General features: G+C 50.4%; 42 protein-coding genes (2 of these 42 only partly in view). 20 read left to right on the forward strand and 22 right to left on the reverse strand.

Going from position 1 to position 57,671, the window contains the following annotated elements; all coding sequences use genetic code 11:
• The 5 genes from ACPAOP_RS12495 to xerD form a co-directional block, all read left to right on the forward strand.
• Positions 1-574, forward strand: partial view of a TRAP transporter substrate-binding protein gene (locus ACPAOP_RS12495; RefSeq protein ID WP_423679382.1) — the 3' portion only. Its footprint begins 431 nt before the window's first position; only the last 574 of its 1,005 coding nucleotides appear in the window; the start codon falls outside the window, past its left edge; its stop codon occupies positions 572-574.
• An 89-nt stretch (positions 575-663) separates the two neighbouring features.
• The gene (locus ACPAOP_RS12500; protein ID WP_423708249.1) at positions 664-1,215 is read left to right on the forward strand and encodes a TRAP transporter small permease; all 552 of its coding nucleotides are present in this window, start codon (positions 664-666) and stop codon (positions 1,213-1,215) included.
• Entirely contained in the window at positions 1,212-2,492 is a 1,281-nt protein-coding gene (locus ACPAOP_RS12505) for a TRAP transporter large permease (RefSeq protein ID WP_423679380.1), read from the forward strand. The genes ACPAOP_RS12500 and ACPAOP_RS12505 overlap by 4 nt, the downstream gene beginning before the upstream one ends.
• 523 nt (positions 2,493-3,015) lie before the next feature.
• A complete protein-coding gene (locus ACPAOP_RS12510) occupies positions 3,016-3,513 on the forward strand; it encodes a methylated-DNA--[protein]-cysteine S-methyltransferase (RefSeq protein ID WP_423679379.1) in 498 nt (165 codons plus the stop codon).
• 76 nt (positions 3,514-3,589) lie between these two features.
• Positions 3,590-4,468 (forward strand): site-specific tyrosine recombinase XerD, encoded by an 879-nt coding sequence (xerD, locus tag ACPAOP_RS12515; RefSeq protein WP_423682312.1) that lies wholly within the window; start codon positions 3,590-3,592, stop codon positions 4,466-4,468.
• Positions 4,469-4,571: 103 nt separating this feature from the next.
• Here xerD and ACPAOP_RS12520 read toward each other — a convergent pair whose 3' ends face one another.
• A complete protein-coding gene (locus tag ACPAOP_RS12520; protein ID WP_423708250.1) occupies positions 4,572-6,407 on the reverse strand; it encodes an alpha/beta hydrolase family protein in 1,836 nt (611 codons plus the stop codon).
• Between the two features lie 236 nt (positions 6,408-6,643).
• Complete coding sequence (locus tag ACPAOP_RS12525; protein WP_423679377.1) at positions 6,644-9,529, reverse strand: TonB-dependent receptor plug domain-containing protein; 2,886 nt, start codon at positions 9,527-9,529, stop codon at positions 6,644-6,646.
• Positions 9,530-10,246: 717 nt separating this feature from the next.
• Here ACPAOP_RS12525 and ybaK point away from each other — a divergent pair.
• Positions 10,247-10,741, forward strand: coding sequence for a Cys-tRNA(Pro) deacylase (ybaK, locus tag ACPAOP_RS12530; RefSeq protein WP_423710016.1), 495 nt, complete (start codon positions 10,247-10,249; stop codon positions 10,739-10,741).
• Between the two features lie 106 nt (positions 10,742-10,847).
• On the forward strand, positions 10,848-11,453 hold the full coding sequence (gene plsY, locus ACPAOP_RS12535) for a glycerol-3-phosphate 1-O-acyltransferase PlsY (protein WP_423679376.1): 606 nt from the start codon (positions 10,848-10,850) through the stop codon (positions 11,451-11,453).
• A 148-nt stretch (positions 11,454-11,601) separates the two neighbouring features.
• On the opposite strand, the gene tsaD is transcribed toward plsY, so the two are convergent.
• From tsaD to ACPAOP_RS12550, 3 genes are all read right to left on the reverse strand, one after another.
• Positions 11,602-12,630, reverse strand: a complete 1,029-nt coding sequence (gene tsaD / locus ACPAOP_RS12540) for a tRNA (adenosine(37)-N6)-threonylcarbamoyltransferase complex transferase subunit TsaD (protein ID WP_423708251.1) — start codon at positions 12,628-12,630, stop codon at positions 11,602-11,604.
• A gap of 151 nt (positions 12,631-12,781) precedes the next feature.
• Positions 12,782-16,156, reverse strand: coding sequence for a PAS domain S-box protein (locus ACPAOP_RS12545; RefSeq protein ID WP_423708252.1), 3,375 nt, complete (start codon positions 16,154-16,156; stop codon positions 12,782-12,784).
• Between the two features lie 542 nt (positions 16,157-16,698).
• A complete protein-coding gene (locus ACPAOP_RS12550) occupies positions 16,699-18,183 on the reverse strand; it encodes a PLP-dependent aminotransferase family protein (RefSeq protein ID WP_423708253.1) in 1,485 nt (494 codons plus the stop codon).
• A 263-nt stretch (positions 18,184-18,446) separates the two neighbouring features.
• On the opposite strand from ACPAOP_RS12550, the gene ACPAOP_RS12555 reads away from it, so the two are divergent.
• Positions 18,447-19,757 (forward strand): aspartate aminotransferase family protein, encoded by a 1,311-nt coding sequence (locus ACPAOP_RS12555; RefSeq protein WP_423679372.1) that lies wholly within the window; start codon positions 18,447-18,449, stop codon positions 19,755-19,757.
• Between the two features lie 570 nt (positions 19,758-20,327).
• On the forward strand, positions 20,328-21,782 hold the full coding sequence (locus ACPAOP_RS12560; RefSeq protein ID WP_423708254.1) for an NCS1 family nucleobase:cation symporter-1: 1,455 nt from the start codon (positions 20,328-20,330) through the stop codon (positions 21,780-21,782).
• 22 nt (positions 21,783-21,804) lie between these two features.
• On the opposite strand, the gene ACPAOP_RS12565 is transcribed toward ACPAOP_RS12560, so the two are convergent.
• The 8 genes from ACPAOP_RS12565 to ACPAOP_RS12600 all read right to left on the reverse strand — a co-directional run bounded on the left by ACPAOP_RS12565 (position 21,805) and on the right by ACPAOP_RS12600 (position 30,762).
• Positions 21,805-23,469 (reverse strand): HD domain-containing phosphohydrolase, encoded by a 1,665-nt coding sequence (locus ACPAOP_RS12565; RefSeq protein WP_423708255.1) that lies wholly within the window; start codon positions 23,467-23,469, stop codon positions 21,805-21,807.
• Between the two features lie 53 nt (positions 23,470-23,522).
• Positions 23,523-24,731 carry a cache domain-containing protein gene (locus ACPAOP_RS12570; RefSeq protein WP_423708256.1) on the reverse strand — a complete coding sequence of 403 codons (1,209 nt, stop codon included), beginning with the start codon at positions 24,729-24,731 and terminating at the stop codon, positions 23,523-23,525.
• 202 nt (positions 24,732-24,933) lie between these two features.
• The gene (locus ACPAOP_RS12575; RefSeq protein WP_423679369.1) at positions 24,934-25,587 is read right to left on the reverse strand and encodes an FMN-binding negative transcriptional regulator; all 654 of its coding nucleotides are present in this window, start codon (positions 25,585-25,587) and stop codon (positions 24,934-24,936) included.
• A 9-nt stretch (positions 25,588-25,596) separates the two neighbouring features.
• A complete protein-coding gene (locus tag ACPAOP_RS12580; RefSeq protein ID WP_423679368.1) occupies positions 25,597-26,058 on the reverse strand; it encodes an OsmC family protein in 462 nt (153 codons plus the stop codon).
• A 283-nt stretch (positions 26,059-26,341) separates the two neighbouring features.
• A complete protein-coding gene (locus ACPAOP_RS12585) occupies positions 26,342-28,423 on the reverse strand; it encodes a M13 family metallopeptidase (RefSeq protein ID WP_423679367.1) in 2,082 nt (693 codons plus the stop codon).
• A gap of 324 nt (positions 28,424-28,747) precedes the next feature.
• A complete protein-coding gene (gene lgt, locus ACPAOP_RS12590) occupies positions 28,748-29,545 on the reverse strand; it encodes a prolipoprotein diacylglyceryl transferase (protein WP_423679366.1) in 798 nt (265 codons plus the stop codon).
• Positions 29,539-30,450: a LysR family transcriptional regulator gene (locus ACPAOP_RS12595; protein WP_423708257.1), complete on the reverse strand. Its 912-nt coding sequence runs from the start codon at positions 30,448-30,450 to the stop codon at positions 29,539-29,541. The genes lgt and ACPAOP_RS12595 overlap by 7 nt, the downstream gene beginning before the upstream one ends.
• A 78-nt stretch (positions 30,451-30,528) precedes the next feature.
• Positions 30,529-30,762 (reverse strand): TIGR04438 family Trp-rich protein, encoded by a 234-nt coding sequence (locus tag ACPAOP_RS12600; RefSeq protein WP_423708258.1) that lies wholly within the window; start codon positions 30,760-30,762, stop codon positions 30,529-30,531.
• Positions 30,763-30,887: 125 nt separating this feature from the next.
• On the opposite strand from ACPAOP_RS12600, the gene ACPAOP_RS12605 reads away from it, so the two are divergent.
• Positions 30,888-31,196, forward strand: coding sequence for a c-type cytochrome (locus ACPAOP_RS12605; protein ID WP_423679363.1), 309 nt, complete (start codon positions 30,888-30,890; stop codon positions 31,194-31,196).
• A 116-nt stretch (positions 31,197-31,312) separates the two neighbouring features.
• Here the strand turns inward: ACPAOP_RS12605 and ACPAOP_RS12610 are convergent, their stop codons facing one another.
• The 7 genes from ACPAOP_RS12610 to ACPAOP_RS12640 form a co-directional block, all read right to left on the reverse strand.
• Positions 31,313-32,458, reverse strand: coding sequence for a branched-chain amino acid ABC transporter substrate-binding protein (locus ACPAOP_RS12610; RefSeq protein ID WP_423679362.1), 1,146 nt, complete (start codon positions 32,456-32,458; stop codon positions 31,313-31,315).
• 697 nt (positions 32,459-33,155) lie between these two features.
• Positions 33,156-33,581 carry a hypothetical protein gene (locus ACPAOP_RS12615; protein ID WP_423708259.1) on the reverse strand — a complete coding sequence of 142 codons (426 nt, stop codon included), beginning with the start codon at positions 33,579-33,581 and terminating at the stop codon, positions 33,156-33,158.
• A gap of 1 nt (position 33,582) precedes the next feature.
• Positions 33,583-34,002 carry a DNA polymerase III subunit chi gene (locus tag ACPAOP_RS12620; RefSeq protein WP_423682310.1) on the reverse strand — a complete coding sequence of 140 codons (420 nt, stop codon included), beginning with the start codon at positions 34,000-34,002 and terminating at the stop codon, positions 33,583-33,585.
• Position 34,003: 1 nt separating this feature from the next.
• The gene (locus ACPAOP_RS12625) at positions 34,004-34,627 is read right to left on the reverse strand and encodes a glutaredoxin family protein (RefSeq protein WP_423679360.1); all 624 of its coding nucleotides are present in this window, start codon (positions 34,625-34,627) and stop codon (positions 34,004-34,006) included.
• Between the two features lie 11 nt (positions 34,628-34,638).
• Positions 34,639-36,702 (reverse strand): M3 family metallopeptidase, encoded by a 2,064-nt coding sequence (locus ACPAOP_RS12630; RefSeq protein ID WP_423708260.1) that lies wholly within the window; start codon positions 36,700-36,702, stop codon positions 34,639-34,641.
• A 1-nt stretch (position 36,703) separates the two neighbouring features.
• Positions 36,704-37,549 (reverse strand): bifunctional methylenetetrahydrofolate dehydrogenase/methenyltetrahydrofolate cyclohydrolase FolD, encoded by an 846-nt coding sequence (gene folD / locus ACPAOP_RS12635; RefSeq protein WP_423679358.1) that lies wholly within the window; start codon positions 37,547-37,549, stop codon positions 36,704-36,706.
• A gap of 396 nt (positions 37,550-37,945) precedes the next feature.
• A complete protein-coding gene (locus tag ACPAOP_RS12640) occupies positions 37,946-38,470 on the reverse strand; it encodes a helix-turn-helix domain-containing protein (protein ID WP_423708261.1) in 525 nt (174 codons plus the stop codon).
• 440 nt (positions 38,471-38,910) lie between these two features.
• Here ACPAOP_RS12640 and tagH point away from each other — a divergent pair, with 440 nt between their 5' ends.
• The 8 genes from tagH (at position 38,911) to ACPAOP_RS12680 (ending at position 51,141) form a co-directional block, all read left to right on the forward strand.
• Positions 38,911-40,110: a type VI secretion system-associated FHA domain protein TagH gene (gene tagH / locus ACPAOP_RS12645; protein WP_423708262.1), complete on the forward strand. Its 1,200-nt coding sequence runs from the start codon at positions 38,911-38,913 to the stop codon at positions 40,108-40,110.
• A gap of 11 nt (positions 40,111-40,121) precedes the next feature.
• Positions 40,122-40,889 carry a PP2C family protein-serine/threonine phosphatase gene (locus ACPAOP_RS12650; RefSeq protein WP_423708263.1) on the forward strand — a complete coding sequence of 256 codons (768 nt, stop codon included), beginning with the start codon at positions 40,122-40,124 and terminating at the stop codon, positions 40,887-40,889.
• Positions 40,890-40,953: 64 nt separating this feature from the next.
• Positions 40,954-42,654: a serine/threonine protein kinase gene (locus ACPAOP_RS12655; protein ID WP_423708264.1), complete on the forward strand. Its 1,701-nt coding sequence runs from the start codon at positions 40,954-40,956 to the stop codon at positions 42,652-42,654.
• A 119-nt stretch (positions 42,655-42,773) separates the two neighbouring features.
• Positions 42,774-43,157, forward strand: a complete 384-nt coding sequence (locus tag ACPAOP_RS12660; protein ID WP_423708265.1) for a TssQ family T6SS-associated lipoprotein — start codon at positions 42,774-42,776, stop codon at positions 43,155-43,157.
• Between the two features lie 513 nt (positions 43,158-43,670).
• Positions 43,671-46,367, forward strand: coding sequence for a pyruvate dehydrogenase (acetyl-transferring), homodimeric type (gene aceE, locus ACPAOP_RS12665; RefSeq protein WP_423708266.1), 2,697 nt, complete (start codon positions 43,671-43,673; stop codon positions 46,365-46,367).
• 51 nt (positions 46,368-46,418) lie between these two features.
• Positions 46,419-47,774 (forward strand): dihydrolipoyllysine-residue acetyltransferase, encoded by a 1,356-nt coding sequence (gene aceF, locus ACPAOP_RS12670; protein WP_423710017.1) that lies wholly within the window; start codon positions 46,419-46,421, stop codon positions 47,772-47,774.
• Positions 47,775-47,788: 14 nt separating this feature from the next.
• A complete protein-coding gene (lpdA, locus tag ACPAOP_RS12675) occupies positions 47,789-49,906 on the forward strand; it encodes a dihydrolipoyl dehydrogenase (RefSeq protein WP_423708267.1) in 2,118 nt (705 codons plus the stop codon).
• Positions 49,907-50,166: 260 nt separating this feature from the next.
• Complete coding sequence (locus tag ACPAOP_RS12680) at positions 50,167-51,141, forward strand: alpha/beta hydrolase (protein WP_423679349.1); 975 nt, start codon at positions 50,167-50,169, stop codon at positions 51,139-51,141.
• Positions 51,142-51,189: 48 nt separating this feature from the next.
• Here ACPAOP_RS12680 and ACPAOP_RS12685 read toward each other — a convergent pair whose 3' ends face one another.
• Positions 51,190-51,360: a hypothetical protein gene (locus ACPAOP_RS12685; protein ID WP_423708268.1), complete on the reverse strand. Its 171-nt coding sequence runs from the start codon at positions 51,358-51,360 to the stop codon at positions 51,190-51,192.
• Positions 51,361-51,421: 61 nt separating this feature from the next.
• Between ACPAOP_RS12685 and ACPAOP_RS12690 the strand changes: the two genes are divergently transcribed.
• A complete protein-coding gene (locus tag ACPAOP_RS12690; RefSeq protein ID WP_423708269.1) occupies positions 51,422-52,246 on the forward strand; it encodes a DUF2189 domain-containing protein in 825 nt (274 codons plus the stop codon).
• A 103-nt stretch (positions 52,247-52,349) separates the two neighbouring features.
• Here the strand turns inward: ACPAOP_RS12690 and ACPAOP_RS12695 are convergent, their stop codons facing one another.
• A complete protein-coding gene (locus ACPAOP_RS12695; RefSeq protein ID WP_423708270.1) occupies positions 52,350-55,748 on the reverse strand; it encodes a S41 family peptidase in 3,399 nt (1,132 codons plus the stop codon).
• Positions 55,749-56,116: 368 nt separating this feature from the next.
• Here ACPAOP_RS12695 and ACPAOP_RS12700 point away from each other — a divergent pair, with 368 nt between their 5' ends.
• On the forward strand, positions 56,117-57,671 hold the 5' portion of the coding sequence (locus tag ACPAOP_RS12700; protein ID WP_423708271.1) for a glycoside hydrolase family 44 protein. It continues 224 nt past the right edge of the window; 1,555 of the gene's 1,779 nt are visible here — the first part of the coding sequence; the start codon lies at positions 56,117-56,119; its stop codon lies off the right edge, out of view.

Here is a 57,671-nt window from a genome sequence, read left to right on the forward strand (position 1 = left end):
GGACAATGGTTTTAAAGTCATGTCGTCGAATAAGCCTATCCATTTACCATCCGACATGAAGGGGCAGAAATTGCGCATACAATCGTCCAAAGTGCTGGATGCGCAAATGCGTGCCTTGAATGCTAATCCGCAGGTGCTGGCATTCTCTGAGGTATATCAGGCGTTGCAGACTGGTGTGGTTGATGGCACAGAAAACCCGCCATCCAATCTGTACACACAAAAAATGCATGAGGTGCAAAAGCATGTGACGGTGACGAATCATGGCTACCTTGGCTATGCGGTGATCGTGAACAAAAAATTCTGGGATGGTTTGCCTGCAGATATCCGTACTGAATTAGACGGTGCAATGAAAACGGCGACCAAGTACGCGAACGCGATCGCCCAGCAGGAAAATGATAACGCCCTCGAGGCAGTGCGAAAATCAGGTAAAACCACCGTTTACGTGCCAACTGAGAAAGAAAAAGCAGAATGGCGCAAAGCCTTGCTGCCGGTGCAGAAACAGATGGAATCCCGGATCGGTAAAGATCTGATCGCGAACGTCAATAAAGAAGCCGTGAAACTCGGTATCAAGTAAGTCCTTTCCTTCCGCTGACAGTCGGTAAACACAGAAATACAGGTTTACCGGCTTTCAGCTCTCATTCCTATCCTTCACAGGAGAACACAATGAAATTCCTTGATCATCTGGAGGAATGGTTGATTGCGACCCTGATGGGCGCCGCAACCGTCGTTACTTTTTTAGCGGTGCTGCACCGTTATCTTTCCGGATTTGAAATTCCTTATCTGCAAGATGAGCTGTTAAAAATAAATACCAGTTGGGCGCAAGAGCTGACGATTTACATGTTTGTGTGGATGGCAAAGTTTGGCGCAGCTTATGGTGTACGTACCGGTATACACGTCGGTGTCGATGTGCTGATCAATAAACTGAGCCCTGCGAATCGCTATAAATTTGTGATTCTGGGATTAGCTGCCGGTGCTTTATTTACGGGCATTATTGGCACGCTGGGTGGTAGTTTTGTGTGGGAAATCGCACATACGGATCAGACTTCGGCTGATCTGGAAATACCAATGTGGTGGGTTTATCTGGCGATTCCGCTGGGCTCCTATCTGATGTGTTTCCGCTTTTTGCAGGTGATCTGGAATTTTGTCAAAACAGGCGAATTACCTAAGCATGATCACACTCACGTTGACGGTCTTGAAGATGAGGTGAAAGCATGAACGCCACCATTATTTTTGTCTTGTTAATACTGTTGATGCTGACCGGCATGCCGATTTCGATTTCGCTCGGTCTGACAGTACTGACTTTCCTCTTCACAATGACACAGGTGCCGATAGAATCGGTTGCCCTGAAGTTATTTACCGGGATAGAAAAGTTCGAAATCATGGCGATTCCGTTCTTTATTCTGGCTGGTAATTTTCTGACGCACGGCGGTGTCGCCCGTAGGATGATTAATTTTGCCGCGGCGATGGTTGGTCATTGGCATGGTGGTCTGGCACTCGCCGGTGTTCTGGCCTGCGCTTTGTTTGCTGCGGTTTCCGGTTCCTCTCCGGCGACCGTGGTGGCGATCGGCTCTATCATTTTGCCTGCAATGGTGAAGCAGGGTTATCCAAAAGGTTTCGGCGCAGGTGTGATTACGACATCCGGTGCATTGGGTATCCTGATTCCGCCGTCGATTGTGATGGTGATGTATTCGGTCTCAACGAACACATCTGTAGGGCAATTGTTTATGGCCGGTGTGATCCCGGGTCTGATGCTGGCATTTTTGCTTGGTCTGACGACATGGTTTCTGGCGCGTAAGCACAACTATCCTCGTATGCCGAAAGCAAGCTGGGGTGAGCGGTTTACTGCGTTCAGAAAAAGTGCCTGGGGTTTGTTGCTGATCGTGATTGTGATGGGCGGCATATACAGTGGCATGTTCACACCGACAGAAGCTGCCGCTGTTGCCGCCGTCTATGCTTTTGTGATCGCCGTGTTCGTTTATAAAGACATGACCTTGAAGAAGGTACCTAAGGTTTTGCTGGATTCTGCGTCGATGTCTGCCATGCTGCTTTACATCATCACGAATGCTGTACTGTTTTCATTCCTGATGACCAGTGAAAATATCCCGCAAGCGATGGCAAGCTGGATCATGGACAAAGGTTTTGGCATGATCAGTTTCCTGCTGGTGGTGAATATCTTGTTGTTGTTAGCAGGTAATGTAATGGAACCGTCGTCCATCGTGCTGATTATGGCGCCGATTTTATTCCCGGTCGCGATGAAACTGGGAATTGATCCGGTGCACTTTGGTATCATCATGGTCGTGAATATGGAAGTCGGCATGTGTCATCCGCCGGTTGGTCTGAATCTGTATGTCGCATCTGGTATTACGAAAATGGGAATCACTGAGCTGACAGTCGCCGTATTGCCGTGGCTGATGACGATGGTCGTTTTCTTATTGTTGATTACTTATGTGCCAGAGATTTCTACCTGGTTGCCAAATTTAATTTATAAATAATTGGTTTTTATTAAAAATAAATTGGGCTAGCACATTTTGCGGATATATACATGCGTTTTACATATCCGCAACAATTAAGTATTTTTGCGTAGTTTTTTTTTGTTACTGGTATTCGGTCGTGCTATATTCTGCGCAGTCTGATTTTTAGCAATTGATAAGTTTAAAAGGCGGTAGTGCAAGAAAACGGTACCCATGCCGTACACTGAGGAGACGCGCGTTTTTATTACAAGCTGAGTATTGCGGTGACGCAGTAACTAAACAGCCGAAAACGCGAAACATGCTTTCAAGGCGCATCACTGATGCGCCTTTTTTCTTTTCCGGATCGCATTGATGTTATCCACAGTGCCGAATCAGCATGTCTGGCGGATAAACTTGTCAGTATCTGTTTGCTATTTTTTATGCTGACGGCAAGTATGCTGGCGTTTAAAATTCACAGAGTTGATTGAGGAGCAGGCTGATCTGAGAATGGGCATGTGTTCGTCACATTTAATGAAGCAAGCTTTTCCCTTTTTGAGGAACACTCATGTCGGATAAAGAGAGTGGTATTTTTTCTGCCATCGTTGCGGCGCCATTTGGCGCAGTCGGAATCCGCGTGGCTGATTCAGTACTAACAGAGCTGGTTTATTTGCCTCCACGGTTTCAGGAGAAAGACCCCGGTGACTTCGTCTCTGAGAAGGTTGCGACACAAATACTTCAATATTTCGACGATCCTGATTATCAGTTCGATCTTCCTTTACGTCCTGTTGGCACAGCATTTCAAAATGCTGTCTGGCGCGGGATTGCTGCCATTCCAAGGGGGCAGGTGCTGACTTACGGTCAGATTGCCAAACAAATCCGCTCAGCACCGCGCGCGGTTGGTCAGGCTTGCGGTGCGAACTGGTATCCGCTGGTCATCCCTTGCCACAGAGTCACTGCTGCTGGTGGTCTGGGCGGGTTTGCCCATCATGATGATGAAACGGGGTTTCACCTCGGAGTAAAGCGCTGGTTGCTGGCGCATGAGGGCGTGGCTGCTTATGCGTGAGGGTGTCGCCGGCGTCAAAACGACCGCTTCAGAACTGGCGGATAAATCCGTAGCATTTTTATTACCGGCCGAAGTGATGGCGCAGATAGATCAGTTCTGTGATGTTTTGTGGTTGGAAGACGGGCTGGCAAAAAATACTGTAGAAGCTTACCGACGCGATATGCGTCTGTTTGCCGAATGGTTGTCACAGGCGACCGAAAAAAACTTATATCAGGCTGATTACGATGATATCAGCGCCTATATCGCGCTGAAGCACACGTCATCCAAGGCAACTTCTGCCAATCGGCGGCTGAGCGTATTGAAACGTTTTTATTTGCTTGCAGTTCGGCAGAATCTTGTCAGGCAAAATCCGTGTAGCAAACTCAAATCGGCAAAACAACCCGTCCGCTTACCTAAAACCCTGAGTGAAGCGCAGGTAGAGTCTTTGCTGCGGGCTCCTGATGAGTCTCCTCTGGGGCTGCGGGATCGCACTATGCTGGAATTACTGTATGCATGTGGTCTGCGCGTTAGTGAGCTGGTACAGCTGAAGTCTCTGGAGGTTGGCTTAAATGAGGGCGTCTTGCGTGTGACCGGAAAAGGGGACAAAACACGGCTGGTGCCATTTGGCGAGCATGCCAGACTATGGCTGGAACGCTATTTAAGAGAAGCCCGTCCGGTGATATTAAATGGTCAGATCGACGATGCTTTATTCGTTACCGCGCGGGGTGGTGCGATGACGCGGCAGATGTTCTGGATCCTGATCAAGAAATATGCAGCGCAGGCCGGGATTACGATACATCTGTCTCCCCACACTTTACGCCACGCATTTGCGACCCATCTGCTGAATCACGGTGCCGACCTGAGAGTCGTACAACTGTTGCTGGGACATGCAGACATCTCAACGACACAGATTTATACCCACGTTGCGCGAGAGCGTTTGAAAAAACTGCATGCGCTGCATCATCCGCGGGGCTGATCAGGGAGCTTGATTGCAGGTATTGCAAACAAGGTTAATCTGAGGAAATAAAAAAACCTGCGTGGCTCAGAGCGACGCAGGTTGGGTGAGTCTGCTAAACGACTTATTTTACCGCCGTATTTTCATTTAAGAATTGTTCAGCGCGGGTCCAGAAGTCCACATTGTTTTTCAGTGTACGCCATCCGTGCCCTTCATTCGGGTAAGTGATCCACTCAATTTTGGCATCTTTGGGCGCTGCTTTTTTGAATTGCTCACCGTGTACCAAAGGTACTCGGCGGTCTGCCACACCGTAAGCAAGAATCAGTGGTTTGGTTAAGCGATGTGCTTGTGCTACAGGTGACGTTGCTTTCAGTTGTTCTGCATCCTTGGTCTGGTCGCCGATCATCAATGGCATACCATAACGTGTCCATGCGGAGCCGGAGGTATCGCTCCAGGTGACATCAAACAGGTAATTGATATCGGTTACACCGACCCAGCTGATACCACAGCGATACAAATCCGGCTCTTTGATCAGCCCCATCAGCGTTGCGTATCCACCATAGCTGGCACCTGCGATGCAAATACGCTGAGGATCTGCATAACCTTGTGCAATTGCCCATTTGGTCGCATCTGTCACGTCGTCCTGCATTGCCAGTCCCCATTGTTTCCAGCCGGCGCGGAACAGCTTGGTTCCATAACCGGTACTGCCACGGAAGTCCGGCTCAAGTACCGCATAGCCGCGTGATGCAAGGAACTGTGTTTCGCGGTTCCACTCCCAATGGCCGCCTCGTACATAAGGGCCACCGTGTACCATCACTACCATAGGCAGATTTTTGCCGCTGCTGTTTTTGGGCAGAGTGATATAGGCAGGAATTTCCATGCCATCCCGCACTTTGATACGGACAAAGTCCTTGTAGGACATGGTTTTAGAATTGATTTCCGGATGAACGTCACCAATCGGAACAAATTTCTTTGTCTCAGTGTTGAACAGCATATATGAGCCGGGATGTACATCCGAGAACGAGTGAACAATGACGATATCGTTGTTGCCTGATTCCGGACCCCAGATCAGATTTGCCGTGTTTGGTAGCGCTGCATCGACAGTTTTTTGAACGCTATTCCATTTGTCATCCAGCCACAAAGTGGAATAGGCATCACTTTCGTAATGAACGCCTAACAGTTTATTTTCTTTTTTGTTGAAGACGAAGTTGCCCTGGAAGTCGAACCCTTTAGTTGCGACAACCGGTGTATCGTCCAGTTTATTTTTTTTCAGATCAAAACGGTACACCGAAACGGTGTCATTTTTATTCGCCGATGTAACATAAAACTGGCCATCCGGTGCGATAAATGCAGGAGAGAAGCCATGTCCTGTCACGTTGTTGTATTCGATCAGTTTTCGCCATTGCTGCGTTGCCGGATCTTTATAATGCACAGCGGTGAAGTTATCCTGGGAAGTCTCAGCCACCCTGACTTCACCTGACTTATCAATCATAAAGCTGACGGAATTTGTTGGCGTCTGAATAATCTCGTTATAACCGTTGAGCGTATTCAGTTTCATTAATGTATAAGACGGTGTTTTTCGCGTGCCGGTGCTGCGTGTGATGTAAACGTCATTGGAATCAGGTACGTGCGTGACATCAAGAAAATTGTGATAACCATTGAGTACCCGGAATTTGCTGCCGGTGTCACCGGTTGCAATCAATTCCCGTAATTCATTACCATCTTTATTGATCGCAAATAAGCCACTGCCTTTGTAACGGTCACCGTCGCCGATGGAGCGATCGCCCACGCCGAAAACCAGCCTCTGGTTATTGACCCAGTTAAAGAAAACCACATCCGTTTTTTCGTAACCAGCCACAATTTTAGGCTTTAACTTATCGACTTCCATGACCGCCAGTACCAGACGGTCATTTGCTCCTGCCGCCAGCATTGCCACATTTTTACCATCAGGTGAAAACATAACATTCGAGATCTGGGAGCTTTTGAAAAAATTCTCAACTGGTATCGGATTATTTTGTGCGTGAGCCGAGAGTGGTATCGCGGCAGCACTGCTAATGAACAGGCTGACAGTCAGCGCACGGCAGAATTTGTAAAGCGATATTTGCATAAGTGCCTCAAAGAGAAAGTGATTCAGGCGATCGAAAAAATAAACGCCTCGATCAACGAGGCGTTTATAGTCCAGCTAACTACACAAAATTAACGGAATGTGTATTTCGCAGAAACGCGGAAATAACGGCCGGTGTTGTTGTGCAATGTTGCGTTGTAACCCTGAGCGATGGTCGAAGCCGTCGTTGTTGGGTAGTACGGTGCTTTGGTATCAAGAATGTTGCTGATGTTGATGCCCAGCGCCAGATCTTTGAAACCAGTGTAGGTGTAGCCAAGGTCAAATGTTGTCCAGCTTGGTACTGTGCAATCTGGATAGTACTGGTTGTATTTCGGAATACCACCCAGAGAGGTTGAACCTGCTGGTTGTCCTGAACCCCAATGACAGAAGCCACCGTTTGCATATGTCGTTGTGTTGTCGTAACGACGATACTGAGTGATGCTGTCGATGAAACGCATTGCTGCATTCACACTATGAGGACCTTTTTCCCAACGGGCTGTCAGTGTTGCACGCAGGCGAGGGATAGGACCAACTGATGTTGCCCAGTCATTCAGACCACCGGCTGTACCAACGGCATTACGTTCCAGATCGCCTGGTTGTTCTGCACGGCGGTAAGCAATCAGGTATGTTGACTGCAAACCAGTCGTCAATCTACCGTTTTCACCGAGGTTGTGACGCCATTTCATATCAACGTCGAGACCTGTGACTTCTGTACTACCTTGGTTAGTCCATGGTGTTTTGACAGCCAGAATTGCACCGGTACCTGGAATAGGATTGCCGTTAGCGTCTTTCAGCTGATTCAGTGGATTTGTATCGCGAGTGATGTAATCCGCTGGGAAGCTTTGTGGGTGCTCCAGCAGGAATGTCGCACTGGCCAGAGCAACTTCACCTTCCTGACGCAGTTTGTAAGCATCAACGCTGACGTCAAAGTCTTTTGTAGGCGAGAAAATCAAGCCCAGTGCCAGACTCTTGGATTTTTCTGGTTTCAGATCAGGGTTAGCACCGCCGACACCTGAGAAGCTCTTGTTACAGTCACTTTGCTCAGCCCCTGGAACTGGTGTTGTGCCGTTAGGGCAACGGATAGGATCCACGCCGCTGGTGAAGTACTGTGCGCCACCTGGAGCCACTTGTGACAATGCCGGAGCACGGAAGCCTTCGGAGTAGCTACCACGGAATGCCAGACTGTCAGTTGCTGTCCATTTTGCACCGACTTTAGGAACGAAGTTTGCCTTCAGATCAGGGTATTTATCCACACGACCTGCAAAATCCATCTCAAAGTTTTTCAGGAATGGTGTGCGAACTTCAAAGAATGCAGAAGAAACATTACGTTTTGCATCAATTGCAGTTGTTGCCAGACCCAGAATATCACCGCGTGCATTTGCAGCATCAGGAGTGATGGTCAGTTTTTCCTGACGTAATTCTGCACCGACCGCGAAACCGATCGCGCCACCTGGTAAGCTGCCGAATTCAGTCGTTGCTTTACCATCCCATTGAGCGATCTGAGAGATACCGTTGTTTGTCAGATCTTTCGTGATCGTTGGATCTGCTGCCAGTGAAGCCAGCGAACGGTTTTCTGTGATCAGCTTACGCAGGGTTGGCAGATACAAGAAGCCATACGATGTTTCGATACGTTTTGAGCGATTCCACAACAGAGCAGATTCCCAGTCCCAGCTACCGAAGCTACCGCGCAAGCCAGCTAAGATACGTGCATTCTGATTTTCCAGATCTGTACCTGTTTTCAGGTTTTCAAAACGGTAAACAACTGCTGAACGCGCATCTGGATTTGGATTGTCAGGATGACCAACTGGCAGAATCGGTTGGAATGGTTCTGCGAGGCCGCCAACCAGATAGTTAGTGGTTGGTGTTCTGCCGTCAATGGTTCTGGCTGCGGAACGATAAACACGTTTCGAATCAGTGAAAGCAACTTCACTGAAAGCAGACAGATTTTCGTTAATCTTCAGGTTACCTACAGCCATGAAGTTGATATCGTCGGATTTACCCTGGACATCGTTAAACTGATCTGTATCGTAGTTACAGAAAGTGCGGCCGTACAATACGCTGGTAGTTGCAATGCCGTATGCAGCGGAACCAACCAGTTTGCGGGATGGGTCACAATTAGTCTGGTTGATAACAGTAGGACCTGTTGTCAGGAACGATTTACTGTTAGCTGAGCGTTCTTTGAAGAAAAAAGCCTGGTTAGAAGCAAAGCTGGAATATGGATTCAGACGGAAGTTCATATCTGCGTATTGCGCAGCCTGAATATCGTTGGAGCCATCACGTTCGCTGGTTGCTGTTTTTTTGGTTACGTCCAGAGCCAGCAATACGTTGTAACCCTGGCTGGCGAAATCACCGAAGCCGACCGTACCGTTAAAATTCTGACGACCAAACTCGCGGTCATCGTTTGCACCAGCTGCAATATTTAACTCACCACCTTTGTAATCTTTTTTGGTAATGAAGTTAATAACACCGGCAATCGCGTCAGAGCCGTATACAGCAGATGCGCCGTCTTTAAAAATCTCAACTTTTTCCAGAGCTGACAGAGGGATACTGTTCAGATCGTACAACGCAGACTGACCGTTATTCGGGTTTGCGTAGGCAGAAGGTGCCATACGACGACCGTTCAACAGGATCAATGTAGAAGTTGAACCGAGACCGCGCAGGGATGCTGTCGCCACGCCGCGGGAGAAACTGTTTTGATCAGGTGTGTCGTTGTAACCACCAGTGCCCATGGAAGGTACTTTCTTCAGCAAATCCAGCACAGTGGTTGCACCGCTTTCTTTGATTTCTTTAGCAGTAATCGTCTGAATTGGTGATGTACCTTCTTTGTCAGCACGTTTAATATTAGAACCAGTGATTTCGATCTTTTGAACACTTTTTTCTTCTTGAGCCTGTGCCACGCCGGACAACAAGACCGTGCCGGCTAAAACGCCGATTGCAAAGCGCACTGACTGCACGCCTATCTTTTCTTTAAAAATCATATAGATCCCCATACGGTTAACGAACGCAACGCTGATACTTACAAAACTGAGCAGCTAAAGACTTTAGTGTGGAGTAAATAAATTACTGGCTCGCTGACCGCTACCCACAACTGATATGTATTTATATGTGCCGATCAGACTTTGAAAAAATGAAAATAAATAAATCAGACGTAACTAGATTATGTAAATAAAATGGGTGTATGCGAAAGCTTTTGTTACATTAATATGACCTGTTGTTGTAGATTGGGTACAAAAAATGAAAATTTATTTTCTTTTATTTTTACCTTACTTGAAATCCCGTTCACTTTTTCTGATGTCAGACCGGTATTTATATAAATGGTAAAAATATGATAAGCAATTGAAATTAAGCATCTATTTTCATTTATGAGCAGATTGTGATGATATTATTTTTGTGATAATTGATTTCATTTTTGATCATATTATCTTGCGTGGTATCTTGTTACATAAGAATACTTTTCGCAGCGAAATGGTATTGGATTATTTATACGGTATTGACATTTTTCGCACTTATTTGGTGCGTTATTTTTATTGCGGAGGCTTATTTGCTGATGTGATGAGAGGTTATCTATCGATACGGACGATGGTTAGGCGAGAAAAGATGATGTGAGTCGCCTGATTCAGAAGCGAAGACAAATTCGTGAATCTGAGACTAATCGCTATAATCTGTCTCCGACATCAATAGCAAGACGGAGTAGAATTTTGGCCAAGAAAGAACATGTATCTGAAACGCCTGCAACGCAGTTTTTGCGTAAAAACAAGGCGGAATTTTCTGAGCATCCTTACGCCTACGAAGAACATGGCGGTACTGCGGTCTCTGCGCGTGAGCTGGGGGTTGATGAACATCATGTGATTAAAACCTTGGTCATGCAGGATGAGGCGGCGAAACCTTTAATCGTGCTGATGCACGGTGATCGCAAGGTATCGACCAAAAATCTGGCGCGCCAGATCGGGTGTAAATCAATCGAGCCCTGCAAACCGGAAATTGCGCAAAAACACTCCGGTTACATGGTTGGCGGTACGTCTCCGTTTGGCACTAAAAAGACGATGCCCATTTATGTTGAGCGGGCGATTCTGGATTTGCCGAAAATTTATATCAATGGCGGACGCCGTGGTTATCTGGTGGGTATTTCGCCAGCGCTGTTGCAGAGTCTGTTGCAGGCACGTCCGGTGGAATGTGCTCTCGAAGAGTAATTCTGAGGGAGTATGTTATAAAATGCCCTTATTGTCAGCGTCAATAAAGCGCTCTTAAAAATACTGGGGGGAGTATATTTTAACCCCTCGCTTCTCTGGGAAACACATGAATACTATTCTGGCCGGCGTGCTGGCTTATCTGATTGGTTCTGTCTCTTTTGCCGTGGTGGTGAGCAAATTATTTGGTTTATCGGATCCGCGTACGTATGGTTCTAAAAATCCCGGCGCAACGAATGTTCTGCGCAGTGGTAATAAGGCGGCCGCAGTATTAACGCTGCTGGGAGATGCCGTTAAAGGCTGGTTTGCGGTCTGGCTGGCTGCACGTTATGCAGATCAGTTCCAACTGGATGACGGCAGTATCGCGCTGGTGGCGATTGCTGTTTTCCTCGGACACCTGTGGCCGGTATTTTTTAAATTCGTCGGTGGTAAAGGTGTGGCAACTGCTGCCGGTGTGTTGCTCGGCCTGAATGGCTGGCTGGGGCTGGCTACGCTGGTGACCTGGCTGGTGATCGCGTTTGCATTTCGTTATTCTTCACTGGCGGCACTGATTGCTGCGATTTTTGCGCCACTCTATTACGGCATGTTATTCGGACCGGATGTGAAGTTGCTGGCAGTATTTATCATGAGTGGTTTGCTAATTTACCGTCACAGTCAGAATATTGTGAATCTAATGAAGGGTAAAGAAAGCAAAATCGGCAGCAAGAAAAAATAAGAATGCCTGTCTGCCGCGCTTTGACCGTTGCGCGCTGACTTCGTGTCAATAGCACGTCATCCTTTGTAAAAAAAAGGCCTGTTGCGAAAACGGCCTTTTTGTTTATGAACGGTGAATAAGTGTTTCAGGCCCTGGCTGGCGTAGCAAATCAGGCGACGCTTAATTCATGCAAAGGCCAGCGTGGCCGCACATTAAAGCCGTAATCCCGCGTCGCTGCCGCGGGATTTTTTTTGAGTCGCATCGCTCCCGCAAACGCAATCATCGCACCGTTATCGGTGCAGAATTCCAGTTCGGGGTAATACACCTGAAAGCGCCGTTTGGCGGCAGCTGCATTCAGCGCGGTACGTAACTGCCGGTTTGCACCGACACCACCTGCAATCACCAGTCGCTTAAGACCACTTTCTTTCATCGCGGTGACACACTTGGCAACCAGCACATCGACCAGCGCATCGACGAAGCCGCGCGCGATGTCTGCTTTATTTTGTTCGCAGATATTGGCAGTCTGATTTTTCACGACGGTCAGTACCGCAGTCTTCAGACCTGAAAAACTGAAATTCAAGTCTTTGGAGTGCAACATCGGGCGTGGAAACGTAAACACGCCAGGATTGCCGAATTCCGCCAACCGCGAAATTTCTGGACCACCCGGATACGGCAGCCCCAGTAGTTTTGCAGATTTGTCGAAGGCTTCTCCGGCAGCATCATCGAGGGTTTCCCCTAACAACTGATAAGCACCAATACCATCCACCCGCATTAACTGCGTGTGACCGCCGGACACCAACAAGGCAATGAATGGAAATTCCGGCGGCTGACTTGCCAGCAGTGGTGACAGCAAATGACCTTCGAGATGATGCACGCCGAGTACCGGCTTATCCAGTGCCATGCCGAGGCCGCAGGCAAAAGAGGCGCCGACCAGTAAGGCACCGGCCAGCCCGGGTCCCTGAGTGTAGGCAATCGCATCGATATCGTTTTTCTGTATCGCTGCTTTCTGCATGACTTCATTTAACAGCGGCAAAGTACGGCGAACATGGTCGCGCGAAGCGAGTTCGGGTACGACGCCGCCGTATTCTCTGTGCATGGCGATCTGCGAATGCAGGGCATGTGCAAGCAAACCGCGCTGCGTGTCATACAAAGCCAGCCCTGTCTCGTCACAGGAAGATTCAACACCAAGCACTATCATGAAGTTATTTTTGAAATTATTTGAAGTATAAAAATGCAGGAATGCAGCAAAATTCGCATCTGCGTCCACTAATGCGGGAATACAAATCCGGGCGGAATGTCTGACCGGATAATTTTTACGCCGTCGGGATTATAGCCGCCCCGGCACCTTTTTACTCTGATGCCACTGTTTGCGGACGGAGTTCAGTGATGGGCAGATCAATATAGAAATGCGCTCCTTTGTGTAAGCCGGACTCAAAGCCGATGCTGCCACCCATGTGTTCAACCAGTTCCCTGGAAATGGCCAGACCGAGACCGGTGCCGCCTTTTTCTCTGGTGTTCGATGAATCCGCCTGAGCAAATTTCTGAAAAATACGCGAATGGAATTCGGCAGGAATACCTTCGCCATGATCGCGGACGGAAATGCGAACAGCGTTGTCATGGGTTGCTGCACTGATTTCGACGGTCTCGTTCTCCGGTGAATATTTGATCGCATTGGACAACAGGTTAGACAAGATCTGCATCAGCCGCTGACTATCGACTGCAACTGCGACATCCGGTACCGGCGTTAATAATCGCAGATGTATTTTTCTTTGCGTACCAAAGGTCAGATTGCCTTCCAGTGCTTGTGAGAGAAGATGAGCCAGAGGATATTTTTGTATATTGAAATGCATCTGGCCAGCACTGAGTTTTTCCATGTCCAGCAAATCATTGATCAGGAAAGTCAGGCGCTGACTGTTTTTACTGGCGATCGTCAGTAAAGGGGTCAGATTTTTTGGTAAGGTGCCGGTAGCACCACCAAGCACCAGACCCAGCGCGCCAGAAATAGAGGTCAGTGGCGTGCGTAGTTCATGACTGACGGTAGAAATAAATTCGTTTTTAATTCTTTCTACCCGCTTGCGTTCTGTAATGTCACGCACCAGTCCGATATACAACGGGTGTCCGCGTCGCCGCACGGTCGAGACGGATAAGTCCAGCGGAAAGACGCTGCCATCCTTGCGTTGTGCCTCGATTTCCTGCGTAACCCCGATACCGTCTTCGAAAGTATGTTGCCGGATTTTCCGGTTACGGCTGCCATCATTACGGGCAGGTAACAGCATATTGAAATGCTGACCGATCACCTCTTCCTTGTCGTAGCCGAAGATTTTCGCAGCTGCTGCGTTATATCCGTCGATTCTGCCGGTGTGATCAATGGTGACAATGCCATCAAGCACATTATCGAGAATGGCCTCTGTGTGTGCCGCCTGATCGCGCAAGGCTTCGGCATTGGCCTTGCTGTCGCTGATATCCTGAAAAATGCCGTAAATGCGCACGATCTGATCATCCTGATAATAAGGGAGACCGATGACACGTACCCAGCAATGCTTTTTTTTCGCTGTGATAATTTCAAATTCTTCGTCGAATTTTTTGCCGTCTGTTACTGCCTCCTGCATCAGGCGCATCAGATGGTCGCGGTTTTTACCCGGTTTGTAAAATGACACGGCGCTGTCGAGATTATGCACATAATCATCGCCGACTTCATGGATCTGTCTCGTCACCTGACTCCAGAAAACCTGACGATGGCGAATATCGAATTCCCAGGTACCGATGCGTGCCGCGGTGTTCGACTGCTCCAGTAATTCGTAAGCGTGAGCAAGTTTTTCCTCTGCCAGTCGTTCCTGCGTCACGTCCTGATGACTGCCAGACATCACGAGGGGCTTACCATCTTCACTCCAGCTGACCACGCATCCGCGATCCCTGATCCAGACCCAGTGGCCATCCTTATGGCGCATGCGGCTGATCATATCGAAATACGGCAGTTCTCCGTTGAAATGCTTGTTCAGCATTACGCTCGAGCGTTTCAAATCATCTGGATGGCACAAATTCAGCCAGGTCTGAACGGTGGTCGGTTGCAGTTCCTCAAGCGTGTAGCCGAGCATTTCTGCCCACCGTTCGTTATAAATAGTTTCTCCGCTGGCGATGTCGCATTCCCAGGTGCCAATGTTGGTACCCTCAATAATGTTGGCCAGGCGTCTTTCACTCTCTTCATGCTGGCGTTGTACTTTGGCAGCATTGATTAACTGACCTATCGTGATCAGTACCGGCTGCAGAAAATCGATTGTTTGCTGATCGTATTCATCGCTGCTGTCGGCCACTCCTATCATGGCGACGATATCACCGTTGTAGTGAACTGGCATACATAAAAAACGACCGGCTGGGGCTGACGGTCCGCTGTGCGCTTGCGTCAGGGCTGTGTTGACAGTGCCGGACAGCGGCTGTCGGGTACGAAGAACTTCTTCAAAATGTGCAGTCAGAAGATGTGGAGCGGACTCTGCCTCAGCACCCACTGGCAGCATCGCTGAAGTCGCCGCATTCGCGTTGCCGGGGATCGCTGAGTGGATGTGATTTTTCAGAAAGTAATGCCCAGCTTTGTCTTTCCGTACTTCGCAGACCTGACCGTAGTTGCTGCCGGTAAGCAGCACGGCATCGTTCAGCAACGTCCTGATACCTTCATGCTTATCCCGCCCCTTGATGAATTGCGATTGCGCCCGCGCGACTGCATCATTCATTTTTTGCTGCTGTTCCAGTGCCTTGTCCAGTGCGATTCGTTTCAGCGTGCTGTTAACCCAGTCGCCCAGAACGTTGATGAATTCGATTTCGATCTCGCTGTATGCACTTGCACGTGGGTTGTTATCGGAAAAACCCAGCGTTCCGTAACGCTGGCCTTCCAGAAAAAGTGGAATACCGATATAGGTCTCTTGCCGGAAGCGCTGGTAACTCGGGTGATGGCGGTACTGACTCTTCCCTATGTGCTCTATACAGACAACGCCTTCATCGACTTTCAGCAAATCAGAATAGGTCTGATTTTTGGGGAAGAAGTGTCCTTCGCTCAGCGTTTCCAGTGAAGACTGCAATACGCTGACATAAATATTATCGCCTTCATGTTTGGAAATGATGCCGGTGCTCAGCTTCAGATATTCGCAGCCAAGGGCAAGTGTTTCACGTAACAGCGTTTGCGGATTATCGAAGGTCAGGGACGTGATGCGGGCCAGCGTCAGCAAGGCATCATGCTGACGATGTGCCTGTTCGTTGTCAATTTCATGCTCGACGCAGTCAGCGAGATCACGTAAGGCTGACAGTTCCTGCGTTGTCAGAATCCGGGCTTTACTGTCGATAATACAGAGTGTACCTATGCGCTGTCCGTTTTTGGTATGTAAAGGGGCGCCGGCATAAAAACGTATGAAGGGCGCATTCAGGACTAAAGGGTTATCGCTGAAGCGCAGGTCCTTGCTGGCATCTTCGACGACATAAACATCGCCGGACAAAATCGCATGACCACAAAATGAAATATCCCGGTGCGTTTCCTGCGCCTGCAGACCTTGCCGCGATTTAAACCATTGCCGTTCTTCGTCGATCAGAGAAATCAGAGCGATTTCGGTATGGAAAATCTGGCGCGCAAGACGCGTGATACGGTCAAATCTCTCTTCCGGCAGGGTGTCGAGCAGGCGGCATTCCCTGAGTGTATTAAGACGCAGCGCTTCATCTTCAGGATATTCCGGTGGCAACATAGGTGAACTTCGGTACAGGCAGCGATTCAGAGGAGCTGGTATTCATACCATGAAAGCAGGCAGGGCAACATATTTCGCCGATGCAACTAATAATGTTTAACAAAAAACACACAGATTTATTATCTTAACGACTATTTTTCTCTCAGTTTTTCTTTATTGTTTATATATCGCGTGTTCGCTCAGATTACCGCCGGTGTAATACCGTCCTGAAATGAACCTCTGTGCTGTATCGACATCCTGTCGCTATATGAAGTCCTGTGCGGGAGACAGTGTGATTTACGTCAGAAAATCCACATACGGTAGCGTCATTGTCCGGATCGAGAATAATAAGCGGGTCGCATAGACTGCCTTGATTTTTCCGGCGGCTTTCTATTTTTCGAACGTTGTCATCTCTTTTCTGAGCAGAGACAGGTTTCTTTCACGCATCCGTTAAGAGCAGGCCGCAGCGCAGCGGATGGCTTCCTTTACATAGAAATTTGAAAAGCGTCATATGGTAAAAATGTATTGCCGGGATCGTTGATCATATGTGCCTCTCAATTGCATCACGGGCGCAGGGACTCTTTTCCACTTACTGATCCATGAGACGCCCGATCACTGATGCGACGTAAAAAAGTAAGCAGTTGTAGTGAGCTGCAATGCGCGATGTTAAAGCGGAACCACGGATAAGCAGTTTCCTGAAGACAGAAAAAATCAGCGGGTGCCATCAGGAAGCCGGCCTGTCGTGCCAGTGTGCTGATTTCTTGCGCTGTAAGTTCAGAATCTGGCCAGCCTGCGCTGATAAACATACCGCCGCGTGGTTCTGCCAGTGCGGTCAGGCCGGCTTCCTGCAACAGTCTCAGTGCTTCGGTACGCGAACTATCAAGCTGGCGTTTGAGCTTTTCCAGCATACGCCGGTACAGTGTGGAGCTGATCGCATGTAACACCGCACGCTCATTGATTTCCGAGGTCGTCAGCCCGCTCAGCATTTTGATCCGCAGCAATTCGTCAATCAGTGAGCGTGAAGCACAGAGCGAACCGACGCGCAGCGTCGGGGAAAGCACTTTGGAAAAACTACCCACCCGTATTACACGCCTGAGCCCATCCATCGCAGCTAAAGAGGGTTCGGGGCGTGTGCAAAGTTCGCGATAGATGTCGTCTTCAACCAGCCAGAAATCGAATTGCTCTGCCAGTGCCAGCAGACGGTGTGCCTGTGCTTGTGTGAGACTGGTACCAAGCGGATTTTGCAGCACCGTATTCACAAACATGATTTTAGGCTGATGGAGTAATGCTTTTTCCATCAGACCATCCAGATCAAGCCCATGTTCACTCCTCTGTATGCCGACAGGAATGCAGCCATGATGCCGTATCAGTGACAGTAAATTACTGTAACCGGGATTTTCCACCAGCACCGTGTCGCCAGGCTTACACAGTGTGCGCAATATCAGATCGAATGCGTGTGTTGCACCATTGGTCAGCAGAACCTGTTCTGTATCAACCTGAAACAGCTGTTGTGTCAAATGGCGGGCCAGATGCTGGCGCAGACCGGGAAATCCTGCCGGGTGCCCATAGCCGCGCAGACGCTGGGTCGGAATGCGCATCGCCTGTCTGAGTGCGTCCAGCAAAACATCGTCACCATACCATTCCGGTGGCAGCCAGCCGGAACCTACCGGTAAGGCAGAGGAAACACCGGAATATAAATCCGGACTCAGTGCGTCAATCGTGGCCGGTGTTACGGGATGCGGCAAAGGTACGGGCATACCTGCAGGCTTACTCACAAAGTAACCAGAACCACGTCGCGAACTCAGCATGCCAAGCGCGATCAGTCGTTCATAAGATTCGACGACGGTGAACGTGCTCACGGCATTGCATTTGGCAAACTGACGTACCGACGGCATTTTGCTGCCGAGTGGTAAATGATGTTGCCGTATCAGTTGGCTGACTTCACACACGATCTGCTCAACCAGACTGGTCTGACGTCCGCGTGCCAGCGTCAGCTGCGGCCAGACCGCTGGTTCGGATCTTTGTTGCATTTCTTCGGTCAATTCCATTTTTATTCCATAATATAGCAACACGCATCCCTCATCTGGCGCAGAACTGTGATCGGGAAATTTATTGGTATGTCACTTGCTTTGACTGCTCGCTATCAGCTGGTCAGCAAGGCTAGTCCGTATCGTCCGGATGAGAACTGTGCAGTTCAGAAAGCCAGTACGGTTGGGTGAAATTTGACTGGCTGTATATGTCTTCTGCGCATATGCCTGGTTAGGATTTCATCATACTTTTACCGATCGGTAAATTATTTCAGGAGAGCCACATGCTTAGTCAACAACAACTCAATGCGTACTGGATGCCGTTTACGGCGAACCGGGATTACAAAGAAGCGCCACGCGTGGTTGCTTCCGCTGCCGGGATGTATTACCGCGATCAAAATGGTCGCGAGATTCTCGATGGTACTGCCGGGCTATGGTGCGTGCCGCTGGGACATTCTCATCCGACGATAGTCAGGGCAGTGCAGGATGCAATCGCGACGCTGGATTACGCACCGGCGTTTCAGATGGGGCATCCGGCGGCATTTGAACTCGCCGAACAGTTAATTGATTACAGTGGCAATAAATTTGGTCAGGTGTTTTATACCAATTCCGGCTCCGAATCGGTTGATACAGCGATGAAGATGGTGCTGGCTTATCACCGTGCGCGTGGTGAAGGACAACGGACGCGCTTCATCAGCCGTGAGCGTGGTTATCACGGCGTCGGTTTTGGTGGTATGTCTCTCGGTGGATTACCGGCGAATCGCAAACAGTTTCCGAATTTATTGGGTGGTGTCGATTATTTGCCGCATACCTATAATCTCGAAAAAAATGCGTATAGCCGCGGGCTTCCCGAATATGGCACTCATCTCGCTGATGAACTCGATCGCATCGTTGCACTGCATGATGTGTCAACCATCGCTGCGGTGATTGTGGAGCCTTTGTCGGGCTCTGCCGGTGTGATTCTGCCACCGAAAGGCTATCTGAAGCGCTTACGTGAATTGTGCGATAAGCATGGCATTCTGCTGATTTTTGATGAGGTGATTACTGGCTTCGGTCGAATGGCAACACCGTTTGCCAGTGATTTTTTCGACGTCACACCTGACCTGATGACGACCGCAAAAGGGCTTACAAATGGTGTTGTACCAATGGGGGCGGTATTCAGTAAGTCGATGATTTATGAAACCTTGCTCGACAGTCCCGCCGGCATCGAATTTTTCCACGGCTATACCTATTCCGGTCACCCATTGGCATGCGCTGCCGGGCTAGCTTCACTCAAAGTATTCAAAGAAGAAAAAGTGCTGGAGCATGCGCAAAGCATGACCGCATATTGGGAAGATGCTTTGCATTCGCTGAAGGGTTTGCCGCATGTGATCGATTTGCGGAATGTCGGTCTGATCGGGGCGATCGAGCTGGCATCGATACCGGGCAAAGTCGGCGCACGTGCGATGGCAGTGTACAAACAGGCATTTGCGGAAGGCGTGCTGATTCGCACTACGGGCGACATCATTGCCTTGTCTCCGCCGCTCGTGCTTGAGAAAAAACACATCGACGATCTGTTCGGCAAACTCGCCGACATACTCAGGAAAACAGTCTGAGTTCGCCGGATGATGTTGCTGCTCTGTGATCTGCGCTGATCACAGAGCATTTCTTTTTCCTCTATCACTCACTTGTGCTGCCGGCAGCGCTAATACCGGCGTAGTGATCAGGTATCGTCACCAAAAAATGATGGACGGGGGCGCAATGCATACACATGCATGCAATCTGACGGTTGTTATATTGCTTATGACTTCCGGTCTTATCAAGCGATTGCACAACAGATTAGTACAACGACATCTCTTCGGATACATCCTTTGCTTGTCATCAGCCTGATGTGAGCGTATAAATCCCGCGTGATTCCGGTAAGGTCTGTATTGCCTTTGACCGGACCTGACAGAAATGCCTATCGCGCTGTCCGTTTAACGAAAGCAGAGACAAGCTGACATGTGTTTTGTGGAATGAAGTTTGCTACGCGTGCACGGCATCTGACGTGATCTGCCGTTCTCTTTTACATCAGTACTATCCCGCTCAATACTGGACTTTTTTACTTATTTTTACTTATCAGTCGCTTTGTTGTGCGTGGATGTGTTTGTGCCTGTCCTCAGATATCGACCTTGGAGAAAAATTATATGCAACCGGATAGTAATCAACTTTGGAATGAGGACTTAGCACCGACCTCAGAGGCGCAACGTACCTGGCGCTGGTATCACTTCGCTGCCTTATGGGTAGGGATGGTGATGTGTATTCCTGCTTACACCTTGTCTGCCAGTCTGATTGAGGGCGGTATGTCAGGCTATCAGGCGGTCTGGACTGTGTTTCTGGCCAATGCAATAGTGCTGGTACCGATGTTACTGATCGGTCACGCTGGAGCGAAATACGGTATCCCCTACGCGGTACTGGCACGCACTTCGTTTGGCGTGCGCGGTGCACGTTTGCCTGCACTGATGCGGGCGATCGTCGCCTGTGGCTGGTATGGCATACAAACATGGTTTGGCGGGCAAATGATCTACACTCTTGGCGGTGTGTTACTCGGTCATCCGCTGGGCGGCGACAACATCGCAGGCTTGGGTATCAACGGCGCCCAGCTGGTGTGTTTTCTGATTTTCTGGGGTATACAGTTCTGGTACATTTTTCATGGCATGGAATCGATACGTCAGCTGGAGACATATACGGCGCCATTAAAGATACTTATCTGTTTCGTGTTACTGGCATGGGTATACAACAAAGCGGGTAGTTTTGGTGCCTTGCTGGATCAGCCTTCACAGTTTGTTGAAGGCGGAAAAAAAGCCGGACAATTCTGGACGACCTTCTGGCCTTCACTGACAGCGATGATAGGTTTCTGGGCCACACTCGCACTGAATATTCCTGACTTTACACGCTTTGCTAAGTCGCAGAAAGATCAGATTCTTGGTCAGACCGTTGGCTTGCCCGCACCTATGGGACTGCTGGCTTTGATGGCAGTGATCGTGACTTCAGCGACTGTCGTTTTATACGGTAAAGCCTTATGGGACCCGGTGGATGTCGCAAGTCGCATGACAGGTGCTGCCGTGCTGATCGCGCTGGTGATTTTGTTGATTGATACGGTCTCGGTCAATCTTGCTGCTAATCTGGTTGGTCCTGCTTACGATTTTTCTGCGCTGAATCCTCAACTGATTTCGTATAAAACCGGAGGCTACATTACAGCCGGTATCGCACTGGTGATGATGCCATGGAAAATTCTCGAAACCACGCAAGGTTATATCTTCACCTGGCTGATTGGTTACTCTGCGTTGCTTGGCCCTATCGCCGGCATACTGATTATTGACTATTACTTTATCCGTCGGACGCAGATTAACGTGCTGGCTTTATATGAAGAGCATGGTCAGTACAGTTACCGTAAGGGCTGGAATATGACGGCAGTGATCGCGTTTGTGATTGGCGTGGCACCGAATATTCCCGGTTTCCTGAACGCAGCATTTCCAGCGTCTTTTCCGGAGGTTTCTGCGCTGCTGAAAACGATTTATACCTATGCCTGGTTTGTCGGTCTGGCGATTTCCGGTATCGTGTATTTTGCTCTGATGCGCAATCAGCGCAATGCAGTCTGAAGTACTCAGGCAGCTTTTTGCATCAGATATACGCTGCTATGTTGACCTCATCAATCTGCCCGGGTTTCATAAACATTTTTGCGTATTCGAGATAGACGCCGGAAGTCAGGAACAGCCTGAATAATTCAGTATCAATATGTTGTTCTTTTTCCATCCGGCTCATCATTGCGATAGCCTCTGACAAGGTCTTACCTTTTTTGTAGGGACGATCTGCCGCCGTCAGCGCCTCAAAGATATCGGCGATTGCCATCATGCGGGCAGGGATGCTCATCTGGTCCCCGGTCAGGCGTTTCGGATAGCCTGTGCCATCCATTTTTTCGTGATGACCGCCGGCGATTTCCGGTACTTTCGCCAGATAACGCGGGAATGGCAATTTTCCCAGCATTATAATGGTTTGCGTCATGTGTTCATTAATCTTATAGCGCTCTTCCTCGGACAAAGTGCCACGCGTCACACACAAGTTATACAGTTCGCCGCGGTTGTATAAATTTTTCGGCACCGTGATCCTGAAACCCCAGGGATTATCCGCCGGAATCATGTCGCGTGGCGAGCGGGTAAAAATATGTTCCGGTTTATCGCTGAGGAGATGTTCGCTTACCGGTAGCACAGGTTCCGGGGTACGCTCTTTGCGTTCTTTTTCCTCGTGTGAAATGCCGATGCGGTCAGACAATGTACGCTGCCAGGTCCGTTCAGCAATCGCTTTTAGACGGGCAATCTTTTCCGGAGCCATGAACTCACCACCCTCATTACATTCTGCGATAAAAGCAAAGTCCTCGTCCAGCTGCCTCAGCTCGGTATGGAGTTTTTCTTTCAGTTCAGCCGCATTTCCTCCGTTGGCGATGGCTTGCCAGCAGGTGATTTCTGCATCGCGCTTTAATACTTCAAAACGCATACGTATTTCATGAATGCGGTCATATAGCGTTTCGAGTTTGGTCGCCTTATCGACGATGTATTCCGGCGTGGTAACTTTGCCGCAATCATGCAGCCAGGAGGCGACATGCAATTCTTCCCATTCTTCTTCATTCAGATTAAAGCTGGCATACGGCCCGCTCGTCTCGCGACAAGCTGCTTGTGCCAGTAATTTTGTGAGTACCGGAACGCGCTGGCAATGTCCGCCGGTGTAGGGGCTTTTGGCGTCAATCGCGCTGGCGATCAGTTGTATGAATGAAGCCAGCAAGGCTTTTTGTTCCTGAATCAGACGTTGATTTTCTATCGCGACGGCAGCAGCCCCGGAAACGGCTTCCGCCATCGCGAGATGTGCATCGTCAATGACAGTCGCGTCTATCACCAGCGCAACAGCACCTGACAGAGTGCCATTACGGTCTTTCAGCGGAATAGAGATCAGCGTTGTCACATGCGATAACTCAGGTAAAACACTGAAAAAAAGTCGCAGATCATTCGGTTGTAATTGCAGGATATGCGAGCCGGAATAGCAGGCGGCCACAACAGGATGACTGCGATCGCTCATCAGTATGCTTTGTGCATCGGTTTCAACGACATGATGATCTGCATAAATCTGTACAACATCCAGTGCATCCTTTTGTGGCTCATACAGATACAGTAAGCCCGATCTGGCTCCCGTAATTTCAGACATTTCTTTTAAGACGCGGGCCAGCAGGCGATCGTAATTATTTTCTGATGCGAGACTGCTGGCGATATCGAGAAATGATTGTATGGTGGCTTTCATTCCTTTCATTGAATCAGCGAGATCGGCAATTTCTCTGATGCGCGTCTCAATTTCTACTTTGCTATGAAAATCGAAATGGGCAATTTTTTTGCATCTTCCGACAGTTGATTCAATGGTTGTGATGCCAGACGTGAAAAATATATCGTCACGCCGATTTCTAACAACAACAGAAATACGAATATCGCGATATTTTTTTTGCGCATATCCAGTATGTCTGCAAGCAGTTCTGCATGCGGACTGGCGATCAGTATGCTGAGATCCTGCCCGCCGGGTATATGCAAGCGGGTGTGATAGGTTGACCAGGTTGCACCTTGAATATCAATGGAAGAACTTTTCGTTTGCGCTGGCCCGGCTGGGACAGAGGCAATATTTTTTCTGATCTGATTCAATACCGGGGCATCCTGTTCTGCGAGCAAGGGCATGCCGCTGCTGCCATCCTTCCGCACACTGATCTGCGGTTTGTAGCTGCTGATCTGACCGTTTTTCCATGCCAGCAATTGTCCTTGCTGGTCCGTCAGTGCAATTGACGTTGACGGTGTGATACCGTGATTTCTGACGATGTCCTGTATCGTCGGCATTTCAATATCAATGCCAACCACCGCGTTTTCATTCACAATTTTTTGCGAGTAGGTGACACCGATTTGTCCGGTGGTAAAAAAATAGTAGGGCTCTGATACGTTTGATTGTGCCGGATGACGCATTGCAGAGATATACCAGTTGCGCTGACGCGGGTCGAAATTTCTTAAGCCGATTTCCATCCGGCTTATTTCCTGCAGCTTCCCGTTCAGATACACCAGATGTTCAACCAGTTTGCCATGTTCGTGACTGGTGCTTTGTACTATCCAGGCAGTTTCCGGCGGGGCATGAAAGACGTCTTTGCTGCCATTCGATTTGGCAAACTGCCGCAGCAAAAAAAAATCACCGTTCGCATAACCGACGTAAGCAGAGGTCGCGGATGCCAGTTTATCGATGGCTTTTGCCAGATAGGCGGTATGTCTGAGTCTTTCATTCAGATCATTACCGGGAATGGGGTGTATCTGTGCCAGGATTTCCGTCTGATTTTTTACTGGTTCATAGATGTCCCTGATGTCAGCTGTAATTTCTTTACCTATCAGTTCATAGGTATTATTTGCCTGCGCAAGGATAATTTTGCTCATGTGCGGAAACTGCACCAGGCCCATAATCAGCGCAAAAATCACAATCAGACCGGTGAAAAAGTAAGCAATGTAAATGTAGAAGTACACGTTCTTTTTCGTCGGCATGGCATGCTTTCTGAAGTGGTTTTATCGGGAAGAATAAATGTCGTTTGATGCAGAAACTCTTTGTAAAAATGATTGATGTGAAGCTATCCGGTGCCGTCAGCTGTGCAGAAAACCTTATGTTCTCATGAGATAAATCCCTGCAACAAGATTGCTGTCAGTGCGCTGTAAAAGCAAGAGTATCGTTAACATGCGACATACTCGGTTACACACTTTTTTCTTCTGACGCAAACAACGCCTGTTCCATCAGGTCTGCCATTGCAATTTCATTGTGATGATTTTTTTCACGCAGGCCTATCGTAATATTACCGCGGTTTTGTATTGTTTTATTCTGGCTTGTTTTCCATTTTCCCGTGATACGGGTGATAGGAATTTCGATGCCGACGATGGCATCCATCAGATGATGAATGTAGTCCGAAGGTGCATCACTGATTTGCCAGGGTGTTGTACGCTGGGTTTCAAAATGTGTGGTGAGATTATTCAGGAGTGCCAGAAATTCCTGTCGATCATCGACAATACGCAATGTTCCGTGTGCATGGACAACTGCATAATTGTAGGTAGGAACGACGGCGCCGTTCTGTTTTTTTTCTTCGTACCAACTAGGTGTGATGTAAGCGCTCGGCCCCTGAAATATACACAGTAACTCTGAAGCAGATTGCCACAGTGGATTCTGGCGCGCGACGTGCCCGCACAAGGTTCCGAACGGCGCACCGGCACTTGGTGCGGTGACGATCATGGGAATGTGATCTGCAGTCAATCCATCCCCGGTCGATGTCACTACACTCGCCAGAGGATGCGTATTGATCAGTGCATGCAGAACTTCAATTCTTTGCTCGGAGAACGCGGCGGGTGTGTACATGCTGCTCGCTCAGACCGGAGTAATGACCACTTCCGCACGAATGGAATTGGCGATATAACAATGGTCGTGTGCAAGGTGATGCAGCGCCAGAATTTGCTCTGCAGTCGGTATCGTGGTGCCGGAAAAGACTGCATGCGGACGCAGTTCTATGCGGGTGATCGACATCCGTCGCTTTTCATTTTTTTCCATGATGCCAGCGGCATTGTCTTCGTAACTGTCAACGATATAGCCCTGCTTACCGGCGAAGGCGAGAAAAAACAGCATATGGCAGCTCGACAGCGCGGCGACCAGGGCTTCTTCCGGATCGATGTTTTCTGCGACCGACAACGGTACAGGAACAGAAGCAGGTGCCGAAGACGCCGGCACTGTCAGACCACCATCAAATTTCCATTCGTGACCACGACTGTATTTGTTATCGCTGAAATTCTGCTCGCCGCGATTCCAGATAATTTGTGCGCAATACTGTTCCATATGATTCCTTGAATGATGATGGTTAAATCCAGTAGCTAAGCTGCTGGCGTCTGTATGATGAAGCGACAATATAATGCTGGCTAGTTTAACGCAATGCTGTAAATACAGGCTGCGGAATTGATCATTGCCCCGGACTTTTTACGCCTGTCAGGTCAGGCTCTACGCGTCTGCAGGAGATTGTTGCGTCAGTGCTCAATGAAAAAAGCCCTCTTTCTGTTCGCAGAAAGAGGGCTGGGGCAAATTGTTCAGATTCGCCCGCGGGCGATATTACAGGTGCGGCCGATTACCAGATCGTAATACGTTTCTCTGGCGCTGTATACATTCTGTCGCCTTCTTTGACGCCAAATGCAGAGTAGAACGCTGGCAGGTTGGTCAGTGGTGCATTACCACGTACCGCCGCAGGTGAGTGCGGGTCTGTGTTAATCAGACGAATCGTTTCAGCATCACGCGCTTTACCACGCCAGACTTGTGCCCAGCCCATGAACAGACGCTGGTCTCCCGTGTAACCGTCAATCACCGGTGCAGGTTTGCCGCCGAGTGAGATCTGATACGCTTTATAGGCGATCGATAAACCGGAATTATCGGCAATGTTTTCACCGAGTGTCAGGGCACCGTTGACGTTATAACCCGGCAGCGGGCTGTACGCGTTGTATTGTGCGATCATCGCTGCAGTCAGCTTACCGAAATTCGCTTTGTCTTCTTTGGTCCACCAGTCACGCAGATTACCGTCACCATCAGACTGGCTTCCGGAATCATCGAATCCGTGGCTGATTTCATGCCCGATCACCGCGCCGATACCACCGTAATTCACGGCATCATCTGCAGCCGGATTGAAGAATGGCGGTTGCAGAATCGCGGCCGGGAAGACGATTTCATTTTGACGGGAGTTGTAATACGCATTCACGGTCTGCGGGCTCATGCCCCATTCTTTGCGGTTGACCGGCTGACCTAATTTGGACAATTGGCGTAGGTATTCATGTTCACGGCCACGCATCACGTTACCAACCAGATCGTCTTTTTTGATGACCAGTTTGCTGTAATCGCGCCATACATCCGGATAGCCGATTTTCGGTGTGAACTTAGCGAGTTTGGTGAGCGCTTCTTTTTTGGTTTCAGGGCTCATCCAGTCCAGCGTTTCTATGCTTTGTTTGTAGGCGAGCGTCAGATTTTTAACCAGTTCTTCCATGCGTGCTTTATTCTCAGGCGGGAAGTATTTGGCGACATACAGTTTGCCCAGTGCTTCCGACATGCTTTCTTCCACGCGTGCCACACCGCGTTTCCAGCGTGGCTGGTTCGCCGGAATACCGCGTAAGGTCACGCTGGAGAAGTTGAAATCTTCATCAACAAAGCGTTTCGATAACAGGCTCGCATACGCACTCAGCACTTTCCATTTGTAATAGGACTGCCATACAGAAACTGGTGTGTCCTGAATGATTTTTGCCATGCCACTGAGGAAGCCCGGTTGACGGACAATCACATAATCGACACGGTTGCCGACACCGGTGCCAGCGAAATACGCGGTCCAGTCGAAGCCTGGCAACAGCTCCGCTAATTTTGCTTTTTCAATTTTGTTGTAGGTTTTGACCGGGTTGCGATTTTCGACTTTGGTCCACTGGATTTTCGCGATTTCTGTTTCCAGTGCAAGGATGCTGGCAGCCGCTTTTTCAGCATCTTTCTGACCGCTCATTTCCAGCATTTTTTCTACGTGCTTCAGATAGGCATCGCGGAAGCCTTTGAGCTTGGCATCATCATCCTTCAGATAGTAATCACGGTCCGGCAAACCGAGTCCACCCTGGCTGACATAGACTGCGTATTTGCTGGAGTCGCGTGCATCCTGGCCTATACCGGATTGCACCGGCAGCGAAACGCCGAGTTTGGCCAGATTAGAAATCAGTGCTGGTAAATCTTCTTTTTTGGTCAGACGGTCAATGCGGTTGAATGTCGCTTTGAGCGGTGCGATATCAAGTTTCTCGGCCTGTGCTTCATCCATGAAACTATTATAAAGATCGGCAATTTTTTTCTCGTTGCTGCCTGCTTTCAATTTGCTGTCAGCGGCCAATGCTTTGATGATGTCATACGAACGTTGTTCGGATAAGTCGCGCAACTGATCGAAAGAACCGAAGCGGGCGCGGTCTGCCGGAATCTCTGCATTCGCCAGCCATTTGCCAGACATGAATTTGAAGAAATCATCCTGCGGACGTACGCTGGTATCTATCCATTGCAGATCAATGCCTGAAATACGGGCGGCGGCCGTTGTCGATGCCGCTGTCGTCGTGTGGGCTGGTGTCGTCTGGGCAAAAGCGGTGCCGGTGCTGCCGGCAGAAATGGCTGCCAGGACGGCAAGCGAAAGCAGGGTGCGTTGCATGTGATAGTCCCTTTATTTTTTAAAATCGGTTGAAATAGCTGTCATGAAATGTCATTCATTCACCAGCATTCACAACGAATACATGGTGAAGAAAACAGTCAGGTTGATTGAGACAAAAAAGCGGCGGATTAGTTCGTCAGGAGACGAAATAATCCGCCGCTTTTTTTAACTGAATGATGTTGTTGATGAAGTCGGAATTGAGTCTGAATACATAGTTAAAGGTGTCTCAGGCATAAAATATACTGGGGGGAGTATATTTTAACCCCCTTTTTTTTACCGAAAGGTTAAGGCGTTTTCTGCATATACTCCCCGTAATATCCTGAATTACGAGGATTTTTTCTGATGGTAAGACCAGAACAGCAGCAATGCACCGACGGCGATCATCGGCAGCGAAAGCATCTGTCCGGCAGAGATCGTCAATCCGGCCAAGCTGACTTCGTAATCAGGAGTACGGAAGTATTCTGTACAAAAGCGTGCACAACCGTACAGGATCACGAACAAAGACCCGACCGCCAATCTTGGTCGCGCTTTGCTGGCGAATATCCACAGGATCACAAACAATAAAACACCATCGATGAGCGCCTGATACAGCGGCGATGGATGTACAGGATGATCGACGCCTGGCCAGATCATCGCCCACGGTAAATCAGCAGAGGCAATGCGTCCCGGCAGTTCGTGATTGATGAAATTGCCGATGCGGCCAGCCGCATAACCGAGCGGCACCAGCGGCGCGATGAAATCATAGACATCCGCCAGATGCATTTTTGCTTTACGCGCCCACAAGGACATCGCAATCAGCACACCGAGAAACCCGCCATGAAATGACATACCGCCTTTCCAGACTTTGAAAATTTCCAGCGGATTGCCGAGGTAATAGGGCAGTCCGTAAAAAAGCACTTCGCCAAGGCGGCCGCCGAGTATGACGCCAAGCACGCCATAAAAAAGCATGTCGTCGATATGTTCGCGGGTCCAGCCTTTCGCTGCGACATGCGGCAATCTGAGGCGATAACGGCCCAGCACAATAAACTGGGCAAAGGCGACCATATACATCAGCCCATACCAATGTACGGAAAGCGGGCCAATGGCAAAAGCGACGGGATCAGGATTAGGATGAATCAGCATGTGGTTGTATGTAAAAGCTGTAAAAAGGAGGCGAGCACCGCTGACGGATTATCTTTACGCCAGACGATACCGATCTCGACTGCCGGTGCGGCATGTTCAATCGGATGATAGACCACGCCGGGACGCTGCAAGTTCGAGACGGATTGTGGCACAAGTGCGATACCCATGCCAGCCGACACCAGCCCGACGATGGTTTGCATCTGTATTGCTTCCTGGCCGATTACCGGCGTCATCCCCGCTGCATGGAAATGACCGAGTATCGCATCGTGTAATGATGGCGCGATTTTGCGTGGAAACAGGATCAGCGGCAGATCAGGACAATTTTCCATTTTCACCGGCTTATCACGTGGCAGTATCTGCTCAGGTGCCGCCAGCATCAGCGGTTCGGTCAGAATTTTCTGATAGTACAAAATCTGTTGCAGTTTTTCCGGTAAAGGCGGGATCATGAAGCCGGCGTCAATTTCACTTTTTTCGAGTGCGTCCAGCTGGACATCGGTCGTTGCTTCACGCAATTCTATGCTGACGTCAGGATGGCTCTGACGGAACGCCCGCAACGTCGGCGGCAGTATGCTGTAATCGGCGACAGAGACAAAAGCGAGTGATAAATGACCGCGCGCACCTGCGGCCGCTTGTTGGGCCAGCTGCCGAAGATTATTTGCCTGTTCCAGCAGGCGTCTGGCTTCCGGTAACAAAGCAATTCCGGCGGGCGTCAGCGCGATATGGCGGGTGGTTCGGATAAACAGTGCGGTACCAAGAAAGCTCTCGAGCGACTGTATCGCCTGCGATAGCGGCGGTTGGGTCATATTCAGCCGTAGTGCGGCTTTACCAAAATGCATTTCCTCTGCAACCGCGATGAAATAGCGGAGCTGTCGCAGTTCAAGATGCCGCAGATCTGGATTATTCATGTGCGCACGTGACTGATTTTTGTCCGTAAAAAAAGCCGACCCAGTGTCGGCTTTGCATTTTGTGCAGATCTGTCGTTATCAACGGCGACCAACCTTTTTCTCAAATGTACGTTTCAGGCGTTCTGCCTTGATTTTTTCGAAATGTGCATCGTCTTTACGTTTATCCAGACCCAGCATGCGCTCGAAAAACTCAAACCACAAAAACGCAAATATGGCGCCGCCGATAATCCACCACCAGGACATGGCGGCAAACACTGAGACCTCGGCAAGTTTTAATACCAGCAATAAGAATAAGGGGATGATCAGTAGCATGATAGGTTTCCTTTTGTCAGCAGATTAAAACGTATTCGACGGCAGGTCAACCTGCATATTCTGAGCCATGTTCAAATTTCGGAAACGCGTTAAAATGAAACGGCATTTCTAACCTGGAGAGAACAATGAAATATTCCTTATTCGTAGGCGCAGCTCTGGCAGTATTGGCATCTGGTTCGGCAATGGCAAATGCTGATCTGGCAAAAGCGAAAAATTGCCTGGCTTGTCACGCAGTTGATAATAAAGTCGTCGGTCCCGGCTATAAAGAAGTGGCAAAAAAATATGCAGGCGATAAAACTGCCGAAGCCAAGCTGATACAAAAAGTCATCAAGGGCGGCAGCGGTACCTGGGGTGCGATTCCTATGCCAGCGAATCCACAGGTGACTGAGGCAGAAGCGAAAACTCTGGTTAAATGGATACTGGCGTTGAAATAATTCGTGCTTGCTGCTGAGGAAAGACAGATCTGCTGATCTGTCGCAGAATCAGCAGTTCATTAAAAAAGCCCGGTTCACGAACTGAACCGGGCTTTTTTTTCTGAATGCGACGCTGATTACTTAGTCACAGTTAACAGTTCACGTTTTCCGCCTTTGTATGTGTACAAAGTCAGTGTGCCGTCTTTGATGTCGCCCTTGTCGTCAAACGCGATATCGCCAGTTACACCTTTATATTTGATTTTCTTCAGCACTGGCAGGTATTTTGCAGGTTCTGCAGAATTAGCCTGTTTCATTGCTTCAACCATCGTCATCACAGCATCGTAAACATACGGTGCGTAGATCTGCACATCCATACCGAATTTTTTCTTGTATGCTGCTTTCCAATTGTCGTTGGCTACTTTTTGCGCATCGAGAACACCGCCTGCTTCAGCGCAGACGACCTGACCTTCGCCAAGCGCATCACCAGCGAGTTTAACCAAGTCGGCTGTACAGATACCATCACCGCCCATGAATTTCGCATTCACGCCCAGTGCTTTCATCTGACGCAGCATAGGACCTGCAACCGCATCCATACCACCGAAGAAAATCAGATCAGGTTTTTTCGCTTTAATCGTGGTCAGAATGGCGGCGAAATCATTGGATTTATCCGTTGTGTGCTCTTGCACGATGATTTCAGCACCCTTGCCTTTGGCACCCTTGACGAACTCTTTTGCCACACCCTCGCCGTAGGCTGTTTTATCGTCAATCACAGCAACTTTTTTCGCTTTGCTGATTTGCACAGCGTAACGACCCAGCGTGCCGCCTAACTGACCATCGTTCGCCACAACGCGGAACGCGCCTTTAAAGCCCTGGTTAGTGTATGGAACTGCAGTTGCAGAAGGGGAGATTTGTGGAATGCCAGCATCGTTGTAGATTTTAGATGCTGGGATCGTTGTTCCTGAATTCAGGTGACCGATCACGCCGTTGACTTTCGCATCAACCAGTTTTTGTGCAACGGTTGTACCTTGTTTCGGATCGCCGCCGTCATCTTCAGCCAGCAATTCGAATTTTGCTTTTTTGCCGCCGATCATCACGCCTTTGGCGTTCAACTCTTCGATCGCCATTTTGGCGCCGTTTTCATTGTCTTTACCCAGATGGGCGATAGGACCGGAAACAGGGCCGACGTGGCCGATTTTAATGACGACTTCCTGAGCTGCCGCGGAACCGGCAAATGCGAAAGCGATCGCGCCAGCCAGTGGAATCATTTTAGTTTTTAACGACATGAACATACTCCCTTGAGGATTAAAAAGTAGGGCTACAAAACTGTAATGCCAACTTATTCAGGAAACTGAATAAACAAAAGGTACAACAGAAAAAAAATTTCCGAAAGCTCTTTAGCATGATTTTTTTCTACGTGAATCTTTTTTTCAACGCGCCAAAATCGGGCATTTTTTTCACTTTAATTGCCGGCATTTAACTCGCAGAAATGAAGAGCCGGTGTTGAATGTTGAAGCCTTGATAAGCAAACGGATAAAGCCGGCAGACACTTCTTTGCAGTGCATCAAAATGTAAGATGGGATGTTTCCCATGCTGACGCGGTTTCGGCTGGCAGGACTGCTATCTGATAGGAATATTTTCAGATGGAAGATAAATAGCGGGTGTCCACGGAGAAGCGAATAAACACCTGGTGCGAGTTGCACAAATTTGGTGCAAACATGCCACTTGGCGAGTAAAAAAAATCCTGAAATTTTATCCGCGACGGACAATATTTTTTTTCTGTCTGGTGGTTTTTTACATCATCACGATATTTTGTTTGTGCACTGCATCACGCCGTTTTTGTATATTTTTATTCTGTGCGGATACCTGGGATCGATGCTACTGCGGCCGCGATGCGTTAAGCCGATACCGGAAATGTCGCTGCCCGCCGGCTGAAATGTATCCTGCAAGAACGTAACGAAGTGTTGTTACAGGGAGAAAAAATTATTTTGAATTTTTAACTTTGGTGATTTCCTGGGTGACGGCTCTGGTGACCAGTTCTTCCAGCGAGTTTTTCAGACCGGCACGGATTTCGTTTGCAAGGCCTTCAACTGCAGTCTGCAACACATCTGCCAGATTGTCCCTGACCCGGTGCTCGAGGACAAAATCAACCCTCGCCAGTACGTTTTTCAGTACGCTTTCTTTCAGACTCTGCTCGAGTGTCTGCCATTGCTCTTCTGACGGGGCCGGATTTGTCGCACTGCCATTCATCGGGTCCGTCGCAGCGCTGACTGTTACCGCGTCCGGCATTGGCGATGGCGGCAATGGTGATGCGGGAGTTGCTGCTGTCTCCTCTTCTGCGCCGGCTGCATTTGCCGGGTAGATAATTTCAGTCAGAACAGGGATGCTGGCATCGATAGGGTTATTCATTTTATTTTGCGACGTTATGGTTGAGTGAGTGGCCCTGTTGTTGATAATAGCGGTAGCGTTCACGCGCTGCCTGCGTATCCTGCTGGTCGCCTGAAACGATTTCTATCATGCGGCCAAACCGCGAAAAATGCTCAGGCACAGCGGCACTCAGATTGACCAGTAATTCAAAATGGGGACTCTGATCCAGATGGGTATGACTGAGGATAATCGGCGTCATGGATGCCAGTACATCATCTGCCATCACATGCGGTAAAAAATCTGCCTCACTGATGGTCCACAGGGCTTCATCGAGATGACGCAGGACTGCCAGATCGTCATGATAGACTACGACCTGACTGTTCGCGGCACGCGCCTTGCGTATCAGCCGGCAGGCATAATGCAGCTTGTCGGCGACGTTGCTGTGAAAATCGATACGCGTCATATCAGAAGCGGAAGTCATTTTCTGTTGCTGGCTTTCTTGCCGGGACATTGGCAGGCTTTTTCTGCGGAACAGGTTTGTCGCCGGATGCCGCCGCAGGTGCCGGAGCCGAGGGTGCTGCGCTTTCTGCCGCAGGATAACGATAGTCCGGTGGCAGCATATTGCTGGCAGGATAGGCTGCAGACTTGATCGCTGATTTCCATTCATCGGCATTGTAACCGTGCAATTTTTTGCTGCCTATCTGCATCACCGGAAGCTGGGTATCGCCACTGATTTGCTTTAGCTTTTCAACGTCCTCGGATGTTTTTACTGTTTTCTCCGAAAAAGGAACTCCAGCTGATTTCAGCAGATTTTTGCCGTCGTTACAGGGAGCGCAATTGGCGGCCGTGTAGATCGTCACCGGATTTTTTGAGGCTGCTTGTCCAAGTTCGTAAGGAAAATTCGCGGTGCTTGCGGAATTGGATAATTCTTTTTTTTCCAGCAATTTCTGATTGGACTGAGGCGGCGTGTCGGAGTAAGTGATTTTCCCATCCGGACCAACAGATTTATACAGCTGTGCCTGAGCTTGTGTGGCCAGCAACATCAAGGGCAACAGCAGAACTTGCATCGCGGTTGTTGTTCGTTTCACGTTGTACTCCTTCAGGCTGACATGCCGCTATGGCGTAATAAAGCATCGATGGCGGGTTCTCTGCCACGGAAGGCTTTGAATGATTCAAGCGCCGGGCGTGAACCACCGACTTCCAGTACTTCTTTCTGAAATTTCTGTCCCGCCGTGCGTGACAGATTACTACCCTCGGTTTTACCGTGTTCTTCAAACGCGGCATAGGCATCGGCAGATAGCACTTCCGCCCACTTATAGCTGTAATAACCTGCTGCGTAGCCACCGGCAAAGATATGGCTGAACGCGTGCTGGAAGCGGTTGAATTCCGGTGCGGTAAATACGGAAATCTGTTCTCTGACTGTATTCAGAACATCCTGTACCGATTGTGTTCCGTGCGGATCAAACTGATCATGCAGGCGCATATCGAACAGCGCAAATTCAACCTGACGCAGGGTTTGCAGACCGGACTGAAAATTTTTCGCCGCGATCATTTTTTCATACAGGCTGCGCGGCAATGGTTCGCCGGTCTCTGCATGCGCGGTCATGTGTTGCAGCACATCCCATTCCCAGCAGAAATTTTCCATGAATTGCGACGGTAATTCGACGGCGTCCCATTCGACGCCGGAAATGCCGGAGACCGATAAATCATCAACTTGTGTCAGCAGATGATGCAGGCCATGACCGAATTCATGGAACAGGGTGATCACTTCATCGTGGATAAAGTAAGCTGGTTTGCGTACGCCATCGACCGTCGCAGGCTCGGTGAAGTTGCACACCAGATAGGCAACCGGTGTTTGTATACCATCAGCGGTTTTGCGGCGACCACGGGCGTCGTCCATCCAGGCGCCGCCGCGTTTGCCCTGACGCGCATACAGGTCGAGATAAAACTGACCTATCAGGTGTCCGTCTTTTTCTATGCGATAAAACTGTACATCCGGATGCCAGGTGTCTGCCTTATCAATGCGGATGGTGACACCGAATAAGTTCTGAATCACGCGGAACAGACCGCTGATGACTTGCGGTTCAGGGAAATACAATTTCACTTCCTGCTCAGAAAACGCATAACGCTGTTCGCGAAGTTTTTCGGATGCATAGGTGACATCCCACGCTTCAAGCGTGCTGATGCCTAATTGTTCTGCCGCGAAGCTGCGCAATTCCTGCAAGTCTTTTTCTGCATAAGGACGGGCGCGTTGCGCAAGGTCCTCAAGGAAACCACTGACTTGCGCTGGTGACTCGGCCATTTTGCTCACCAGAGAAACCTCAGCAAAATTCCGGTAGCCGAGCAATTGCGCTTCTTCTTTGCGTAACTGCAGTAATTCCGCAATGATTGCTGTGTTATCCCACTCCGGTTTTGCACCTAATTCGGATGCCTTGGTGGCATTCGCGCGATAAATCGTTTCGCGGATCTGGCGGTTGTCGGCGTATTGCAATAACGGGAAATAGGAAGGGAAATGCAGCGTGAACTGATAGCCGGTTTTACCGTTCTTTTCAGCCGTTGCTTTGGCTGCCTGAATCACATCTTCCGGCACACCTTTGAGTTCGTTGATGTCGCTGATCAGCAACGCATAATCGTTGGTGGCATCGAGCACATTTTCAGAAAAACGCGTGGTCAGCATCGCGTGTTTTTCCTGAATTTCTGCATAGCGTTGTTTCAGTTCATCCGGCAACTCGGCGCCACCCAGACGGAAATCACGGATCGCGTTTTGTATGATAGTTTTGCGTGCCACAGGCAAGGCATCAAACCCGGCTTGCGCGCGCAAGGCTTTGTATTTGCCGAACAACGCCAGATTTTGTCCCAGCTCGGTCCAGAACTCAGTGATTGCTGGTTGATTTTCATTGTAGGCCGCCCGCAATTCAGGCGTATCGGCTACGCCATTCAGATGGCTGACGATGCCCCAGGCACGGCCTAGTCTTTCGGTGGCGTTCTCCAATGGCTCAACAAAATTTTCCCACGTCACTTCATCCTGACTGGCGGACAGTTGTTCGACCACGGCACGGTTTTCCGCCAGTAAACTGGTGATGGCGGGCGTGATGTGTTCGGCGCGGATATCGGCAAAACGCGGCAGGTCGGTAAAGTCGAGTAATGGAGAACTGGTGGTCATCTTAGTTTCTTTCGGCAGCTTCAATGGTGTTGACCAGTAACATGGTGATGGTCATAGGACCTACGCCACCCGGAACCGGTGTGATATAACCCGCGACTTCTTTGGTTGGCGCATAGTCAACGTCGCCACAGAGTTTGCCTTCATCGTCACGATTCATGCCGACGTCAATCACAACGGCGCCTGGTTTGACCATGTCTGCAGTGACGATATTGCGTTTGCCAGTGGCGACAACAAGAATGTCGGCGTTGCGCGTATGCGCTGCCAGATCGCGGGTCTTGGAATTGCAGATGGTGACGGTGGCACCGGCTTGCAAGAGCAACATTGCCTGCGGCTTGCCGACGATATTCGATGCACCAACCACGACCGCATTCGCGCCGCGCACCGGGTAATTAATCGATTCCAGCATTTTCATGACACCGTATGGTGTGCATGGACGGAACAGCGGCTGGCCTGTCATCAGCAAGCCGGCGTTGCTGATATGAAAACCATCGACGTCTTTTTCAGCGGCGATCGCCTCAATGACTTTATTCGCATTGATGTGCGCAGGCAAAGGCAGTTGCACCAGAATGCCGTTAATTTTCGGATCCTGATTCAGTCTTTCGATGTGAGCGAGTAAATCGGCTTCGCTGAGATCGGTCGCATATTTTTCCAGCACTGAATAGAAACCGCAGTCCTGACATGCTTTGACCTTGTTGCGGACATACACTTGGGATGCCGGATTTTCACCGACCAGGATGACCGCCAGACCAGGTTGTTTTCCTTGCGCTGTCAGGGCAGCAGCTCGTTGCGTGACATCGGCACGAATTTGTTGGGAGAGTTCGGTTCCGCTGATAATTTGGGCAGTCATGATGGGCTTTGCAAAAGAAGGTCAAGCCGCGATTATAAATTATGCGGTGGCTTGCCGGATAACTATGCGGACGCGATTGCTGACTATGGGAATATCTGTAAGTGATACGTTGAACAGCCAGGGAAGGGAAATGCTTCACTGCTGCTGGCTATGACATTGTTCTGACACACTCAGGTGTGCTCGGCGTTTCTTCGTTTGCCGCCGTGCAGATACCTGGTCGGTGAAAATCAGCGGGGTAAGTTTGATGTCTAAAATATACCCGGGGGAGTATATTTATTACCCCCAGTGTTTATATAGACATGAAGGCAGATTTCGTTAAATTGCAGGGGAGTATGTGGAATAGCGATGGTCGTGTACCGGCGGATGATCTGCGGCGCGTGCAGCCGGCACAGCAGACTAGTTATGCATGATCACGGCCAATACCAGTCCCAATACACACAAGGCATAGATCAGAAGCGCCGTAGTGGGCGGAGTGATGCCTGCATGATGAACCGGGCGTTTACCATGCTCCGCAACAGCCCGCGCTTTGGCGCCTTTGGCTGACGACATCTTTTTTTTGCCGTGCACATCCGGCATCAGTTCCAGTAGTGGCGCTGAATCTATCCTGAGCAGCTTGGCGTAAGTACGGACAAAACCACGGATAATCGCGGGAGCTGGCAGGGAATTGTAATCGTCGGCTTCGATTGCGAGTACCTGATGACGCGTTATTTTCAATTGTGCGGCGACCTGTTCGACAGTCCAGCCCGCCGCATTGCGGGCTGCGGCTAGCCGTGCTCCGGGCGATGAGGACAGCCGTCCGGCGTCAGTGTTCAGCACATCCGTGGCAATGGGTTGTCCCAGTCTGGATTCAATCAATTCCTGATAATGAAAAGATCCTGTCACTTCTGATAATAATGGCTGGCCTGCGCCCGCATCACTCATAGAATCCTCGCTCTGAAAAACGATATTTTGTACAAGAAAAATAATATAACACTGTTCATATTGCTTTTTTGTAACTGTATGTAATTTTTCTAGTGTTGCTTACTTTATCGTTGTAATGCCGGCACTTGGTGTTATTTAGACGCAGATATTGCTGTTTTCAGGACTGCGAGATACGGGTTCTGCCCGACATTCTTCACTTGTCGCCGTGGTAGAGAAATCGTCTGCTGACACTCGCGACCACCGGCAACGCGTTTCTGTTGTCCGGTATCATCTTTGCCACGCGGATTCCCGGAGCCGTGCCGTGGTAAAAAATTAACGCTGCAATCTGAGCGTGAAGCAAATAATGCGCCATAATCCGAGCTTGACTTAAAACCAGCCTGGCTCCTGCCGGCCATTCTCTTTCCCGTGGACACTTCCGCTTTGATTCCGGAGCATGACAAATGATAAAAATTGCCGTTGTTTCATATAACAATGAAACGCCTGTTACGCCTGTTGCTGCCAGTTTCAGCGAAACGCCGCAAACGATAGGTCGCAGCGACGACAATTTTCTGGTGTTACCCGATCCCAGACATTTTGTTTCCCGCACTCAGGCTAAAGTCTGGAGCGACGGTAGGCATCACTATCTGATGAATGTCAGCCTCGCAAATCCGGTCAGTGTGAACGGTAAGGAAATTGAACCTGAGCGTGAATATGCGATTCATCATGGAGACCGGGTACAGATAGGCTTGTATGTGCTGGCTGTGCTTGCGGATGAAACGGAAAGCAGTGCGGAGCCAACCACCACCGCGGGTGCAGATAGCATGATGAAGCCAACTGCCTCAGTGATGGCCGCTCCCACCGTTACCACGGCATCGCAGGGTAATCCGAAAGACGTAACGCAACCGCCGCGTTTTTTATTGCGCCCTGAGGCTGATTCTGTTGCGCTTGGTAAGCAGGAAAATATCGCCGCTCAGCAGGTCGTCGCGCCGGCGCAAGCAGCGCCACTGAACGTGACTGCAGACGCAGAAAAACAGGCCGAACCGGCAAAGGCCGCCGGTAACGATGAATTGTTAAATGCGTTTTTGCAGGGAGCGGGACTCACTTCTTTGCATCTTTCTTCCGGGCTGACAACGGAAATGATGGAAACATTAGGCAAATTAGTCGCAAGCTCAGTCGAGGGAACGATGAGTCTGATTGCACAACGGGCCCTGGTCAAACGTGAAGTGAATGCCGATGTCACCATGGTGGTGTTACGAAAAAATAACCCATTAAAATTTTTCCCCGACAGTCAGACCGTGCTGACCCAGATGCTGCGCAAAAAGATGCCGGGATTTATGACGCCTGCGGAAGCGATGGAAGACGCATTTCAGGATTTGCGCGCACATCAGCTGGGCGTTGTCGCCGGAATGAAGGCCGCGATGGACGCTTTGCAAAAAAGGTTTGAACCAGCCAGATTCGCAGGCTTGCTGCCGGCTCCGACCTTCATGGATAAGATCAATCCGGCACGTCGCAAAGCCGATATGTGGGATCATTTTGTCGATATGTTTGAAGATCTCTCGCTGGAATCGAAAGATGAATTTCAGAATTTGTTCGGCAAGGAATTTTTAGCCGCCTACGAGCGTGAAGTGGAACGTGCCAGGCACGAGTCCCCTGCGGTCTGAGTGACGGCACGATGATGCCCATGCGTCTGGATACCGCGTCCATTAATGCGATTGGTGACAGGCAGTCGAATCAGGATGTACTTGATTGTGCGTTCGAGGATGATCTCGCCTGTTTTGTCCTCGCGGACGGAACCGGAGGCCATCTCGGCGGAGAAACAGCAGCCAGTCTGGTGACTGCGGGTATCATAGACAAGTTCAGGAAAGATGCGTCGTTCAGCACCCATGCGCTGCGTTCATATATCGAGTCAGCGATACAGCAGGTCACACAAGAGAAAACCGTTAACGTCTTGCGGCAGAATATGAGTTCGACGATGGCGACGCTGCTGATTGACCTCGCGAATCGTTGCGCCTTGTGGGGACATCTGGGGGATACACGGATTTATCTGCTGCGCCGTGGGAAAATTCTGTCGGTGTCGAAAGATCACAGTCTGGCGCAAAGAATGGTCGATGCCGGCTACGCGGATTATGCAGCACTGCGACAACATCCCCATCGTCATATTTTATTTTCCGCGATTGGCGCCGAGGGTGATATGGTGCCGGAACTAACCACCGAGGCATTGGCTTTGCAGGAAGGAGACGCTTTTCTGCTCTGTACGGATGGTTTCTGGGAATGGGTGCACGAGGACGAGATAGAACAGAGCTGGCGGTCCACCAGCAACAGTCATGCGTGGTTAGAACTGATGAATACAATGGCAGAAAAAAATATCGGCGATGCCGGAGGCAGTCGCGACAATTTTTCGGCGTTTGCCATTTGCATCCGTGACGCCGGCGTAGTTTGATAAAAGATGATCTGCCAGTTTCGCCATTTGATTTCAGCCTCTAATTTTAGTCTCTGATTAAGCCTTGAATACCATTAAATTACCCGATAACGATACCGCCGGTGAGCTACCGGACGGAACCGGAAATTGTCTTGCGAACGGCACCCGACTGAATGATTTTGAAATTACCGGTGTATTGGGGCAGGGCGGCTTCGGCATTGTCTATCTTGCCTTTGATCACTCTTTGCAGCGTACTGTGGCGATCAAGGAGTATATGCCGGTCGCGCTGGCCGGAAGAGCGGAGGATGGCAGTGTTGTCGTGCATACCGGCCGGCACAAAGCAACCTTTGATGCCGGTCTCAAGAGTTTTATCAATGAAGCCCGGTTACTGGCGCAGTTTGATCATCCGTCGCTGGTCAAAGTGTACCGGTTTTGGGAAGAGAATAAGACAGCTTACATGGTCATGCGTCATTACGACGGAGTGACACTCAAGGAGATTGCCGCGACGCATCCAGAGCTCGTGACGGAAGCCTGGCTTAAATTTATTTTCCGGCAGATTCTGGATGCGCTGGACACTTTATACCACGCGAGAATACTGCACAGAGATGTCTCTCCCGATAACATCATTGTGCAAAAAAACGGCGATGCAGTTTTACTTGATTTTGGCTCAGCACGCCAGATTATCGGTGACATGACGCAGGGATTAACCGTTATCCTGAAGCCTGGCTATGCGCCGGTCGAGCAATATGCTGATGATGACGATCTGCGTCAGGGACCTTGGACCGATATCTATGCGCTGGCTGCGGTGATGTACTTCATGATCGTCAAATCACCACCGGTAATGTCTGTGGCACGTGTGGTCAAGGACACGCTGCGGCCTTTGCAGCAAGATGCGCATCCCGGTTTCAGTACAAAATTTCTGAGTGCGGTTGATCAGGCGCTGGCGATACAGCCGCAGGACAGGCCGCAGACAATGGATGAATTCAGGCGTTTACTGGGGATCAGTGCGCTGGCCTCATCCCGTAAATCGCGTAAATCATCATCCCAGCGCGCTGACCGCGACAGTGCGCGTGCGGATACCGGCGATCCTTCATCATCCAACAACCGCACGGACACTCGCCGCGACAAGCAGGTGTCAGCCGCAGGCAGTTCCGCAGCCTTGCGTGATAAGGTGCACGTGCTCAGCGAGAGATTAAAAGGCCGCAAAGGGCTCGCAGTCATTGCCGGTATTTTTATCGTGAGCGCGGCTGGCGCTTATTTCACCGCGGATCATCATACGGTAACGCCATCAGTTCAGCCTGCCACACCGCCTGCGCAGCAAAGTGCAGCAGCATCCGTGGCAGTTGCATCTGTTTCACCGGAGGCAGCACTTGTCAATCAAGCTGATCAGGAAACCCAGGCGTGGGAAAAACTGAGTAACAGCGAACATGCTGATCCGAAAGCGATCAGCGCATTTTTAAAGCAATATCCCGATGGTAAATATGCGGCTGCTGCGCAAGCCCGTCTGAATGAGCTGACACGGTCGGCAGAGCTGGCGAAGGCACAAAATACTGCAGCAGAGCCGACGGTCAGCAAAGTGAATGTTAAACTGCTCATCAAACCTTGGGGTACTGTGTTTGTCGATGGCGTGCAGACTGGTGCCAGTCCGCCATTGAAAAATTTAAGTCTGACGAAAGCTAAACACAAGATCCGGATCACTAATCCGGGCTTTCCTGATTTCCTGATCGAAGTGGATGCCGGTAAAGCGAATACCAGTGTTATCGAGCATGAATTCGTTGCAAAATAAGTTTGAGTAAAATGAAGAATATATTGCGTCTTTTCCCTGTCTGCAGTCTGCTTCTGATCTGTGTTTTTTTGCAGGGATGCGAAACTGCCACTAAGAATGTGCCGGCACCAAAAGTGGCAGTGAAATCGAAAGAAACTAAGCCGGTCGCTGCTGCTAATGCTGCACCGGAAGCGGCAACCAGCGCTCCAGCGATCAGCGCGGATGTGCAGGCATACAACGAAGGAAATGCTTTATACAATGACGGCAATTACAACGGCGCGATCAGGAAACTCAGTGGCGCGACGGAAATCTGGACTGGTAACAACAAGGCTTTGCAGCTCAATGCGCTGAAAACGATGGCGTTCAGTTATTGCGTGACATCCAGAACACAACTGTGTCGCCAGCAATTTGAGCGGGCTTTAAAGCTCGATCCTGGTTTTGATCTGATGCCTAATGAAATTGGTCATCCGATATGGGGACCCGTATTTCAGAAAGCAAAAAAAGCAAAGAGCGTCAAAAAATAGCAGGGTGGTACTTTCCTCTTTTTGCTGCAACGCTGCTCAGATACTCCCCATCAACTATCCGTCATTACGTTCGCTGATGACTTCAGCGCCGGAAGACTGCTTTTCTTCCGGCCATCTTTTCCGCTGCTCTCAATGCAAAGTCGGGTGATACCAAGGCAGGCGAGACCAATAAGCTAAGACCTCGTACGCCTGCCATTCTGTATTCGCTCGGATTTTCTGTGCTCGCAGCAGTTTCATTTTCCTTTTTTGTGCACTACCTTGATCAGATCGGGGCAGGGTTTGCGCATCGTCTGACGGAGGGCTGAATCCGGCAATGCCGTTCAAAAGCGATGCGGAAAAAAAGTCATACGGTATGTTGCGACGCAAACAAAATATCGCATTATGAAATTGAATATCGCTATTTGGAAAATTAAAAAACACTGCTAGAATGCCTGCATAAATAAAATTTCAGTTTATGTTCGTCGATATGCTAACGCGCCCTCAACTCGAAAGCGCACCAACAGGAGACCTCCTATGTCACCCCAGATAGACCAAGTTCTGGCGCAAGCCGTCAATGATCCAGATGTGATGGAAACGAGTGAATGGCTCGATGCGCTCGAATCCGTGATAGAAAATGAAGGTCCTGAGCGCGCTCACTACCTGATGGAGCGCATGGCTGATCTGGCACGCCGCCGTGGCGCGCAAATCCCGTTCTCCAGCAATACAGCTTATGTGAATACCATTCCGGCTGATCAGGGCGAACATTGCCCCGGTAATCTGGAAATCGAAGAAAAACTGCGCTCCATCATGCGCTGGAACGCGATGGCGATGGTGGTGAAAGCCAATCGTCTTGACGGCGATTTAGGCGGGCATTTATCCAGTTTTGCCTCGCTGGCCAATATGCTGGGTATAGGCTTCAACCATTTCTGGCACGCACCGACCGAAGACCACGGCGGTGACTTGTTGTACATCCAGGGACATTCTGCGCCGGGCATTTATGCACGAGCATTTCTGGAAGGTCGTCTGACCGAAGAGCAGCTTCTGCATTTCCGTCGTGAAGTCGATGGAAAAGGCCTGTCCTCGTATCCGCATCCTAAGCTGATGCCTGATTTCTGGCAGTTCCCGACGGTTTCTATGGGGCTTGGCCCGCTGATGGCGATTTATCAGGCGCGTTTCCTCAAGTATCTGCACGCGCGTGGGATTGCTGATACAGAAAAACGGAAAGTGTGGGCATTCTGTGGCGACGGTGAGATGGATGAACCGGAATCCATGGGCGCGATCGGTATGGCTGGCCGCGAGCAGTTAAACAATCTGGTGATTGTGGTCAACTGTAACTTGCAACGTCTGGACGGCCCTGTACGTGGAAACGGTAAGATCATTCAGGAACTGGAATCCGATTTCCGTGGCGCCGGCTGGAATGTCGTCAAAGTGATCTGGGGCAGTGGCTGGGATGAATTGCTGGCGAAAGACAAAGAAGGCATTCTGCAGAAAGTGATGATGGAAACCGTGGATGGTGAATATCAGAACTACAAAGCGAAAGATGGCGCTTATGTGCGAGCACACTTCTTCGGTAAGCATCCGAAATTGCTGGAAATGGTCAGCAAAATGTCGGATGACGATATCTGGCGTCTGACCCGCGGTGGTCATGATCCGCACAAGATTTACGCCGCCTATAAAGTGGCGCAGGAAAGCAAAGACAAACCGACCGTGATTCTGGCAAAAAGTATCAAGGGCTTTGGTTTTGGTAAATCCGGTGAAGCGCGTAACACGGCGCACAACACCAAGAAACTCGATGATGAAGCGATCAAGGCAATGCGTGACCGCTTCCAGTTACCGATCGCCGATGCAGATCTGCCAGCGATCCCGTTCTACAAACCGGCTGACGATAGTCCGGAAATGCAATACCTGCATGCACGCCGCAGAGCACTTGGTGGCTATCTGCCACAACGTCGCCAGAAAGCGGATGAACAACTGGTGGTACCGGCTTTGTCCGCCTTTCAGTCCATGCTGGAACCTACTGCAGAAGGACGTGAAATTTCGACGACGGCAGCCTATGTCCGCGTCCTGACGACCCTGTTGCGTGATGCGAGTCTGGGGTCGCGCGTCGTACCTATCATGGTGGATGAATCACGCACTTTCGGTATGGAAGGCTTGTTCCGTCAGATCGGTATTTTCAGCCAGGTTGGTCAGTTGTATGAGCCTGTCGATAAAGATCAGGTCATGTACTACCGCGAAGATAAAGCCGGTCAGATTCTGCAAGAGGGTATCAACGAAGCCGGTGGTATGAGTTCCTGGATCGCCGCAGCGACTTCTTACTCGACCAATAACCGCGTGATGATTCCGTTCTACACGTATTACTCAATGTTTGGTCTGCAGCGTATCGGCGATCTGGCGTGGGCAGCGGGCGATATGCGAGCACGCGGCTTCCTGCTTGGCGGTACTGCCGGTCGCACGACGCTGAACGGCGAAGGCTTGCAGCATGAAGATGGTCACAGTCATGTGCTGGCATCGACGATTCCGAACTGCGTGCCTTACGATCCGACCTTCGCACATGAAGTGGCGGTCATCATGCACGACGGTCTGCGTCGTATGGTGACGAATCAGGAAGACGTGTTCTACTACATCACTCTGATGAATGAGAACTACAGTCATCCTGGCCTGAAAGCCGGTCAGGAAGAAGGTATTATCAAAGGCCTGTACCAGTTGCAAAAATCGGCAGAAACAACCAAACATCGCGTGCAGTTGCTGGGCTCCGGCACCATCCTGCGCGAAGTGATCGCCGCTGCTGAATTGCTGCAATCTGACTGGGGCATTGCAGCCGATGTCTGGTCTGCACCTTCGTTCACTCTTCTGGCACGTGATGGTCAGGATGCGGAACGCTGGAATATGCTGCATCCGACAGAAACGGCCCGTGTGCCATACATCACGCAGTGCCTGAAAGACACAGCAGGCCCTATCGTGGTATCGACGGACTATATGCGTACGTTTGCTGAACAGGTACGTGCTTTCATTCCGAAAGACCGCAGCTACAAGGTTCTGGGAACGGACGGTTTCGGCCGCTCCGACACCCGTGCCAAACTGCGTGAATTCTTTGAGGTGAACCGTTACTTCGTCGTGATCGCTGCACTCAAATCGCTGGCTGACGAAGGTGCTTTGTCTGCTTCCGTTGTGGCTCAGGCAATCGCGAAATACGGCATCAACGCAGACAAACCAAATCCGGTGACTGTGTAATCTCACCCAGGCAAAGCAGGAGAGTCATGCGTCGCGTGACTCTCTTCCCAGATCAAGCAAAGCGGAGCGAAAGCTATGAGTACTATTGAAGTCAAAGTGCCGGATATCGGTGATTTCAAGGAAGTGGAAGTCATTGAGCTGATGGTCAAAGTCGGCGATACGATTAAAGTCGATCAGTCACTGATTACCGTCGAATCAGATAAAGCCAGCATGGAAATCCCTTCCAGTCATGCGGGCGTGGTGAAAGAAGTCAGAGTCAAGGTTGGCGACAAGGTTGCCGAAGGTTCATTACTGGTGATCGTCGAAGCCAGTGGTGATGCAGCGGCAGTGCCCGCGGTTGCACCAGTTCAGCCAGCTGTTGCGCCTGCGACGCCCGCCGCGCCAGTGGCCGCAGCACCTGCACCCGCATCCGCGCCGGTGGTTGCCCCTGCACCAGCGGTAACAGCTGCCGCACCAGTGGCGACAGCGGCTGCCGGTAAAGCGCATGCCTCACCATCGATACGCAAATTTGCGCGTGAACTCGGTGTTGATCTGACCCGTGTTGCCGGTTCTGGTCCGAAAGGTCGTATTACGCAAGAAGACGTGCAAAACTTCGTCAAAGGGATAATGGCTGGCAGCACCGCTGTTGCTGCGGTTTCTGCTCCGGCGAAAAATGGCAGCGGCGTCGGCCTTGATGTATTGCCTTGGCCATCGCTGGATTTCAGCAAATTTGGCGCGACGACGATTTCACCTTTGTCACGTATCAAAAAATTGTCCGGCCCGAACCTGCATCGCAACTGGGTCATGATTCCGCACGTCACGCAATTCGACGAAGCTGATATCACCGGCCTCGAAGATTTCCGTAAATCGTCAAACGAAGCGATGGCAAAATCCGGTGTCAAGCTGACGATGCTGGCTTTCGTGATTAAAGCGAGTGTGGCTGCGCTGAAAAAATTCCCTGCCTTTAATTCTTCACTCGACGCCACTGGTGAAAATCTGATTCTGAAACAGTATTACAACATCGGTTTTGCCGCTGATACACCGAATGGCCTGGTGGTGCCTGTGGTGAAAAATGCAGATCAGAAAACGCTATCGCAGATCGCGCTGGAAATGGGTGAATTGTCTGCCCAGGCACGCGAAGGCAAACTGAAACCGGCTGATATGCAAGGCGCAACGTTCACGATTTCTTCGCTCGGCGGTATCGGCGGTACGGCGTTCACGCCTATCATCAATGCACCTGAAGTGGCGATTCTGGGCTTGTCGAAATCCAGCATCAAACCGGTGTGGGACGGTAAAGCATTCCAGCCGCGTCTGATGCTGCCGCTGTCACTGTCTTACGACCACCGCGTGATTGATGGCGCGATGGCCGCGAAATTCACTGCTTATCTGGCCGACGTGTTGGCGGATCTGCGTAAAACCTTGCTGTGAGCGGAGACCAGGCTATGAGTGCTATCGAAGTTAAAGTTCCCGATATCGGCGACTTCAAAGAAGTCGAAGTGATTGAAGTGCTGGTCAAGGTTGGCGATACGATCAAGGTCGATCAGTCCTTAGTGACGGTTGAATCCGATAAAGCCAGCATGGAAATTCCTGCCAGCCACGCGGGCGTGATCAAAGAGCTGAAAGTGAAGCTGGGCGATAAAATTGCCGAAGGCAGTATTTTGCTGGTGGTTGAGGCGGAAGGTGCGACATCGGCAGCAGCGCCTGCTGCGTCGGCTACTCCGGCAGTTGCAGCGCCGGTCTCTGCCCCAGCCGCAGCCCCGGTTGCTGCGCCAGCGGTTGCAGCAACGGTGACAGGCATTGTCGAAGTTAAAGTGCCGGACATCGGCGATTTCAAAGAAGTTGAAGTCATCGAAGTCATGGTCAAAGTGGGCGATACGATCAAGGTCGATCAGTCATTGATCACGGTGGAATCGGACAAAGCCAGCATGGAGATTCCTTCCAGCCACGCCGGTGTGGTCAAAGAAGTCAAGGTCAAGGTCGGTGATAAAGTCGCCGAAGGCTCGTTGTTGCTGTTGGTGGAAGCCGCGGGCGCAACATCTGCGGAATCTGCTGCGGTCGCGCCTGCTGTTGCTGCCTCAGTTGCTTCGGCTGCTCCAGCTACTCCTGCACCGCTTGCGTCTGGCTACACAGGTCAGGTCGATATCGAGTGCGACATGATGGTACTCGGTGCCGGTCCTGGCGGTTATTCTGCTGCGTTTCGTTCTGCCGATCTCGGCATGAATACCGTGCTGGTAGAGAAATATTCTACACTCGGCGGCGTCTGTCTGAATGTCGGTTGCATTCCATCCAAAGCGCTGCTGCACGTTGCGGCGGTGATCGATGAAACGTCGCACATGGAAGCGCTGGGCGTGACATTTGCGAAACCGGCGATCGATATCGACAAGCTGCGCGGCTACAAAGAAAGCGTCATCAAAAAAATGACGACGGGCTTAGCTGGCATGGCGAAAGCGCGTAAGGTCAATATCGTGCAAGGCGTCGGTCAATTCCTCAGCCCTTATCACATTGAAGTCACTGCGGCAGACGGCACGAAAAAAGTGGTGCAGTTCAAGCAGGCGATTATTGCGGCTGGTTCTTCCGTCGTGAATCTGCCGTTTGTTCCTGTTGACCCACGTATCGTCGACAGCACCGGCGCACTGGAATTACGTCAGGTGCCGAAACGCATGCTGGTGATCGGCGGCGGTATTATCGGTCTGGAAATGGCGACGGTGTATTCGACACTCGGTGCGCGTATCGATGTGGTTGAAATGATGGATGGCCTGATGCAGGGCGCAGACCGCGACATGGTCAAAGTCTGGCAGAAGCATAATGAAAAACGCTTCGACAACATCATGCTGAAAACCAAAACGGTCGGCGTTGAAGCACTGCCGGAAGGCATCAAGGTCACGTTTGCATCCGCAGTTGAAGGCGAAGCTGCACCGGCGCCGCAAGTCTATGATCTGGTGTTAGTGGCGGTTGGTCGCAGTCCTAACGGCAAGAAAATTGCTGCCGACAAAGCAGGTGTTGCCGTGACTGATCGTGGTTTCATCAACGTCGACAAACAGATGCGCACCAATGCGCCGCATATTTTTGCGATCGGTGATCTGGTTGGTCAGCCTATGTTGGCGCATAAAGCCGTGCATGAAGCACATGTGGCTGCCGAAGCTGCTGCTGGTGAAAAAGCCTACTTCGACGCACAGGTGATTCCGTCGGTTGCTTACACTGATCCTGAAGTTGCATGGGTCGGTGTGACCGAAGACGAAGCCAAAGCCAAAGGCATCAGAGTCGAAAAAGGCTTGTTCCCGTGGATGGCTTCTGGCCGTGCTGTGGCGAATGGCCGCGACGAAGGTTTCACCAAATTGCTGTTTGATGCAGACACCAAACGCATCGTCGGCGGTGGCATCGTCGGTACGCATGCCGGTGACATGATAGGCGAGATTGCGCTGGCAATTGAAATGGGCGCAGATGCGGTGGATATTGGCAAAACTATCCATCCACATCCAACGCTGGGTGAATCTATCGGCATGGCGGCGGAAGTCTATAAAGGCGTCTGCACGGATTTGCCACCGCAACGCAAGAAATAATCTGCGTTCAGATCCGGCAGGTCATTGCTGACCGCGCCACACAAAAAAGCCCCGTTGCCTGATCGCACGGGGCTTTTTCATTTGCGCGCGCAAGAGTGTGACAAGCGCGTGGCTATTGCAAATGGTGTGTTATTGTCTTTTTTAGGCAGCGTGAACTTCCTGCTGTCGATAACTTACTGACTTATTTTGAACGTATGCTCCATGCCCCTGGTCTGATGTACTGATACCAGCATGATTGTTCTTCAAACTGAGGAAACCCTATGAAAAAAATGTGGCAGATGTGTAGTGCGCTGATGTTATCGACTGCCGTGTTCTGCGCGCCGCCAGCGCAAGCCGCCAGCACGGAACGTGGTATTTCCCTGGCAACGGCGAATGGCGAGATACAGGGCAGTTTATTGCAGCCGGAAGGCAGCGCGAAAGTCCCGGTCGTGCTGATCATCGCGGGCTCTGGCCCGACGAATCGCAATGGCAACAGTGCAGGATCATCCGGCAATAACAATAGTCTGAAAATGCTGGCAGAAGGATTAGCAAATCAGGGCTATGCGTCGGTGCGCTTTGATAAACGGGGTGTGGGCGACAGCGCTGCGGTGGCAACGACGGAATCGGCGATACGTTTTGAAACCTATGTTGATGATGCCGCTGCCTGGCTGAAGATGCTGAAAGCGGATACGCGTTTTTCTGATGTGGTGGTGCTGGGACATAGCGAAGGTTCGCTGATTGCGATGCTCGCCGCGCAGCAAGTCCCCGTCAGCGCGCTGGTATCGGTTGCGGGCGCTGGCAGCAATTTAGCGGACGTGTTACGTCAGCAATTGTATGGCAAATTACCGCCCGATCTGGTGAAGCCGAATGAAGAGATTTTGCAGACTTTGCAGGCAGGGAAAACGACCGCCAGCGTGCCGCCTGCACTGCAGTTTCTGTATCGCGAAAGTGTGCAGCCGTATCTGATTTCCCAGTTCCGCTATACGCCGGTACAGGAAATCCGCAAACTCACGATGCCGGTACTGATTTTGCAGGGCGATACTGATATTCAGGTTGATCGCAGCCAGGCCGAGGCATTGAAAGCGGCAAAACCAGACGCAGAACTCCACGTCATCAGCGGCATGAATCATGTCTTGAAAATAGTACCGGCCGATGCAAAGAAACAAATGGCCTCGTATTTTGATCCCACGCTGCCGGTTTCACCTGAGCTGATACGTCATTTGTCGGCATTTTTGCAGCAACTGCCGCGTCACTGATGCTGCTGTATCAATTTTGAGCCTCAAATATACTCCCACCAGTATATTTTAAAGTCCTTTGTTTATAAGGACATCAGGGCTGTTTTTATCAATACATGGGGGAGTATCCATCAATGCCGCATCTTCCGTATTGCTGACGCGGTACTTATGCCGCACTGCATCTAAAGTCATTACCGTTTTCGCGTCGGCGGTCATTGCCAAGCGCCATTTTGTTGTCATAGTATGAATGTATTGATCCAGATCAAGATGGACAATCCACTACAAAAACGATGGAGACAGCATGGCAGACCAGACTCAGGGACGAGGTGGTGACAGCGCGCCACCCGACATTACCACCATCATCGATACCGCATCACCCTTTCCACCTATCCGCCGCATAGCCATGTTTCGTCCCTTCACCTGGCTGCGGCTGGGCTGGGACGATTTTCGCGAATCTGGCAGCGCCAGTATTTTTTACGGCATCTGTTTTGCCGCGATGGGGCTGATACTCAATCTCGTGCTCAGCCACGCGCCGCAATATGTGTCCGCACTCAGTTGCGGTTTTTTACTGGTCGGCCCCTTGCTGGCGCTGGGCTTGTATGACATCAGCCGCCGTATAGAAAACGTGCGTTCCGGTTTGCTCGGCAGTGTATTTTCCATGCGTGGCCGCTGGAGCAATATCGGCGTGCTGGCACTCGTGCTTGCAGTGATACTGATGGTCTGGGCGCGCGCTTCGCTGGTGATTTTTGCGCTGTTCTACAACAAGGGCATGCCTACCATGCATGGTTTTCTGACGCAGTTATTTTCACTGAATAATCTGGAATTTATTCTGGTCTATGCCTGCATCGGTTTTATCTTTGCGAGTATCGTTTTCGCGATCAGCTGGGTCTCGATTCCTATGATGCTGGACCGAGACAGCGATGCCATCACTTCGATGATTATCAGTTGCGTGGCGCTGTTCATCAATGTGCCGGCAACCATCGTCTGGGCGCTGATCATCGTCAGCTTTGTGGTGCTCGGCTTCATGACCTGGAACCTGGGTTTCATTATCGCCATGCCTGTGATCGGCCATGCGACCTGGCATGCGTATAAAGAAGTCGTAGGGAATGCTTCCGACCGGCGCTGATATTTGCGCTGTTCATCACACTTTGCTGCAACATAAAAAAAACCTGCGCACATTTTCAGTGTGCGCAGGTTTTTTATTGCCGCTGATGCGGATGGATAAACACTTATTTCAGCGGCGGTATTGCTTGCGGCACCAGTTTTTTGACGGGTTGTTCGCGCAGTTTGTCGGTCAGCATTTGCAGGGCTTTTTCGAGTTGCTGATCTTGTCCTTTGAAGGTTGCATGCGGCATGTTTTCGACCTCTACATCCGGCGTGACGCCGACGCCTTCAACCAGCCAGCGGCCATCCATGCCGAACTGGGCATTTTCTGCGGCGCGTATCATGCCGTTGTCCGCCAGACTGTTGCCATCCGACAGCCAGACACCGGCACCAGCCGTGCGTTTGCCAACCAGCGGCCCGAGTTTCAATGCTTTCACCCCGGCCGCGAAAGTCTCGCCGTCAGAATAGGTCAGCTCATCGACCAGCACCACCAGATGACCACGGAAAGTCTGTTGCATATTGGTGTAAGGGCGGTTATTCCCACGCGACCAGAATGCCCAGGTTTTACGCAATAATTTTTCTATGATCCAGCTGTCGATATTGCCGCCACGATTGCGGCGCACATCGATGATCAGACCATCGCGATCGACATTGGCGTAAAACTCGCGTGCAAACGCATTGATGTCCTGCGCACCCATGGCCCGCAGATGCAGATAACCTATCTTGCCTTTCGATGCTTCGTAAACGCGCGCACTGCGGCTTTGTTCCCAGTCGCTGTAACGCAGATTCGCATGTTTCGTCATGCTGACAGGTGTGACAATGACATTGTGCGGTGCCTGATTTCCGCGTTTCACTTGCAGCAAGACTTGCTTGTCGGCCTGATTCAGCAACAGATCGGCAATGTCACGTGCTTCCATGACCGGCTTGCCGTTAACACTCAGAATAAGGTCGCCTTCTTTGACATCGACATCGGGTTGCGCCAGCGGACTGCGCTCTGTTGGTAACTCCGGTTCACTGCGATAAATATGCTCGATCTTGTAACCGTCTTTGCTGCGGGCTAACACCGCGCCCAGCGTCGCTGGTGCACCTTCGGCAGCGGCTTTGCGTATATCACCGGGGCGGAATTGCGAATGCAGCGCGCCGACTTCACTGACCATTTGCGCGAGCACATCATTCAACTCATTGCGGTCAGTCACGCGTTCGACCAGAGGCGCATATTTGTCGCGCATTTTTTTCCAGTCCACACCACGCATTTTTTCATCGTACAGAAAATCTCTGTGCATACGCCAGGCATCGCCGAACATCTGACGCCATTCCTGACGCGGGTCGGAAGTGAAACTCCAGTCATTGATGCTGACTTTCGCTTTGCTGATATCGTTGGGGGCTTTGGCACCGGCTTCGACAATCACAAAATCACCGGCGCCGTTATGGACAGCGGTTCTGTAATACACATGTTTTTTATCTGCAGACAAATCAAACTCGCGAATTGCACTGGCAAACACTTCTGCTTGCACTGGATTTTTGCTGATTGCCAGTGTCTTGAGTGTGCCACGTCCTTCATTGCCTTCCTGTTCATAAAAATACAGGCGTTTGTCATCCGTTGCGAGACCGCGGTAATTTCCGGCAGCGAGTGGCACCTGATACAAACGTTCGCTGAGTCCGGCGTATTCAATCGCTGGTAAGGCTGCTTTTGCGGTCTTTGTGTCAGATGATTTTGTATCCGTATCCGACGTTTTCTCCGCCGATTTTTCATTATTTTTTTCAGCTGGTTTTGTGTCGGCTTTGTTGCTGAGCTTACTTAACTCATCGTCCGCTTTAAACGGAAAGCGATTTTTTGCCTGCAAGGCGAGGGCGTAAATGCCTGTGCGTTTGTCAAAGCTGGGGCCGAGATTGCGGTCACCCCAGGGCGAACGATTACCGACTTCGAAGTGGCGTTCAGATAAGAAATACAGCCACTTCCCATCGCCGGAAAATACCGGCGTATGCGATTCATAGCGATCGCCGGTGACGAAATGCAGTTGTTTGCTGGCGAATGAATACAAACCGATTTGCTGGCGGCCGCTGTTGCTATCCGGGCGCACGATGGCCAGCGTTTTACTATCCGGTGCCCAGACGATATCACCGTAACTGTCAAAACCTGCTTTGCCGCCGTCATCAATGATGGTGTTGTTTTTCGTTGCCAGATCCAGCAGCCAGACGCGACCACGTTTATCTGTATGTGCCAGTGATTTGCCATCCGGAGACGGATAAATATTGAGCCTGTGCACATCGCCATTGTGGGTCAGCATTTCTGCCTTACCGATACCGTTGGCAGGATATTTCCAGATTTCATTTTCACCGGAGCTGTCAACAATCGCATAGACGCTCTGATCATCGTGCGAGAACACGGCTGCGCGGGCGCGGGCGTTTTCGGGGATCGCTAAATCGACACGGCGTTGCAGACCTGTTCCTGCAATAGTGACATGACCGCGCGCAGTGAAAATCAGACGCTCGCTTTTGCCAGCAATACCGGTGTCACTCAGGTATTCCAGCGGTGTGCGGATCAGGCGTTTTCTTTGCTGATCAAAATCCGAGGTCAGATCGATCGCTAAGGTGTTGTCGGCTTTGCTGGCAAGGTTCAACACATGCAGATCGGCGCCGAGCTGATAGACGATGTTGCCGTCGCCGATGGCGGCATTTCTGACATCCCATTCTTTATGCGTTGTCAGTTGTTGCGGATTGCTGCCGTCGGCGTTGGCGGTCCAGATATTGAATGCGCCATCGCGGTCACTGATGAAATACAGGCGACCCTGATACCACATCGGGCGCTTGTTATTGCTGCTGTCGCTGGCAAACAGATTGACGGCTTCGGCTTTGCTTTGCAAGTCATAGCGCCACAATTGTGCGGTCGCGCCGCCACGGTAATGTTTTGCATTGTCATTGGTCATTTGCAGACCGAAACGCGTGAAGTACAGATAACGGCCGCTGTCATCGAGCGCTGCTTCATTCGCATCAGCAACCGGGAAGACGCGGCGTAATTGTGTTTTCGGATCAATCGCTGCAATGACTCTGTGCGCGTTGGGCCCGGTGCTGTTGAGTGTGCTGACTAATACCTCGCCCTGAGCTGTCCAGCCGAGCACATTCACGACATCATTTTCAAATGTCAGACGTTGTGGCAAACCGCCGTTGACCGGCATGACATAGGCTTCGGTTGCCCCTTCATAGGCGGCGGAAAACGCCAGCCATCGCCCATCGCGTGAAATCGCTGGCAGGGTTTCTGCGGCCGGATGGGTGGTCAGCCGTTGTGCCTGCCCGCCGCGCAGGCCGACTTTCCATAAGTCGCCTTCCGCAGTAAAGACGACGGTATCTGCGCGTATGCCGGGAAAGCGGTAATACGCCGGTGCAGCCGTCGCCGCCGAAACAATACTGCCAATCGTCAGCCCAAGCGCGAGACTGAGAGCAAGGTTGAGAGGCTGCCGTTTGCTCAGTTTGCGCGGCAGAACAGAGGAAGGTAAGTAGCGGGTGACGCCAGCGGGTAGTTTCATGTGAATGATCTTTAACTTAATTGATTGGAATTATTTACTCAGGACTGACGCCCAGCCGCCCCAGCAGCGTTATGGCTCCTCGCCGTACTATTCGTACTGTCTTCGTCGCCATGCCTTGCTGGTACAACTGGGCGTAAGTTCTGTTGCTTAATTTAGCTATTGCAAAAAAAGCTGGTAAGAAAAACAAATCTCCGTTTTTTTCCTACAAAAAAACATCAAAAGTGTTACCGAAGTGTAAGTTTTGTTGATGTTGGGCAACTATCCATTTATAACATCTGCAGAGCAACATTTGTTTCCTTACACGTTGGCCGATCTGCCTTACGTGACCATCAACGCGCAATCAGTTTAGTTATCCGGCGGAGAGAGCCATGAGACCAGTCAACTTCATCAAAGTTCTTGCAATCCTCAGTATTTCGACAGAAATGTCACTGGCGATCGCGCAGAATGTGACCTTCAGCATCAATACTCAGCTCGAGCGCAAAACCATCAGTCCTTTGATCTACGGCTTCAATGCCTACGCCGACGGTTACGGTCGCACAGGCTGGGATGCGCATGGCGGCAAAGCGAATCTGGATAGTCTGAATCTGACGTCGCGTCGTCTCGGTGGCAATAATATGACCAGCTATAACTGGGAAAACGGTGTCAGCAATTCCGGTGCCGACTGGTGCCATTCTTCGAATGCCGGAGTGACATACGCGACCGGAGCCGGCGAACCATCCAGCACCAGTGGTCTGGCGTATTACGCACCGGGTGCCGGGATTAAAGCGTTCCACGATCAGTCGCTGGCGCTGGGCACGTTTTCTTTGCTGCAATTACCTGCTGCCGGCAAGCTGCCGAAAGACATCGTCAATCTGTATCCGCCATCGAGCTGCAAAGGTTACGAGTTATGGCAAAGCACCGCCGGGCCATCGAATGTCGATGTCACGCGCTGGCTTGATATTGTGAACGACAAACCTGCCGCCGCAGGCAGCCTGAGTCTGACTCCATCGCTGAGCGACAATGTGGTGTATATCGACGAAGAGCTTAATTTCCTCGTCAAAAAATATGGCAAGGCATCTTCCGCCAAAGGTGTCAAAGGCTATGAACTGGATAATGAACCCGATCTGTGGCATGTGTGGCCATCCAGCCAGGGCGCTGGCACCCACGAAAATCTGTACCCGAATCTGACCACGATCAGCGATGTCATGCAAAAGAATCTGGCGCTGGCCAAAACAGTCAAGCGCATGGACAGCTCCGCACAAACCTTCGGTCCGGCAGTGAGCGGTTATCTGGGTTTATTCAGTTTGTGGGCAGTCTGGGATGGTTCGCAATCGCATCAGCCAGCAGACTGGAATCAGTATTATATGGAGCCGTATCTCAGTAAAAATACCGGTGACCGCTATCGCTACAACGGCATGACCTTTGCCAACGTCTATCTGGATACAATGCGCAAAGCGTCTGCCTCAGCGGGCAAGCGTTTGCTGGATGCCTTCTCGTTTCATTTCTATTCACAGGCATCGTATGATCCGGCCAATCGCGTGCAGGCTTCACGCAGTCTGTGGGACAGCAGCTACGTCGAACCAAGCTGGATCACGCAGAGCGGTAACGGCTTTACCGATGGCCGCGGTCTGGAAATTCTGCCCAAGCTTAAGCAGTCGATTGCGGATTTTTATCCCGGCACCAAACTCGCCGTGACCGAATATGATTTCGGCGGCAGAGATGATGTGAGCGGCGCGATTGCGCAGGCCGATGCACTCGGCGCGTTTGGTCAGCAGGGCGTACATCTGGCAACGTATTTCGGTGATGTCGAAGCCTATATTGCCGCAGGATTTAAAATTTTCCGGAATTACGATGGCAATAAATCGGTGTTTCCTGAAGTCTCAGTCAAAGCGGTCTCGACGAATAACGGCAATGGCACCGTGTATGCGGCAGTCAGTGCGACAG

The organism is Undibacterium sp. WLX3042, from assembly GCF_049544825.1.
Taxonomy (GTDB): domain Bacteria; phylum Pseudomonadota; class Gammaproteobacteria; order Burkholderiales; family Burkholderiaceae_D; genus Undibacterium.

Coding starts and splice junctions, on each gene's coding strand:
- ACPAOP_RS12500 (WP_423708249.1), top strand. CDS start 664: ATGAAATTCCTTGATCATCTGGAGGAATGGTTGATTGCGACCCTGATG.
- ACPAOP_RS12505 (WP_423679380.1), top strand. CDS start 1,212: ATGAACGCCACCATTATTTTTGTCTTGTTAATACTGTTGATGCTGACC.
- ACPAOP_RS12510 (WP_423679379.1), top strand. CDS start 3,016: ATGTCGGATAAAGAGAGTGGTATTTTTTCTGCCATCGTTGCGGCGCCA.
- xerD (WP_423682312.1), top strand. CDS start 3,590: ATGGCGCAGATAGATCAGTTCTGTGATGTTTTGTGGTTGGAAGACGGG.
- ACPAOP_RS12520 (WP_423708250.1), bottom strand. CDS start 6,407: ATGTTTTCACCTGATGGTAAAAATGTGGCAATGCTGGCGGCAGGAGCA.
- ACPAOP_RS12525 (WP_423679377.1), bottom strand. CDS start 9,529: ATGATTTTTAAAGAAAAGATAGGCGTGCAGTCAGTGCGCTTTGCAATC.
- plsY (WP_423679376.1), top strand. CDS start 10,848: ATGAATACTATTCTGGCCGGCGTGCTGGCTTATCTGATTGGTTCTGTC.
- tsaD (WP_423708251.1), bottom strand. CDS start 12,630: ATGATAGTGCTTGGTGTTGAATCTTCCTGTGACGAGACAGGGCTGGCT.
- ACPAOP_RS12545 (WP_423708252.1), bottom strand. CDS start 16,156: ATGTTGCCACCGGAATATCCTGAAGATGAAGCGCTGCGTCTTAATACA.
- ACPAOP_RS12550 (WP_423708253.1), bottom strand. CDS start 18,183: ATGGAATTGACCGAAGAAATGCAACAAAGATCCGAACCAGCGGTCTGG.
- ACPAOP_RS12555 (WP_423679372.1), top strand. CDS start 18,447: ATGCTTAGTCAACAACAACTCAATGCGTACTGGATGCCGTTTACGGCG.
- ACPAOP_RS12560 (WP_423708254.1), top strand. CDS start 20,328: ATGCAACCGGATAGTAATCAACTTTGGAATGAGGACTTAGCACCGACC.
- ACPAOP_RS12565 (WP_423708255.1), bottom strand. CDS start 23,469: ATGAAAGCCACCATACAATCATTTCTCGATATCGCCAGCAGTCTCGCA.
- ACPAOP_RS12570 (WP_423708256.1), bottom strand. CDS start 24,731: ATGCCGACGAAAAAGAACGTGTACTTCTACATTTACATTGCTTACTTT.
- ACPAOP_RS12575 (WP_423679369.1), bottom strand. CDS start 25,587: ATGTACACACCCGCCGCGTTCTCCGAGCAAAGAATTGAAGTTCTGCAT.
- ACPAOP_RS12580 (WP_423679368.1), bottom strand. CDS start 26,058: ATGGAACAGTATTGCGCACAAATTATCTGGAATCGCGGCGAGCAGAAT.
- ACPAOP_RS12585 (WP_423679367.1), bottom strand. CDS start 28,423: ATGCAACGCACCCTGCTTTCGCTTGCCGTCCTGGCAGCCATTTCTGCC.
- lgt (WP_423679366.1), bottom strand. CDS start 29,545: ATGCTGATTCATCCTAATCCTGATCCCGTCGCTTTTGCCATTGGCCCG.
- ACPAOP_RS12595 (WP_423708257.1), bottom strand. CDS start 30,450: ATGAATAATCCAGATCTGCGGCATCTTGAACTGCGACAGCTCCGCTAT.
- ACPAOP_RS12600 (WP_423708258.1), bottom strand. CDS start 30,762: ATGCTACTGATCATCCCCTTATTCTTATTGCTGGTATTAAAACTTGCC.
- ACPAOP_RS12605 (WP_423679363.1), top strand. CDS start 30,888: ATGAAATATTCCTTATTCGTAGGCGCAGCTCTGGCAGTATTGGCATCT.
- ACPAOP_RS12610 (WP_423679362.1), bottom strand. CDS start 32,458: ATGTCGTTAAAAACTAAAATGATTCCACTGGCTGGCGCGATCGCTTTC.
- ACPAOP_RS12615 (WP_423708259.1), bottom strand. CDS start 33,581: ATGAATAACCCTATCGATGCCAGCATCCCTGTTCTGACTGAAATTATC.
- ACPAOP_RS12620 (WP_423682310.1), bottom strand. CDS start 34,002: ATGACGCGTATCGATTTTCACAGCAACGTCGCCGACAAGCTGCATTAT.
- ACPAOP_RS12630 (WP_423708260.1), bottom strand. CDS start 36,702: ATGACCACCAGTTCTCCATTACTCGACTTTACCGACCTGCCGCGTTTT.
- folD (WP_423679358.1), bottom strand. CDS start 37,549: ATGACTGCCCAAATTATCAGCGGAACCGAACTCTCCCAACAAATTCGT.
- ACPAOP_RS12640 (WP_423708261.1), bottom strand. CDS start 38,470: ATGAGTGATGCGGGCGCAGGCCAGCCATTATTATCAGAAGTGACAGGA.
- tagH (WP_423708262.1), top strand. CDS start 38,911: ATGATAAAAATTGCCGTTGTTTCATATAACAATGAAACGCCTGTTACG.
- ACPAOP_RS12650 (WP_423708263.1), top strand. CDS start 40,122: ATGATGCCCATGCGTCTGGATACCGCGTCCATTAATGCGATTGGTGAC.
- aceE (WP_423708266.1), top strand. CDS start 43,671: ATGTCACCCCAGATAGACCAAGTTCTGGCGCAAGCCGTCAATGATCCA.
- lpdA (WP_423708267.1), top strand. CDS start 47,789: ATGAGTGCTATCGAAGTTAAAGTTCCCGATATCGGCGACTTCAAAGAA.
- ACPAOP_RS12680 (WP_423679349.1), top strand. CDS start 50,167: ATGAAAAAAATGTGGCAGATGTGTAGTGCGCTGATGTTATCGACTGCC.
- ACPAOP_RS12685 (WP_423708268.1), bottom strand. CDS start 51,360: ATGACAACAAAATGGCGCTTGGCAATGACCGCCGACGCGAAAACGGTA.
- ACPAOP_RS12690 (WP_423708269.1), top strand. CDS start 51,422: ATGGCAGACCAGACTCAGGGACGAGGTGGTGACAGCGCGCCACCCGAC.
- ACPAOP_RS12695 (WP_423708270.1), bottom strand. CDS start 55,748: ATGAAACTACCCGCTGGCGTCACCCGCTACTTACCTTCCTCTGTTCTG.